Source organism: Streptococcus cristatus (genome assembly GCF_003943505.1).
Lineage (GTDB): Bacteria > Bacillota > Bacilli > Lactobacillales > Streptococcaceae > Streptococcus > Streptococcus cristatus_E.
Map to the genome: position 1 here is coordinate 287,843 of NZ_RJPS01000001.1, position 57,671 is coordinate 345,513.

Here is a 57,671-nt window from a genome sequence, read left to right on the forward strand (position 1 = left end):
TAAAAGTGCAACTGCGACCTAGGTCAATCTCCAAGACATAGGAAGTTTCCTCCGCATTCGGAGCCCAGAAGCTATCTCTTTGGCCGTCCGTCAGATTGCTTGCTGGATAGTCTGCTCTTTCACTGCTACTTGTGACTTCGGCCTCCGCAGCCAAGTCTTCATCATAGAGTCCAGAAATAACCTGATGAAATTCCTGCAGGCGCTGGACATCGACTTCCGCCAACAAGCCCTCCTTGGTCGGAGGCACATTGAGCAAAAGCGGTGTCCCCCGCCCCACCGAAGCCAGATAAATATCCAGCAAATCCGTCAAAGACTTGGGTTGCTGACTTTCATGATAAAACCAACCCGAACGCAGGGACACATCTGCTTCTCCGACAGAATAGTGAGTACCGTCTGGATCGCCATGGCAAAGATAGATAGGCGGTGTCTGCTCACTCAGCTTTTCCGGTCGAATCTTCTGCCACAAGGGATCGCCAGCTCGGCCACTTTCATTGCCAATCCAACGCAATTCAGTCGCCTCAGTTGAGAAAATGACAGCGTCTTTTTGATAGCGACGAATGGTTTCAAACCAAGCTTCAAAATCATAGGAAAGCTTTTGCGCCCCTTCTCCACGCGCCCCATCCATCCAGATTTCAACAAATTTCCCTTTATTGCCATAGAGCGGATTACTCAATATTTCTTCTAATTGCTGCTGATAGTACTCATTGTAGGCTTTTTGAGTATCTACGTGATAGAGCGGACTGTGCGCATCCCAAGGCGACAGATAAAGCCCCAAATCCATATCATACTGACTAGCTGAGCGTGAAATCTCAGCCAAGAGGTCACCCTTACCATCTCTCCACGGACTGGCAGCCACCGTATAGTCTGTATAACGACTTGTATAAAGAACAAAGCCATCATGATGCTTGACCACGACAATGACCCGTTTAAATCCTGTTTCTTTCAGAACCCTGATCCACTGGTCTGCATCGAGTTTAGTCGGATTGAAAAGCCGAGGATCTTCTTGACCATTTCCCCACTCCTGCTCGTAAAAGGTATTGATGCCAAAATGGATAAAAGCTGCCAATTCATCTTGATGATAAGCCAGCTGAGCCGCTGAAGGCAAGGGACTAAAATCCGCAATCTCTTCTATTTTCTTCATAAATCTCGCTATTCCTCATTTCTTCCTAGTCAATCTCTTCTCTAGCTCCACTATAGCAAAAAAAGAAGACGCTAGCAACGCCTCCTTTTCGACTTCCTAAAAAGCCACTCTTTCTTCTATAATTTGTGGAAGACTGAAAATCCTGACCTAATCCTTGCAAATCGTTTTACTGATATCTCAGAATTTCAAATTCCTTTGAGTACCTTTAACATCCCCTAGCATGATACTCTTGACAAACCTTAGTCAAAGACAATCAAGGACTTAATGGTCTTCCGCTCATCCATATCTTTATAGGCTCGGTCAATCTCTTCCAGTTTATAGCTGGAAGTAAAGACGCGACCTGGATTGATGTCGCCATCAAGGACTGCTTTCAGCAAGACTTGCTTGTCGTAGGTTGTGACAGAGGCTGCACCACCTGCCACTGTGATGTTTTGTGCAAAGGTGGAACCAAGGGCACGATTATTATAGTGGGGAACACCAACAAAGCCTAATCGGCCGCCGTTGTGAAGGACACCAAGCGCTTGGTCAACCGCTGCTTCTGTTCCGACACATTCAAGCGCAGCGTCAGCACCTCCGCCAAGGATTTCGCGCACCTTTGCAATGCCTTCTTCGCCACGTTCAGCAACCACTGCTGTTGCTCCTGATTCAATCGCCATCTTTTGCCGGTCTTCATGACGGCTCATGAGAACAATCTGAGAAGCGCCACGCATCTTAGCGGCGATAACAGCGCATTGCCCAACAGCGCCATCACCGATGACGACTACCTTGTCACCTGCTTTAACATCCGCCACACGCGCTGCATGGTAGCCGGTCGGCATGACATCAGCCAGCGACAAGAAGGACTTAAGCATCCCTTCTGAATAATCTGACGGCTGACCCGGAATTTTCACCAAAGCCCAGTTGGCATACTTGAAGCGCATATATTCTGCTTGCACCCCATCTGACCAGTTATTGCCAATATGCCGGTCACAAGTCCCGTCATATCCTGCTCGGCAGGCATCACAATCCCCACATCCATGGGTAAATGGAGCAATGACAAAATCGCCTGCTTTCACAGTCGTTACTGCATCACCGACTTCCTCGACAATCCCGATTGCCTCGTGTCCACTGTTCATGCCCCCAGGCTTCACCTGCTCATTTCGATAACTCCACAGGTCAGAGCCACAGACACAGGTACGAACAATGCGGATAATGGCATCATCTGGGTCTAGAATTTGCGGATGATCCATTTCTACTAGTCCAACTTGACCAGCCTTGAGATAAACTGCTGATTTCATTGCATTTCTCCTTGTGTTTTGCTAACTATATTATACCACTTTTCAGGTAGATAAACTAAAAAAGCCAAAAGAGCTGTGGGGACATTTTCTTCTCCAGCAAGCGCTAATGCCCTACCTCATCGCTTTTTAAAAGCTGCTTTCTTAGTCCTCACTAAGTAAAGCCGGACTCCTCCAACAACGGCCTGAATCCATCAAAATGACCTCTAGCTTGACTCGGCTAGAGGTCTGACTTACCTTGCTGATATAGGAGCAATCAGTTTATCCTATTCGGAACTGACTAACAATTGATTGTTGATTCTTTAATTTATTAAATTTTTAATTCCTTTAAGCGCTAATGATTTTCTTTTATCTTAGCATTAGAAATATTAATCACAAAGCAACTATCGGTTAACATCTCGAAGTCTGAAAACCATCTAAAAAGCTTCTACTTTCTATCCCACTGTCATAATCAGATAGGCTAAGCAGGCCTACCCAATGATTTAACCAATAGTCCAGTAAAGCAACGACGTATATGTTACAAATAAATATATCAGCAAAGCAAATCGAATGCGAAATTAAGTTTTTCCTTTCCCTATCTTCACTTATATTATACTCCTCCTAGCAAAAGATTGCAAGCGTTTACACTATAGAGATTGAAAATATTTTAACATAAAAGAATAAATATAAAAAGGAAAGGAGACCTTTCAATAAGATCCCCTTTAGACTGTAGATGATTCCTATAAGTTGCTATAGTTAATAAGGCTTTTTAAAAAGGAAATCAGCTATTAGACTTATTTTTCGTCGTCTTTATGAAGCATGTTTTTAACACCTTCAATAGCGCCTTCAACTGCATCTTTTGCATCTTCAGCAACTTCTTTGACTTTAGAAACAACTTTTTCAGCTGCTCCTTCTTTTTCAAGCTTTTCGTCACCGATTACTTTCCCAACACCTTCTTTGACAGCGCCTTTAGCTTGGTTGAATTTTTCTTCTGTTGACATAACTATGTCCTCCTTTATTTCTTTTTGTTTTTAATTAATGTACGCGAGCTTTTTCACTTGATGAAGCAGCATCTTTAACAGCTTCTACACCTTCACCAACTTTTTCTTGAACGGCTGAAAAACCACCGCTAAGACCAGATTTTGCTTTTTCGAATTGCTCTGAAGCAAATTCGCCTGTTGATTCAGCAACATCTGTCACTCGATCTTGAAGGCTAACTGAGTCAGCTTCATGTTGTTCTTTCGTTTTAATATCAACAACATTGACATTTACTTCAACAACTTCCAAATCAGTCATCTTAGAAACTTCCGCCACAACAACATCTTTAATTTCCTTGTACAAGGCAGGAACATTCTTTTGATATTCCACTACTACGTTCAAGTCAACAGCCACTTGTTCTTTCCCAACTTCAACATTAACACCATTCGTTACGTTATCAGTGTTAATCAATTTATCTGCTAAATTAGAGAAGAAGCCACCATCAACAGCTAGCAAACCTGAAACTTTCTCTAAAGAGAGACCAATGATTTTTTGAATGACTTTATCTTCGTAAGTCAATTCACCTTTTACTTCATGAGTTGCTTGCGCAACTTCCTTTTTAGCAACATCTTTAAAATCTTTATTTGTATTTGACATAAGAAACTCCTTATTATTTATTTAATATATTTTTTTGTTGTATATAATATCCGATTCCTGCTCCTATGGCAGCGCAAATCAAGACAAATAGTGTCTTAAAGAAGCCAAAGGATAGGATAAAGCAGGCTAGAACACCGCCCGCTAATCCAGATAGGATTAGATATTGATATTTTTTAAACCATTCCATTTTGGTACTTCCTTACTTTACACGACTAGTATTTTTTTTAGCCTGCGATTTTGGTTTGAAATCTGATACAGAGATTTCAAGCTTGACATCATGATTGAGACCGAAGAATTCTGTTAATCCAGTAGCAATTTCTTCTTGAATCAACTGACTTCTTTTGATGATATTTTCTGACGGAACAATTGCTCCTTTAACAGAAACTATACACTTGTTTTTCCAGCTATTTACGGATACTGTAGGATTTTTGATAAAACCATGGTCTGTTACCAGACTGCGAACAAATCCTTCAATCGCTGAATTTTTCAGCATTAGTTTACCATCCGCATCAGCTAACTGAATTTCCAAACGTCTCTTAGGATAAAAAATTATCACTAACATCAGCAACAATATTAAGCTTGCTAAAACCAGTGTCCCCCAGAAAACATATCTAGATAGATAGTATCCTACAAAAGGAATCTTTTTCCAAGTGAATAACTGGAGGCCTAAACCGCTAACTTTATGAAAATCTAGTAAAACAGGAATCAAAATCGTCAAGATTAAAATACAGAAAATAAGGGAAAGTATTTTTCTTGATTTTGACATATTGAATCCTTTCATCATTAAATTATATTTGTACAAAAAGCAATTCTATGCTTTCTTTCCTACAAAAAACGATACAACTGCAACTACAATAACTGCACCGATGATAGAAGGAATCAAAGCCATGCCAGCCAAACTAGGTCCCCAAGTTCCTAAAAGAGACTGACCAACAGCTGAACCAACTAAACCTGCAACAACGTTGGCGACAATTCCCATAGAACCGCCTTTTTTTGTTATTGATCCAGCAACCAGACCAATAAGCCCACCGATAATAATTGACCACAACATAGTGATTCTCCTTTCTAATTTTTCTGAATCAAAATGTCTTAATAATATTTTTTGATTAATATAATTATATAATTTTCCAAATTGGAAACATAATAATTCAGCTTGGTTTTCTTACCGTTTATCTGTACTATAGATACAAAAAGATAAGAATTCCTTGTTCTACAGGCTTTTACAAGCATTTTTAGATATATTTCAGAGTTATTAAACGAGATTAAATGTATAAAAATATGGTATAATTTCCTGATAATAAAAACACTATATAAAGAAAGATAATATTTTAATGCGAGAATTACTGTCTAAAAAGAGTCACAGGCAATTAGAACTATTAGAACTACTATTTAAAAACAAACGCTGGTTTCATATTTCTGAACTGGCTGAACTATTAAATTGTACAGAACGTTCAGTAAAAGATGATTTATCCCATGTTAAGTCCTCTTTTCCTCAATTGATTTTTCACTCGTCCACTAATGGCATACGTATCATTAATACTGATGATAGTGATATTGAGATGGTCTATCATCATTTCTTTAAGCATTCAACTCATTTTTCAATTTTAGAATTCATCTTCTTTAACGAAGGATATGAAACTGAGAATATTTGTAAAGAGTTTTATATAAGCTCTTCCTCACTCTATCGTATAATCAGTCATATTAACAAAATCATAAAAAAACAATATAATTTTAAAATTAGTCTCAATCCTGCTCGAATCATTGGAGATGAGATTGATATCCGTTATTTTTTTGCACAATATTTTTCGGAAAAATATTATTTTCTTGAATGGCCCTTTACAGATTTTTCAGTAGAACCTTTGTGTAAGCTGTTAGCACTGGTCTACAAAGAAACTGCATTTCCTGTCAATTTCGCAACTCAACGAATGTTAAAATTGCTCCTCGTTACGAATTTATATCGAATCAAGTTTGGCCATTTCTTGGAAGTTGAGAAAAATTCTTTTAACAATCAATTGTTAGAATCCTTCATGCAAGCAGAAGGAATTGAAGACATTGTAGCGAGCTTTGATTCTGAATATCATATCTCTTTGAATAAAGAAGTGATCGGTCAACTATTTGTCTCCTATTTTCAAAAAATGTTTTTCGTTGATGAAAATTTATTTATGAGCTGCGCAAAAACAGACAGCTATGTAAAAAATTCGTATCAATTATTAAGTGATTTAATTGTTCAGATAGAAAGCAAATATAATCTTAAAATTGACAATAATGACAATCTTATTTGGCATTTGCATAATACAGCACATCTGCACCGTCAGGAACTATCTACAGAGTTTATTCTGTTTGATCAAAAAGGAAATACAATCAAGAACTTTCAAAATATTTTCCCTCAATTTGTTTCAGATATTAAAAAAGGGATTGAACATTACCTAGAGACTTTGGATATCCATAGCACACCAATGAAAGTCAACCATCTATCCTATACCTTTATCACTCACAGCAAACATTTAGTGCTGAATCTTTTACAAAATCAGCCTAAATTAAAGGTTTTAGTCATGAGTAATTTTGATCAGTATCATGCAAAATCAGTAGCAGAGACACTTTCTTATTATTGCAGTAATAATTTTGAACTTGAAGTTTGGAATAAATTAGAATTATCCATCGATTCTTTAAAAGAATCACCTTACGATATCATCATTTCTAATTTTATTATTCCACCCATTGAGAACAAGAGGCTGATTTATTCCAACAACGTTAATACGGTTGAGTTAATATCCTTACTTAACGCCATGATGTTTATTCGAATAGATGAGTGACTGAGGAACATTTTCATACGATAAAAAACCGCAATCTAGCGGTTTTTATTGATTTATTTGAGAAAATGTTAAAAAAAGATACAGTCCTGTGGAAAACAGAACTATATCCATTAAATACTATTCACCGCTTATTCCCTTTGTCAGCCTTACAAAAAACTGGTCAACTTTACTCAAACAAGCTATAGTAGTCCGCTATGGTCATCTTGGCTTTTTCTTCCTGCTTGAGGTCTTGGATGATCTGACCTTCCTTCATGACAATCAGTCGGTTCCCATATTTGAGGGCATCCTCCATTTGGTGGGTAATCATGAGGGCCGTCAGCTGGTCTCTGCGGACAAAGTCGTCAGTTAGCTCCATAAGAGCCACACTGGTCTTGGGATCCAGCGCTGCTGTATGCTCGTCCAAAAGAAGTAGCTCTGGACGCTTGAGGGTCGCCATGAGCAGACTCAAAGCCTGTCTCTGACCACCAGAGAGAAACTCAATCGGCGTATCCAGATGTTTTTCCAGACCATTGCCAATCTTATCAATCGTCTCCTGAAACTCCTGCTGATAGCTATTCAGCCGACGAGGGACTAGACCGCGCGATTCACCACGAAACTTGGCAATCAGCAGGTTTTCCGCCACTGTCATCCGAGGAGCCGTTCCCATCTTGGGATCTTGAAAGACCCGCGACAGATATTTGGCTCTCTTTTCAGGTGAAAAGTTGGTCACATTTTCGCCCAAAATATAAATGCTACCACTGCTCAGAGAGAGCGTACCGGCAATCACATTAAAAAGAGTAGACTTCCCTGCTCCATTGCCGCCCAAAATCGTGATAAAATCATGCTCATGAATCTCCAGCGACACATCGTTTAGGATGACCTTTTCTTCATCAAAGCCGTTATTGACCCGCTTGCTGGCATTTTTTAATTCTACAATCGCTGTCATTTGCTTAACTTAGCTCCTTTAAAGAATGTATTTTTCAAGGTCGGAATCATGAGGCAGACCGCTAAGATAACCGCACTATAGAGGCGGAGATAGCTGGTGTTGAAACCAAGAGCGATGACACCCCAAATCAGAAACTGATAGGCAATAGCACCAACTACAATGGTAATCAGGCGCTCAGCTAAGGTCAGGCTCTTAAAGAGAACTTCTCCGATAATCAGACTCGCCAAGCCGACAACGATAACCCCAATCCCGCGGGACACATCAGCATAGCCTTCCTGTTGGGCAATTAGAGCACCAGACAAGGCAATAACGCCATTAGACAAAATCATGCCCATCAATTCCATGCGGCCAGTATTGATACCGAAACTACGCGCCATGTCTGGATTGTCTCCAGTCGCGATGTAGGCCTGTCCCAGCTTGGTATCTAGGAAAAAGAGCAGAGCTGCAATGACCAGACTGACAAAAATCAAGCCTGTCAGGAGATTGTTAATTTCTCCAGAGAAGGGCAAAAAGTCCTGAATCTGCTGAGTTCCCAGCAGACCTAGATTAGCCCGCCCCATGATCATAAGCATAATGGAATGGCAAGAGGTCATGACCAAAATTCCTGACAGCAGGGTCGGAATCTTGCCCTTGGTATAGAGAAGCCCAGTCGCCAAGCCTGCCAGACATCCCGCCAACACCGCAGCCGCCGTTGCCAAGAAAGGGTTCACCCCCTTGGTAATCAAGGTGACGGCTACCGCCCCACCTAGAGGAAAGGAACCTTCCGTCGTCATATCTGGAAAATTTAAAATCCGAAAAGTCATAAAAATCCCCAGACCCAAAATGGCCCAGACCAGACCTTGTGAAATAATGGAAAGAATCATCTTATTGTCCTAACTAAATTAAAATCGTATTCTATTTTAACATAAAAAAGCAGCCAATTTCAATGCCGAAATACCGACAGATAAATTGGCTTTCCTAGCTAATTACTGAACGACGGTCATTCGCCCTGTAGCAACGTCATACACCGCTCCTGAGATCTCCACATCATCCGGGATTAGGGGTGATTGGCGGAGAAGCTCCACATCTTCCCGCACACTTTCCTCCACATCTGTAAATGGAAGAAAATCCTGACCGCTGACATCAACGCCCAGTTCTTGATTGAGAAAAGCAGCAAATTCTTCATTTTTGAAGGTCTGTGCGCCACAATCCGTATGGTGCAGGACCACAATTTCCCGCGTACCCAGCTGCTGCTGCGAAATAACCAGCGAGCGAATCATGTCCTCCGTCACTCGACCGCCAGCATTGCGCAAGATATGAGCATCTCCCAGCGCCAAGCCCAGCGCCTGAGCCACATGGAGCCTAGAGTCCATGCAGGTCACGATTGCCACCTTGGTCTTGGGCTTAATCGGAAGGTAGGAGGTTCCATGCAGGTCCACATAGGCTTGATTGGCCTTCATAAAGTTTTCAAAATAGGACATTCTTTCCCCTTACTAGAATTTATTTGATAGTCAAACCATTTCCTACCATCTTATCATCTTTTGGGTGTTTTGTCAGTTTTCAGATCTAGATCAAGTAAAAATGTACGTTTTTTATAAAAAAATGGAAGAAAAATCTAAAAAAGGTGCGGAAATTCATCCGCACCTTTTTATGATCCTTTTGCGATATAGCGACTGAGTGAACCCGCAAAGCTTTGAAGATTGAGACTTTGAACATAGATTTCCCCAGTGCCTCGGAAGGTGTTTACAACTCCCTCTCCCGTTCCAATAGACTGCCAGAAACCATTTTCTAGATGGATATTATAATCCAAGGACTGGCTCCAAGCTACGACATGGGCATTGTCAATGGTTACTTCTTGATTATTCAGTTCAATTTTCCTAATTGATCCGTAGGCATTGGCCAAGAGAGTACCCTGACCTTGAGTCGTCATGACGAAGAGGCCACCTTGACCGCCAAATATCGCCTTGCCAACAGACTGGCGCTCCATCGTATAGTAAGCCGTACCATCCAGAGCCAGAAAGGCACCATCATTGAGCCGGTACTGCTTTTCTCCCAGATAGAGAGGAATAACTTGGCCGGGAACTTCCGGTGCTAAAGCTAGGAAACCATTATCAGACTGGGCGACAGCTTGGGTGATGAAGGTACTTTCACCCGACACCATGGAACGGCCGACTGCCTTAACAAAGCGGCCCAAACCTGAACCGTTGGCATTGAGCTGAGTGTTCAAGGTCACATTAGGGGTGTGATAGACCATACTGCCACGCTGGATAAAGACCGTCTCTCCTTGATTGAGGTAGAGGTCAACGAGTGGAAATTGCATGTTGCTATCCATGGAAAATTGCATAAGAGTTTCCTCCTTGTTTTTTAAGAAAATTATAGCAATAATAAAATATTTTTGCAATCTAAAACAAAGAAAATCATCCAGCAAAGACTTTTTTCAAGACTTCCCCAATCGTTGTCACACCGATGACTTGGATATTGTCTGGCACCTTGAGGCCATTCAGAGAGTTTTTGGGAGCATAAATCTTGGTGAAGCCCAATTTTGCCGCTTCGTTGATGCGTTGCTCGATGCGGTTGACCCGGCGTATTTCACCAGTCAGGCCAATTTCACCGATAAAGCATTCTTGGGGATTGGTCGGCAAATCCTTGTAGCTGGAAGCAATGGCTACCGCTACTGCCAAATCAATAGCCGGCTCATCTAGCTTGACACCGCCAGCAGACTTGAGGTAGGCATCCTGATTTTGCAGGAGGAGTCCTGCCCTCTTTTCCAGAACTGCCATGATAAGGCTGGCTCGGTTAAAGTCCAGTCCAGTCGTGGTTCGCTTAGCATTGCCAAACATGGTCGGTGTCACCAAAGCCTGCACCTCCGCCAAAATCGGCCGCGTCCCTTCCATGGTCACAACGATGGAAGAGCCTGTCGCACCGTCCAGCCGTTCTTCCAGAAAGACTTCACTGGGGTTGAGCACCTCGACTAGCCCGCCAGATTGCATCTCAAAAATGCCGATCTCATTGGTTGAGCCAAAGCGATTTTTAACTGCCCGTAAAATACGGAAAGTGTGCTGGCGCTCGCCCTCAAAATAAAGCACTGTGTCCACCATGTGCTCTAGCGTTCGGGGGCCAGCTAAGGTTCCTTCCTTGGTCATGTGACCAACGATAAAGGTCGCGATATTATTGGTCTTAGCCAGCTGCATAAGCTCAGCCGTCACCTCGCGGACCTGAGAAACAGAGCCTTGAACACTGGAAATTTCCGGCGACATCACCGTCTGTATAGAGTCTATAATCAAAAAATCTGGCTTGATTTTCTCAATCTCCGTGCGGATATTTTGCATATTGGTCTCGGCGTAGAGATAAAATTCACTGTCAATATCACCGAGGCGTTCCGCCCGCAGCTTAATCTGCTCAGCTGATTCCTCCCCGCTGACATAAAGGACGGTGCCCTGATGAGAAAGCTGGGTGGATACTTGCAGAAGCAGAGTGGACTTCCCGATACCGGGATCTCCGCCAATCAGGACCAGACTGCCCGGCACTACTCCACCACCCAGCACACGATTGAACTCGTCCATTTCTGTCTTGGTCCGGTTGACATCAATCGAAGTGACCTCAGCCAGCTTCATGGGCCGGGTCTTTTCGCCTGTCAAGGAAACACGGGCATGCTTGACCTCTACAGCTTCTACTTCCTCAACAAAAGAAGACCAAGAGCCGCAGTTGGGACAGCGGCCTAGGTACTTGGGCGAATGGTATTCACAATTTTGACAGACAAAGGTCGTCTTTTTCTTAGCGATGATAAACCTCTTTCTATATCTCTATCTCACATTCAATCACTTGGCAAAAATCAATGGTTTCATCTGGCACAAACTGACGGATGAGCATACGATGAGCTACAAGGACTACTGTCTGGTAATCTCGATACTTTGCCATGCAGTCTATAAAACGAGACTTCATCTGCTCAGCTGTCTCATACTGAATAGGACTACTGGGGAGCAAGACTCCATCATTTTCTAAAAACAGGCTTCGAGCTTTTTCAAAATTCTCCATTCCCAGTTCATAGACCTGCCATTCGTGTAGCAAAGGCTCCACTCTCAAAGGAAGGCCAGTGGCACAAGCCACATAAGATGCCGTTTCTAAAGCTCGCGTCATTGCAGAAGACACCAGCAAATCAGCTGAACGCAGTAAAGGATGCTGGCAAAGTTCCTGAGCCTGCCGTCTTCCCTGCTCAGATAAAGGCGCCAAATCCAGACCAAAGCCAGTATAAGAACGCTCCTCTAACTCATGGTAATCAGGCTCACCATGGCGCACAAAAACCACTTTCATCTCAATGCCCAGTAGAGCCAAATCCGCCGGTCCGCACACCCTCGGCTACATCCCCATCCGCAATCAAGAATGGTGCAAAAACAGCCTGCACAATGCGGTCACCCACTTCCAGTACAACCTCTTGGTCTGTAATATTCTGCATCTGAGCAAAGATATGCCCTTCATTTCCAGGATTGCCGTAGTAGTCACCGTCGATGACCCCAACAGAGTTAATCAAGACCAGGCCTTTTTTACGAGGATTGGACGAGCGGTCGTAAAGATAAAGCACCTCGCCCGGCTGCATATAGGCCTTGACACCAGTCGGAACCAGCTTAATCTCCCCTGGCGCAATGACGGTACGCTCTGCCACTTTCAAGTCATAACCAGCTGCGTGAGCCGTCTCTCTCTTGGGCAGCAAATCTTCATTTGGAAAGCTGGAAACCAGCTCAAATCCACGAATTTTCATACATTTCTCTTTTCTATTTTTGCTGTCCCTATTATACTAAATTCGCAAAAAACAAGCAAAAAAACCGCCGATTGAGCGGTTCTCCTTAGTATAAATCTTTGACGACCTTTCCATCCTCTAGATAGGTAAACTGCTCCGTCAAATCTGACGTGAAAACCTGATACATTTCCTTGAAGCTCACAGCCAGTGAGTAGCGGTCAAGATCTTTGCGGTCAATCCAGAATACCTCACCTTCTTCGGATGAGACCAGTTCTCCCTCAAAACGATTGGTCTTGTAAAGAAAAACGACGTAACGTTCATCCTTTTCGGTATAAAACTGCTTGACACCACACAAGCTAGGCTCATAGATGGTCAGACCCGTTTCTTCCTTGATTTCCCGTATCACTGATTTGACAAAGGACTCACGATGTTCAACATGGCCACCTGGAAAGCAGAGGCCCGTCCAATCATCATTTACTTTATTTTGCACTAAAATGCGGTCCCCATCGTAAACCATACACATATTCGTTAAAATAACTCGCTCCGCTCGTGACATCTCTGCTCCTCCATCTACCGGCCGATTCGCTCGACCTGCTGTGACTCATTATAACATAAAAGTATAACATAAAAGCGATCAAATTGATGAAAATCCAGATTTCTCAGTCCTTCCAGCAAAAAAAACCGCCGATTGGGCGGTTCTTATAGGGAGATTATTATGAAAAAGAAAAGTTTTAGGATTTCATCAAACAAAGTTAGGAGGTCTTCATTTGATGGTTATATTATATAAAGCTTATCTTAAAATTAGCTAAAAATAATTTCAGATTTTATAATTCTTGCAAAAGATATTGAAATAGCTCTAAATTGCCCTTTTCTTCGTTGATCAAAAACTCTGGATGCCACTGAAGGCCGATGATACGACTGCCATCCACAGCCTCGATCGCTTCGATGGTATTGTCCCTTGGGTCAAAGGCAGTTGCTCGGAAATTAGGTGCCAAGTCCTTGATGCTTTGGCGATGGACAGAATTAATCTGGCTGGCTTGACCAAATAAACGCTCCACGACGCTGCCTTTCTCTGTGCGAATAGAGTGCGAAGTACCAAATGGCTGCCCCTGCCAGTGATTGTCAATCTGCTGATTGAGCGTGCCACCAAAAGCAACATTGACCAGCTGTAGACCGCGGCAGATGGCCAAGACCGGCTTATCCTGACGAATAGCTTCCTTTAAGAGTGCCAGCTCAAACTCATCCCGAGGCAGATTGTAATCATCGCTATCGATGGCCTTTTCCTCTCCATAAAACTGTGGATGAACATTTTGACCGCCTGATAGAATGAGCTTATCAATGGTTTCTATATAGTCCTTGACCAGACTTTTATCCCCAACAGGAATCACCATGGGCAGACCGCCGACCAGCTTGATGCTTTCGGCAAATTTGCAAGATACAGATGAATGAATGTTTTTGCCCGCCTGATCCACTGGACAAAGATTAGCCGACACTCCAACAATTGTTCTGCACATAGATGATCCCTCCTTAACTTGATATAGAATATCTTACCATTCCACCTCTTAGCCGTCCAATAGTATTTTTTAAAGCTGGCCATAAAAATTTTTTATGTCAAGAACAGTTTTCCACAAAAAGGAATCTAGTAGCGACAGACAAGAAAAAATCAGCAGAAGTCCGCTGATTTCATTTTTCTAATTCAAGCATAACACTGACTGCGGCCAAGGCATAAAGCGGGGCAGTTTCAGCCCGCAGGATACGTGGACCTAGACCAGCGGAGACAGCCCCTGCTTGGCCAAAAGCTGCTATTTCATCTGGTGAGAGACCGCCCTCTGGTCCAAAGATAAAGAGCACTTTTGCGCCGGCTGCTAAGCCCGACAGAGCTCGGACCAGAGCTGCAGATTCTCCTGTTTTTGCCGATTCTTCATAAGCCACGATGATGCGGTCAAAGTCTGCCAAGGCCACCAGAAAATCTGCCTTTTTATCAAAGAGCCGAACCTCAGGAATCAGATTGCGCTTGCTCTGCTCCGCTGCTCCCTGAGCAATTTTCTCTAGCTTTTCGCTCTTTTTGGCTAGCTTTTTGCCATCCCACTTGGCCACCGACCAGTCCGCTGGAAAGGCCCAGATAGCATTGGCTCCCAGCTCCGTTGCCTTTTGGGTGATAAACTCTAACTTATCACCCTTGGGAAAGCCTGAAGCAATGGTCACTTGAACCGGCAACTCGGTATTGTCTGCCAGCTCCTCCAAAATTTCCAAACTCTGCTGGCTGGGATCCAACACCTGAGCCAGCCGTTTCACACCATCATCAAAGACCAGTGTGACTTGGTCGCCCTCTTTAAGCCGCATGACTGAAAACATGTGCTTGGACGTGTCCTTATCCGTGACCACCAGAGGAGACTGAGGAATTCCTTTTATAAAATACTGCTGCATCTAACCACCTATCACGCCTGAAATGTCCTGCGTTTTCTTAAAGACACAGGCATTCCATTCGCCCTGAATCATATGTGTTTCTAGGAAAAATCCTGCTGCTTCTGCTGACTCGCGCACCATTTCCCACTTCTCAGAAATGATTCCACTCATAATCAGATAGCCCTCATCCTTAACCAAACGATAGGCATCCTCTGTCAGATGGACGAGAATATCGGCCAAAATATTGGCAACAATGACATCCGCCTTGATTTCTACCCCTCGGAGAAGATCACCCGGTGCTACATGGATGTTCTCCATACCAGGGTTAAGCTCAATATTTTCCTGCGCCACACGCACCGCCACCTCGTCTAAATCATAAGCGTAGATGTCCTTGGCGCCCAAGAGAGAACTAGCAATGGAGAGGACACCACTGCCTGTGCCTACATCCAGAACCGTTTCTCCGCCCCGCAGGACCTGCTCCAGAGCAAAGAGACTCATCTTGGTCGTCGGGTGGGTCCCCGTACCAAAGGCCATGCCAGGGTCCAGCTTGATGATCTTCTCACCAGCTGTCGCCTCGTAGTCCGTCCAGGACGGCACAATGGTCAAGTCATGGGTAATCCGAGCCGGCTCAAAGTATTTCTTCCAGTTGTCCGCCCAGTCTTCCTCAGCCAGTTCCTGCCGAGTCAGCTGAATATCGCCCGTCTCCAAGCCAAAACCATCCAGCTCAGCCAGGCGCTTATTGGCCTGGGCCGCAATGGCCTCTATATCCACAGAATCCGGGTAGTAGCCCGTAATCCTGACCCGCTCGCTCTGCTCAACTTCTGGAAAAAGCTCACCATACTGGTCAACCTGCCCCAGATAATCTGCGCTGTCATCGATAGCCACACCCTGACTGCCCAGCTCAATCAGAATATTAGAGGCTGCTTCCTCCGCCTCACGCTTCACTTCAATCGTTAATTCCTGCCAAGTGTCCATCATTAAAATACCAAGCCCGTAAAACACAAAGCCAAAATAGGAAATTCTCTGACGACGCTTGCGTCTAAGAGAGCTTTATCTTTTTGCCACAGTGTTTAGGGCGGGTTCAGTTTAGAAATTTAACTGAACAATCCTTTCTTTGTTTATTTTATTGTCTTCGTCATGTAAACCATATCCATGCCTTCTTTTTCGGGCTCAATATGGGTCTGATGATAGCCGTTTTTCTCATAAAAAGCGACCATGCCTTTATCTTGGAAAACCGTACACAAATCCCATTGCGTAATGGTGGAGAATTTCTCCTCAATCAGACTAAGCCCCTCAGAGCCATATCCTTTATTCTGGTACTCAGGCAAAATCGCCACTGTCCCAATCCAGCCTGCTGTCTGTTCATCATTTGTATTCAAGCGAATAAAGCCCAGAATCTTCTCGGCCTCTTTGACAAAATAATAAAAACTATTGGGCCGCTCGACTAGCTTCCATCGAATCCGCTCACGTTCCTCTAGATAGGGGTCGTATTGATCTTGATATTTCTCATAAACAGCCTTAAAACTCGCTCGCTGAATATCGATAATAGTCTCTAAATCTTCAGCTCCCGCCTGCTCAATATAAATCATGCTCGCACCTCCAAATAATCTCTCAACCTGCTCTGCAGCTGCGGAATAACCTTTTCATCTGATAAGAACTGGCTCACATCCATCATCTGATAAGCCTGACCCTCATCGCCAAAGGCAATACTGGCAAAATCTTCCTGAGTGATGGTTCCCACCATAAAAATAGAGGTTTTGTCTGGATCAAGCATCCCTTGATATTCCTTAGCCCAGACAATATCCACTTCTTCAAGCTTCAAACCAAGCTCTTCAAAAACCTCTCGTTGGACGCATTCAAAAGGCGTCTCCTCACCCTCTCGGCCACCGCCCGGCAACTCCCACATATTGGGCCAAGGAATGGTTGAAATATCGTCTCGCAAGATAGTCAACAGCTTATCATCACAGAGCAAGGCAATCTTGCAACCAGAAAATTCCATCTGTTTGTGCAGCAAATCTAGTCCTTCTGCATCCGCCATCAGCGCCTCCTAATACCTCGGATAAGGATAAAAGTCTGTCTCAGCCAAGTCAGCTCTGCCATTTTCAAAAGCCTCAGCATTCCAAGCCATCTCAAACTCTGCTGCCTCTGGATCTGCTAAAAAGTCCATGAGCGCATCAAGGCCAGACTCAGCCGTTTGGGTTAGGAAATCCACGAAATAAGCCAGAAACTCCCTTGACAGCCCCTTCTTCGGCTCATAGGGCAGGGCAGCCAGATAGTCCTCGGCCTCAAAACGAGACTTGACCGGATTATAGAAAAGCACAGCTTCCTCAAAGTAAATATCCTCTGCCGAGGCATTACCCTCAGCATCAACCGTCTCAATACCGCCGGGATTTTGCACCTCAAGGAGGAAGGCCACTTCCACTGCGTGATTCTTCTTGTCCCAGTTTATCTCATAGTCAAAAGGAAAGCTCTTCCCCATTTCCTCGTCCAATATCTCTAAAAAACCGTACTTAGCCATGATTTCCTCTTTTCATTGTGATAAAATATTACTATCTATAATAGTAACACAAAAAGCCAAGAAAAACACTTGCAGAAAGGAAATCTTATGCCAGAAAACCTCGCCCTGCGCATGCGGCCAACCAGCATTGATCAGATCATCGGCCAGCAACATCTGGTCGGACCCGGGAAAATCATCCGCCGCATGGTTGAAGCCAACCGCCTGTCCTCGATGATTCTATATGGACCACCCGGCATCGGCAAAACCTCCATCGCCTCGGCTATTGCCGGCACAACCAAGTTTGCCTTTCGGACCTTTAACGCCACCGTAGATAGCAAGAAACGCCTGCAAGAGATCGCTGAAGAAGCGAAATTTTCCGGCGGACTGGTGCTCCTGCTAGACGAGATTCACCGTCTGGACAAGACCAAGCAAGATTTCCTGCTGCCACTATTAGAAAGTGGGCTGGTTATTATGATTGGGGCGACGACAGAAAATCCTTTCTTTTCTGTCACCCCTGCTATTCGAAGCCGGGTCCAGATATTTGAGCTTGAGCCCCTCAGCAACGACGACATTCGGACAGCCATCCAGCTAGCCTTGACGGATAAGGAACGAGGATTTGATTTCCCAGTGGAGCTAGATGATGAAGCTCTGGACTTCATTGCTATCTCTACCAATGGAGATTTGCGCTCCGCCTATAACTCGCTGGATTTAGCGGTGCTTTCTACCCCAGAAAATGACAAGGGCATCCGCCACATTACTCTTGATGTCATGGAAAACAGCCTGCAAAAGAGCTACATCACCATGGATAAGGACGGAGACGGCCATTACGATGTCCTCTCTGCCCTGCAGAAGTCCATCCGTGGCTCTGATGTCAATGCCAGCCTCCACTACGCAGCTCGGCTCATTGAGGCAGGAGACCTGCCTAGCCTAGCTCGACGCTTGACCGTTATCGCTTACGAGGATATTGGTCTGGCAAATCCTGACGCCCAAGTCCATACCGTTACAGCTCTAGAAGCAGCTCAGCGGATCGGCTTTCCTGAAGCTCGTATCCTTATTGCCAATATTGTTATTGATCTGGCTCTGTCGCCCAAGTCCAACTCAGCCTATGTGGCCATGGACAAGGCCCTAGCTGACCTACGGAAGAATGGAAACTTACCCATTCCCCGCCACTTACGCGACGGCCACTATGCCGGCAGCAAGGAATTGGGCAACGCACAGGACTATCTCTACCCTCACTCCTATCCTGGCAATTGGGTCAAGCAAGACTATCTTCCTGACAAGATAAGGGATGCCAATTATTTCACTCCCAATGAAAATGGCAAATACGAGCGAGCCCTTGGAATGACCAAGAATAAGATTGATGACTTAAAAAAATGATGGCATCGTTTGCAAAAAATCACATTTTTCTCTTGAATTTTTCAAAATTTATGGTATTATAATTATAGAAACGCTGTGGTGTACGACTTCACACTTAAGTGTTGACCGACTATTTTTTGTATTATTAGGGAAACAAAAGACTTCTAACAGCGTGCAAGCCGTGTCACGCGGAAGCAGCTTCAGTTAGAGCGAGTTGCCCACCTGCTTAATTGCGCGGGTTCAATACAAATCGTGAAGGTCCGGCACCAATACAGCTTTTTCTCTTGCCTCCTTAGCTCAGTTGGTAGAGCAGTAGACTCTTAATCTATGGGTCGCAGGTTCGAGCCCTGCAGGGGGCATAGAAAGTATGACTAAGAAAGCCTATTCTGTAGGCTTTTTTACTTGCTCTGAAATCATTCTGCCCCATCATTTGCCCCACATTTTTTATTAGCAATCTTTCCAAACATCTCTTATTTGATTAAATTCTTCAAAAATTTTCTCTTCTAAAGTGTATCCATACACTTCTACTAACATCGAAATATCTCTATGCCCTAAAATTTTTGCAATAACTCCAAGGTCAAATCCTTTGTGCCAGAGGTAGCTTCCATAGGTGTGGCGTGCTCCTTTTGTCGTGATAATTGGATAAATGTTCAACTCATTTAAGAGAACACTCAAAGCTTTATTGACACTTGCAATATCTGGAACTGAATGAATATATCCAAAATGTTGAAAGATCATCCGATATCGATTTTTGATTCCTAACTCCATGTTTGCTCTTTCTTGCTCCGTTTGTAAAAGGCGCAAAATTTTGATACATTCCTCGTCTATTGGGACTATCCGAATAGACGTTTTATTTTTTGGTGGAACAAACTTATGGGATAGTGTATTATACCTCCTGTACGTTTTTAACAATCCTCTGTCAAAATCAACCTCATTCCAAGTTAATGCTACTAACTCTCCAAATCTCATACCTGTTTTTAACAAAAAATAGAGGATATAAGGAACAATTGAACGTTGGTAATCAAATTTTCTCTTTACTGCTAAAAGTAAATCCAGATAGTCCTTTTCTGTATGTAAATATTTCTCTTCTGTCATCTGTTGTTCTTTGGATGAAAATAATTTGCTGTATGAGGGCGATTTTCTTTTTGTAAGTCAGACTGAAACTTCCAAATTGTTTATTTATTTTATTGACATTTTCTATAAAAATAAGTACAATAGTTTTATTAGCAAACTATACTATACTATATAGAGGGTATTGAAATGAAATTTTCTAATCGTTTACTGCTATTCCTTGCAGGAGTTGTTTTTGTCCTTTTAGGACTTTTCCTATTTACAAACCCAGTAGCTAATCTTGTTGCTTACAGCTGGTGGATTGCATTTGGTTTACTGGTTTCTTCTATAGCAGCTATTTTAGGCTATTTCTCTGTACCAAAAGAGCTTCGCTCACCAGCTCATCTTTTCCAAGGGATTGTTAATCTTCTCTTAGCTCTTTACCTCGTTGCCTATGGCTTTGTGACGCTGCCAGTTGTCATTCCAACTATTTTAGGAATTTGGTTAATTGTAGAAGCCATTATAGTTTTCTTTAAAGGCAATCGTCTGGGATTGATTTTCCCTATTATTGGCAACCATATCATGTGGATAGCGTTGCTTGCATTTTTACTAGGTCTAGTGATTTTGTTCAATCCAGTAGCTACAAGTGTCTTTGTCGTTTATGTCGTTGCCTTTGCATTTTTAATTGTTGGTTTCACCTATATCCTTGATGCCTTTCGTAAATAATCTAGCTGCCATTTTGGGCATATTAAAATAGCTGGGAAGTTACATTCTCAGCTTTTTCTGTTGCCTCCTTAGCTCAGTTGGTAGAGCAGTAGACTCTTAAGCTATGGGGCGCAGGTTCGAGCCCTGCAGGGGGCACATCTAAATCAACAGAAATAAGCCTTGAAACCAAGGCTTTTTTTAACGTCTAATAGCTTTTTGTAGAAAAGTATTTAAAAATAAAAGAGAAGAGAATCTCTCACTCTCTTCTCAGTATATCTTATTAAATTTAGTTTTTCTTAATCTAGCTGATTTTCCTTTGCAACGACAAATTCCTTAACCAATCGATAGATAACAGCAAATATCGGTGTAAAGAATATCATCCCAAGTAAGCCAAAGAGATTGCCTCCAATACTAGCAGCCGCAAGCGTGAAAATAGCTGGCAAACCAATAGACTGACCTACAACTCTAGGATAAATAAGGTTTCCTTCAATCAGCTGTATAACTTGATATAGAAGAAGAGAAAGTAAGGCTTGAGTAGGACTCACTGTGAAGATAAAAATCGCTCCCACAACACAAGCAATCATAGGCCCTACATAAGGAATGAACGATAGCACTCCTGCAAAGATACCTGTCATTACTCCATAGGGTATCCCAAACACGCTGTAACCAACCGCTATCATAACTCCTATGATAACTGCTTCAATCAGCTGACTCATCAAAAATTGGTCATAAGTCTCTAGTGCTACTTGTCCAATGTAAGTCAACTTTATCACCACCTTCTCTGGAAGAAAAACTTTTAGAAGTCGACTCGTCATCGCTGCCAAATGTTCCTTACTGGATAAAAATGAAAAGGTGAAGACTATAATCAAAAAGGCATTCATCAAACTTGAAAAAATATTGCCGATATTACTAGTCAGACCTGATAAAAAACCTATCAAAGCTTGGCTAATAGAACTAGATTGTCCCTGTATGCCTGATACGATAGTTGACAACATGTCTTTGGTTACAAATTCCGAGCTGCCTAGCAATTTCCCAAGTTGAGTAAGGACTGTTGAAAGGACTGTTCCCAGCTGACTAATAGTCTGGGCTAGGGTTGGCAGCACCAAAACCAAAAGAGCAATCACGATTAAGATAAGAGCTAGGAAAACAAGTACCATGGCAATCGGACGACGCAACTCTGCCTTTACCTTCAATTAACTAAGTACTGTTCAATTTTTTTCATAGGAACATTAAGCACAAAAGCAATAACAGCACCATAAATCAAGGTTGATATTACATCAAAGAGAGAGATTGCTCCTGATATAAAGCTCGATGCATTCAGAATTACAAGAGCAACCAGCCCTATAAAAAGTATTAACGGGGTGTATTTTTTTACTAAGTTCATAAATTCTCCTTAATAAACATGTTTAGATACGACTATACTATTTGGTTTTTCAAACTCTCGATTAAGGTAGGCTTGGTAAGTTCCTGGAGCGATAAATCCTTTGGGTGAGAGGATATCGGTGCCAGCCTGACCGACTATGGTATCAGCCAAGAGCACACAGTTTGTAGATAAGACAAAGTAGGATTTAAACTTAGATTTGATAAATTTATAAAGTTCCCCATCTGTCTCATGTCTGATTTTATAAGCGTAGGTGTAGTCTTCCTTACCATCACCTGTCATGATTTTATCTGCACTTGGCTCCCATGGAATCGTCAGTTGTTTCAATTCAGCCAACTTTTTCTGAACTGCTTTTTCCATTTCAGGCGTCAAATCTATCCCATAACCAAAAAGCGTTTTTTGACTCTCACGTTTACATAGGTCAATGTACTTGTCACGATCACAGAAATATAAGACACCATCTCCTACCATGCCAAATAAGGTCTCAGAAGACGGATCATAGTTGCCATAAGAAATAACACGGCCTTGATAGCAGATATCCACATGACCAATTGCCGAAAACAGAGAGGTCTCAGCTGTATGAACAAAAATTTCAAGCTCCGCTGTCTTACCAGACTTCACCATTCCAAGATGGATATCCTCTCTCTCATCAGCATTTTCCTGCATGAATTTGTTGATTTTTGCTAAAGTACTTGCAGGGATGAGAGCGGCTAGGACAATAGGTAAGCTCATTCTTACACGACGTTTGAGATGGTTTTTCCCAATTTCCTCCTCAAACAAGAAACCATCACGGATATTGGACACACCATAAAGGAAAAAATAAGCCCCTAATACAAAGAGTTGAAAGACAGAATTTCCTGTAGAGGACAAAAGACTAGTCCCACCAAGAAAAACTAGTACGAGTCCATCTAGTAAGAGACGAAAACGAGGTCGAATTTTGTTTTTGCGGTAGAGAACATAGGTGACAAGGTTAATACTAGCATGAAAAATCTGATAAACTCCAATCACAAGAGCCAGAACATAAATCGGTATATCAGTCGCAAGATTAGAACCTAGCAAATATCCCAGCACTAACAATTTAACCAGTGCAACTCCCAAGGTATCCGTTGACTGGCTTTTTTTGAAAACTCTTAATAGCAAATCTACGACCGTTGCTATCCAAGCTAAAAACAGAACCAGGCGAATAACTGTTACTGGCAACCAAGTCCCCGTGACCATCAAGATGAGACCTAGCAGAACAAACAAGAACCCCTGAGCAAGTAATTTCTTACCTGTCAGACCTAAAGATAGAATTTTCGCCATATAAAAACCTTTCAACAATAAAAATTAAACACTCCGATTAAACTGACTAGTAAATAGCCAACACTACAAACAGCCTGTGCCAGCAACATATGGTGACTAGAAATGACTGTAATAATGTCACCATCTTGTCTTATGCACTTCTAAAATTTGTTATATTGATTAGAAACCAGAGCTTATAAAAACTAGCTAAACTCGAGAGATAGACACAATTGCGACGAAAAAATGTATAACCAATTCAACTTGTTAAGGTAAGAAAGCATTATTTCCAATCTATTAATTATTCATCTATTACCTATTATGACACAATATTCCCTATAGTTCAACTTTTTACTTGTTTTTATATTACACGGACTAAAAAGTTTTCAACAGTTGATTGCATTTGTTTTAATAAGTTTTAACCTTTCTTGGTTAGATAAAAAAAGAACCATACAGTTTAGAATCTGTATGGTTTTTGCCCCACTTTTGTCCCATTTTTAAATCATGACATTGAAAATACCTAAAATCACTTATATTTCAATATTTTTAATTGCTCTCAATATGAAAGTCCTTTCCAAATCCCTGTAGGGGGCATCTAAATCAACAGGAAAAAGCCTTGGAATCAAGGCTTTTTTGTGTAGTCTTAGCACTAAAAAACGATAGAAAAAACACCCCTTCTGAACTGCACCCCAAAAGTTAGACAGAAAAAACCTAACTTTTGTGGCGCAGTTCATTCGCGTCACATGAAGTTATTTAAGCATCTCCTTTTTTTTATTACCATTTTCTGTTATAATAAATTGTACTTCTAAAATAGAAAGGTCTTAAGATGACAACTCTTGTTAAACATAAACGTGTAAATTATTCAGAACTTTTTTATGATCTAGTTTTTGTTTTTGCGATTTCAAAAGTAACTGCTTTAATTCACCATCTTCATAACGGTATTTTGACTTGGAATTCTTTCCTTGATTTTTTCATTGCTACTTTGGTTCTCATCGATTCCTGGATGATTCAAACCGATTATACCAATCGCTATGGAAAGAACTCTTTATTTAACATAGTAATCATGTTTATCAAAATGGGAATTTTACTCTTTATAGCCAATATGATTGGACCTGATTGGCAACAATATTTTCATTATGTCTGTTGGGCTATTGGTACATTAACCCTTACCTTATTTTTTCAATATTTGGTTGAGTTTTTTAAAAAATCAACCGATAATGTTCATAGGGAAAGTATCAAAGGTTTTCTATGGATAACAGGTCTACGAAGTTTAGAAATCTATCTAGCAGCTCTTCTTCCTATTTACATTGGAGTCTATATCTTATTTGCTAGTATTCTGCTAACATTTATTATGCCAAGTATCTTGCTTAATAAAGATAAGCATTACCAGGTAAATCTCCCCCATTTAATCGAGCGCATCTCCCTTCTTGTCATTATTATGTTTGGAGAGATGATTACGGAGCTATCTAACTTCTTTACAATCGAGAATTTCTCGATTTATTCGGTTCTTTATTTCATTATTATGATTTCTCTGTTCTTGTTTTATTTTGGTCAATTCGACCATGCTATTGATGAAAAATCTAATCAAAAGGGGCTATTTCTAATTTACAGTCACTATCCTATTTTCATTGGGCTTATGATGATGACTGTATCAATGAGTTTTCTTCTGAATCCTGAAGCTAATCGTCTCTTTGCAACCAGCTTCTCTTATATCGGATTTGGCCTCTTTCAAGCTGCTGTCCTAGTAAATGGGCCCCATAACAAACACTATCTTCGCTATTCGAAAAGTTACTACTGTGTCCAAGCGACACTCTATCTGGCTGCCTTGATTCTCTCTTTAATCTTTGCTTCTAATCCTATAATAGTAGTGAGTATAACAACCATTTTAGCTCTAGCTATAGCCATTCATTTTATTTATTTTTATATGACACAGAATAAAAAATATTCCAAATCTAACTGGGGGTTCTTTTAATGAGTTTATAACATAAAAAAGCTTTGGGAACCAAGGCTTTATATGATATCAATCACCGACCACGAAAATGTTTAGCTTACAGAACTGCTAGTGAAGCTCTAGAGGATGAGTTCGAGTAAATGTTGCACTTATTCTTGCAATTTATCATTTACTTGATGCACGAACTCGATATTTTTTTCGTTAATTTGTTTTTGCCCCACTTTTGCCCCATTTTTAAATCCTGACATTGAAAATACCTAAAAGTATTTCCCTAAAATCAGCTATATTTCAACATTTTTGTTTATTTTCAATATGAAAAGTTCTTACAAATTCATGCAGGGGGCATAGAAAGTATGACTAAAAAGCCTTGGAATCCAAGGCTTTTTCATTATTTTACAAATTTTTGTCTCATTATCCGTACAATAAAAAGACTTCAAACTATTGTTTTGAATCAATAGTTTGAAGTCTTTTTTACTTTATTGATTTCAGAAAAGTTGTACTTTCTCTGATGTGTCTTACATCATGCCGCCCATCATGCTTGGGTCCATAGCTGGTGCTGCTGGTGCAGGTTCTGGCTTATTAGCCACAACAGCTTCTGTTGTCAAAATCAAGCTAGCAACTGAAGCGGCATTTTGCAGGGCTGAGCGCGTTACCTTAACTGGGTCAATGATTCCAGCTTCAATCATGTTCACCCATTCGCCAGTCGCGGCATTAAAGCCTGTACCTGCTTCAGAGTTTTTCAGGCGGTCAATGATGATAGAGCCTTCAAATCCTGCATTCAAAGCGATTTGACGGACAGGCTCTTCCAAAGCGCGGAGGACGATGTTACGGCCAGTCGCTTCATCACCTGTTAATTCAAGGGCAGCTACTGCATCTAATACGCTAACAAAGGCTGTACCACCACCTGACACGATTCCTTCTTCTACTGCGGCACGAGTCGCATTAAGGGCATCTTCAATGCGGAGTTTCATTTCTTTGAGCTCGGTTTCAGTTGCAGCACCGACCTTAATCACCGCTACACCACCAGACAATTTAGCCAGACGTTCTTGCAGTTTTTCTTTATCAAACTCAGAAGTTGTACTTTCAATTTGCGATTTGATAACGGCCACACGATTGGCAATAGCTTCTGGATTGCCAGAGCCTTCCACAATCACAGTACTGTCCTTCTCAACAGTGACTTTAGAAGCTTGTCCAAGCGCTTCAATGGTCGCATCTTTGAGTTCCAATCCGAGATCTTCTGTAATGACTGTTCCACCTGTCAAGATGGCAATGTCTTCCAACATAGCCTTGCGACGGTCACCGAAACCTGGTGCTTTAACAGCCACTACATTAAAGGTACCACGAATCTTGTTAAGAACCAGTGTTGGCAGAGCTTCACCATCCACATCATCTGCAATGATCAAGAGCGGACGGTTGGTTTTCAAAATACTTTCCAACAATGGCAGAATTTCTTGAATGTTAGAAATTTTCTTGTCTGTAATCAAGATATAAGGGTTGTCCAGATCAGCCACCATTTTTTCACTATCCGTCACCATGTATTGAGACAGGTAGCCACGGTCAAACTGCATTCCTTCTACGACATCCAGCTCTGTTTCCATACCTTTGGACTCTTCGATAGTGATAACGCCATCGTTGCCAACTTTTTCCATAGCTTCAGAGATGTACTCACCGACTTTCTCGCTGCGAGAAGAAACGGCAGCAACCTGAGCAATCGCTTCCTTATTAGAAACCGGAATCGCCGTTTCTTTCAGAGCTTCAACAGCTGTTGCAACTGCTGCTTCAATTCCGCGGCGGATACCGATTGGGTTGGCACCCGCAGTCACGTTTTTAATCCCTTCACGAACGATAGCTTGGGTCAATACAGTAGCAGTCGTTGTTCCGTCTCCAGCGATATCGTTGGTTTTTGAAGCCACTTCTGACACTAGCTTAGCGCCCATATTTTCGAAATGGTCTTCCAGTTCGATTTCCTTGGCAATGGTCACACCGTCATTGGTGATGAGGGGTGAGCCAAAAGATTTTTCCAAAACGACATTGCGTCCTTTAGGCCCCAAGGTTACTTTGACAGTATCTGCTAGAATATCCACACCACGAACCATTGCACTGCGTGCATCTGATGAAAATTTAATATCTTTTGCCATCTTTAAACCTCTTTCTTAGATTTTTACTCCACAATTGCAAGAATGCTTGCTTCCCCAACAACCAAGAATTTCTCATCTTGATCTTTGACTTCAATGCCAGCATGGCTTTCAACTAAAACCTTATCACCTGGCTTGACACTTGGTGCAACCAACTCTCCGTTCAACGTACGGATTCCTTGGCCAACTGCGATGACTTTCGCTTCTTTTGTCGCGTCTTGCCCTGCACCAGCAATGACAAAGCCACCAACTTTCTGTTCTTTTTCTTCTACTTTTAAGACCACACGGTCACCTAATGGTTTTAACATCTTTTTCCTCCAAAGATTGAATTTTAGCACTCTATGAAACCGAGTGCTAATCTATAGTTATTATTTTATCACTTGGTCAGAAATAGTCAAGAAAAAACTTTGCCGAATGACAAAGTTTTTTGGGGAAAGTTAATTGGAAACATTATTGAGCTAACTTCAGTTTCTCTTCAAAATCATCAATAACCTTTTGCAGATTTAGTCTACCCTTGTAGATGCCATAGCCAAAGACCAGCATGACAAGAATTCCCAAGATAGCTAAGATGACTCCTACGATGAACAGAAGCAGATTGGTTCGATGAAAGAGATAGATCAGGACAAAATTGATTACTTCCTTTCAAAAAACGAAGGTATCCTCATGGAATACCTCCGTTTCTGTATATATTTATTCAAATACAAATTGATTGTGGTAGAGCTCAGAATAGAAGCCGCCCAGTTGCAACAGCTCCCGATGGTTGCCTCTTTCAATGACTTCCCCGTCTTTTAAGACAATGATTTGGTCCGCATTTAATATGGTCTTTAGACGGTGAGCGATGACAAAGCTTGTCCGTCCTGCCACAATGGCCTCCATCGCGCTCTGAATCTTGCTCTCTGTTACCGTATCAACGTTGGAGGTGGCCTCATCCAAGATCAGCACTTGAGGATCGGTCAAAAGGGTTCGAGCGATCGAAATCAATTGCTTTTGACCTGTTGAAAAGATGTTTTGATCATCATCTACGATTGTGTCGTATTTATCAGGCAAGCTTTCAATATACTCGTGAATATGGGTAGCACGCGCAGCAATTTCAACCATCTCCTGACTGGCATCCGACACTCCAAATCGGATATTGTCTCGAATGGTTCCGCTGAACAAGACAGAATCTTGCAAAACAATACCTACATGACTGCGCAAGCTATCCAAGTCATAGTCTCGGATATCACGTCCGTCAAATTCGATACTGCCCTTATCCACATCGTAAAAACGATTGATCAGGTTCATGATGGTCGTCTTCCCTGATCCTGTCGGTCCTACAACGGCAATCATCTTGCCTTTTGGCGCTGAGATGGAAACATCCTTCAAAATCGGCTTACCTTCGACATAAGAGAAATCCACATGCTTTATCTCGACGCCTTCTCTCAGCTCGGTAAAGGCTGGTGCATTCTGCGGACGCACTTCCTCAGGCGCATCAAACATTTCCTGAATCCGATCCGCACCAGTGAAAGCCAGCTGCAGACTTCCCCAGCTTGCCGCAACCTGAATGATAGGCTGATAGTACTGCTGAGAAAACTGTGTAAAGGTTGAAATCAGACCAATGGCTACTGAGGTCTTCACATTAGGATCATTGAGCATAATGGCTGAACCCACAAAAATTACGATAGCCGTATTGATCAGGCTCATTCCGTTCATGACAGGAAAGAGCAAACCAGAAAAAGCGCGTCCTTTAAAGGTTGCTGACCGAACCTTATCATTTTGTTGGACAAAGCCCTTGATGACTTCTTCTTGCATTCCCTGCACAATAACTGCCTTCTGGCCGGAAATCGTCTCGTCCATATAGGCATTGAGCTGACCAACTTCTTTTTGCTGCAAATCCGTGTACTTGCGAGCCAGCTTGACGATGGACACCAAGACAATAATGGCTACTGGCGTACTGGCAATCGTCACCCAAGCCAAGGTCGCATGCCGCATAAACATGATGATAATCAGGCCGATGTAGAGAGCGATATTGCTCATCACTTGGACTAGACTCTCGTTGAAAGCCTGCAAGATATTATCTAAATCGCTGGTAAAACGCGACAAGATATCCCCGTCTTGATGGCGGTCAAAGAAGGAAACGGTCAAGCGAGCTAATTTCCCAAAGAGCCCCTTGCGCATTTCATTGGTTGAGTAGGAAATAATCCGACTCATCAGCAGCATGTAAATTAAGCTCGATAGCGAAAGGAAGATGAAAGCCAGCGCTAAATTCCACATGATTCCTTGGAAAGCGGCAAAGGCTGAAACATCACCTGAATCAAGCTTGCCACTCGCAAAAGCACTGCCCAACTCCACTAGCTCACTGATGGCGAGACCAGTAAAAATCGGAAAGAGAACCTGTAAAACCGTCGAGATGATAATCATAATCATGACGACCAAAAAGGCCAGTTTATACTGCTTGAAATATTGCCAGAAAAATTTTGCTGTCTTCATCTTAGTCCTCCTTTCCTTTTTGTGTCTCATAAATTTCTCGGTAGACATCATTTGTAGCGACCAAGTCTGCGTGCCTACCTTGCCCAATCAAGCGTCCTTGATCTAGCACCAAAATCTTGTCCGCATGAACCACGGAGCTAATCTTCTGAGCAATAATGATGGTTGTGGTTCCCTTCAAATCCTTGTTCAGAGCTTCCTGAACCAATTTCTCCGACTTGGCATCCAGAGCTGAAGTCGAGTCATCTAGGATAAGAATATTAGGGTTACTGACGACACCCCGTGCGATGGACATTCTTTGCTTTTGTCCGCCAGAGAAATTATTTCCCCGTTCTTCGACTTGGCTGTTGTAGGTATCTTCCATGCGATTGATAAACTCGCTCGCCTGAGCAATGCGCGCCGCCTGTTCTAATTCTGGCAGGCTAGCATTTTGCTTTCCTTGACGCAGATTGTCCGCAATCGTCCCCTTAAATAAAATAGCTTTTTGCAGAACGATGGAGACATTTTTTCTCAGCGAAGCTTCACTAATGTCTCGCAAATCCTTGCCACCAATCTTGATAGAACCTTCCTGAGGATCAAAAAGGCGCGGAATGAGCTGAGCCAGAGTTGATTTCCCTGCTCCCGTCGCTCCGACAACACCAATCATCTCTCCTGGTTTGACTTCAAAGCTAATATCCTTGAGCATGGGCTCTGTATCTGTCGGATAGGTAAAGGTCACATGGTCAAAGACCAGACTACCTTCTAAATCTTCTTCAGCTTCATTCTTGAAGGTCATCGCTGGCTCTGTATCCAAGACCTCCTTGATCCGCCGAATCGACACCATGGCACGCGTAACGGTATTGCCCAGAAAGCCAACCATGATGATGGTAAACATGATTTGATTCAAGTAAGAAATGAAAGAGACAATCGAGCTAACCAAGCCTGGATCCATCTGTATCATGCTAGACAAGAGCCACATAGTCAGATAGACAGCCCCGTAGCCGACGATCATCATCATCGGTTGAACGATCGAAAAGGCATAGCCAATAAAGAGATTTTGCTCTAGAAGTTCATCTGAAACTTGCGTAAATTTCTGATACTGCTCTCTCTCTTGCACGAAAGATTTGACGACACGGACGCCACGCAGATTTTCTTTGGCAATCGAATTGATCTTTTCTAAGAGAACTTGGAATTTGGCAAAGCGTGGACCCATCAGGCCCATCATCACTCCTGTCAAAAAGAAGACCAAAAAGACCATCAGGACAATGACCCACCACAAGGAAGGAATGGTCACCACCGCCAAAATAAAGGAACCTAAAAATAAAATAGGCAGGCGGAATAAAATCTGAAACATCATCATGACCAAATTTTGCACTTGGTTGATGTCATTGGTCATTCGGACGACGAGATTCCCCGCATTGAACTGTTCAATATTGGCATAAGAGAAGGTCTGGATTTTCCGAAAGGTTTTTTCACGTAAATCTGACGACACACCTTGCGCAATATAGGCTGCTAGGGTCACATTTGCCCCGCCAGCAAGTAAGCCGACTAGACCAAAGCCCAGCAACCAAGCCCCTAAACGATAGATTTCTTGCCGATTTCCTGCCAAAAGAGCATTCAAGACATCTTTTAAATACAGGGGCTGCAACAGCGAGCTAGCCAGCATCAGCGATGTCATAAGAAGAGATAAAAAGATAAATAATTTATAGGCTGATAAAGCTTTTCTGAACATAATTCCTCCTCGTAGATTTTTAACTTTGTTTAGCTTCCTTACTATATCATAGATAAAAACAATGTCAAGTAAGAAATTTCAGTTATTCTATGGTACAATATAATAAATAACTCTAAATTGATTGAGTCCTTTTATAGGTCTTGTACAAGGAGAAAAGATGGATAAACAACGAATTGCTGTGATTGGCCCCGGTTCTTGGGGAACGGCTCTATCGCAAGTCCTCAATGATAATGGCCACGAAGTCCGGATTTGGGGCAATATTGCAGAGCAGATTGACGAGATCAATAACCAGCATACAAACAAACGCTTTTTCAAAGATGTTGTTCTAAGCGAGGAAATCAAGGCTTATCACGACTTGAGCGATGCTCTAGAAAACGTAGATGCTGTGCTGTTTGTCGTACCGACCAAGGTGACTCGTCTGGTAGCCCAACAAGTTGCGCAAACCTTAGATCACAAGGTAAAAATCATGCATGCATCCAAGGGACTGGAACCTAACAGCCACCAACGGATTTCAACTATTCTGGAAGAGGAAATCCCTGCAGACTTGCGCAGCGAGATTGTCGTTGTTTCAGGTCCTAGCCACGCTGAAGAAACCATCGTTCGCGACATTACCCTGATTACCGCAGCATCTAAGGATCTTGAAACTGCTAAATATGTGCAGGAACTCTTCAGCAACCACTATTTCCGCCTCTACACCAATACCGATGTCGTTGGAGTAGAGACAGCAGGTGCTCTGAAAAATATCATCGCAGTTGGAGCCGGAGCCCTCCACGGACTGGGCTATGGTGACAATGCCAAAGCTGCCATCATCACACGCGGTCTGGCTGAAATTACTCGACTTGGTGTCAAACTGGGAGCCAGCCCTCTGACTTACAGCGGTCTTTCTGGTGTCGGCGACTTGATTGTCACGGGAACTTCTGTCCACTCTCGCAACTGGCGGGCTGGCGATGCACTGGGTCGCGGCGAAAAACTGGCTGATATTGAAGCTAATATGGGCATGGTTATCGAAGGAATCTCTACAACCAAGGCAGCCTACGAACTGGCTCAGGAGCTCGGTGTCTATATGCCTATCACTCAGGCCATCTACAAGGTTATCTATGACGGCCATGATATCAAAGATGCCATTCATGATATGATGAGCAATGAATTCAAAGCTGAAAATGAGTGGTCTTAATTCATAGTATTTTTTATAAAGGAGAAATTTATGTCAAAAGTCAGAAAAGCAGTCATCCCTGCAGCCGGTCTCGGAACCCGCTTCTTGCCAGCCACTAAGGCACTGGCCAAGGAAATGCTGCCGATCGTTGACAAACCAACTATTCAGTTTATCGTCGAAGAAGCTCTTAAATCTGGAATCAAAGACATTCTAGTTGTCACAGGGAAGTCAAAACGCTCCATCGAGGACCACTTTGACTCCAACTTTGAACTAGAATATAACCTCAAGGAAAAGGGCAAGGACGACTTGCTCAAGTTGGTGGATGAGACCACTGGTATTGGCTTGCATTTCATCCGTCAGAGCCATCCGCGTGGGCTAGGAGACGCTGTTTTACAAGCTAAAGCCTTCGTCGGAAATGAACCTTTTGTGGTCATGCTGGGGGATGATTTGATGGACATTACCAATGACAAAGCAGTGCCACTCACCAAACAACTCATGGATGACTATGCAGCAACCCACGCATCTACCATTGCAGTTATGCAAGTTCCTCACGAAGAAGTCTCTGCTTATGGCGTTATTGCCCCTCAAGGTGAAGGCGTCAACGGCCTCTACAGCGTTGAAAAGTTTGTTGAAAAACCAGCACCAGAAGATGCACCAAGTGATTTGGCCATTATCGGACGCTACCTGCTAACGCCAGAAATTTTTGAAATCTTGGAGAAACAAACTCCTGGTGCGGGCAATGAAATTCAACTGACTGATGCTATCGATACCCTCAACAAGACTCAGCGCGTTTTTGCCCGTGAATTCAAAGGCGACCGCTATGATGTCGGCGACAAATTTGGCTTCATGAAAACTTCTATCGATTATGCCCTCAAACACCCTCAAGTTAAGGATGATTTGAAGCAATACATTATCGATTTGGGTAAAAAATTAGATAAGAAAACGAAAAAATAATAGAAATGCACAAGCAATAGATTAGCTGATGCATCAGCTTTTAACACTATACAGAAAAACACCTAGTAAATCTAGGTGTTTTCTTATAAGTTATTCACTTACTTATTGTCTTGGTTGGAAGAGTAGTTAGTGTTAGGGAATGATTCTACATTCTTGAAATTTTTTCCACCTTCCGAACTTGCCGCATAACCAAAGCGGTTATTTGGATTGCCTGCTGTATTGACAACTGTTGTTTGTGGAGTTTTTTCTGGCTCTGAACTAGGGGCTTCACCGTAAGATTTTGGTTGTTCAAAGACTTGGACACTTGTTATCTTACCTTTTGTAGCCGCATAGCCAAAGCGATTATTCGGATTACCTGCTGCATTTGCAACTGTTGTTTCTGGAGTTTTTTCTGACTCTGGACTAGGAGCTGGATCTTCTGGCTTCTTCTCTGGTTCTTGACCAGGAGCTGGTTTCTCTGGTTCCTTTTCAGGTTCTTTTTCTGGAGTAGATGGTTCCTTATAATCATCAGGAAGAGATGCTCTATATGGATCATCTTTACGTCCAGCTGCTGCTAATTGAGCCTGCATTTGAGCTTCATAGTTTTTGAAATATCCAAATAGACGCTCAGATCTAGCTAAAGCTTCATTGGTTACTTCTGATTCTGCAGCCTTCGCAGCTTCTTCATTTCCTTTCAACGCAGCATATTTATCATCTCTTGCTTTTTGCTCAATAATCCATTGTTTTTCCAACTCTTTCCAATGGTCTTGAACACTTTTTCCAAAGATATCTTGGTTCTTGATAGCCATTTGGTCAATATGCCATACTGTCCAGTACCATGAGTTTGGATCATAAGTAGCTGTCTGTGGTTTGAAGGCCTTGTAAGTATCCTGAACGTTACCGTAGAAAGGCACATATGGTGTATTACGTGATGGTCCCAAACCGAGCCAAACTTTACCACCGAAAGATTTTGGCAGTTTCGGATCAATTTGGTAGACATGGGCATCGATAACATTTTCATTACCTAAAGCGTACTTGTACTGATCTTTACGAACAGCATCATTTGCCCCATCATCACCTTGTTTCTTAACGCCAATTTGATCATCCGGTACGAAACGGCCATTCAAATGTTCAAAGCGGTTCCGTTGCATAGCAAAGGCATCTTCAAGAGTGAATTTCTTGTTTGGATCTGTTGGAGAGCGGAAAAGTTCATACTCTTCATCTTCGTAAGTAATTTTAGATTTTGGATCAAGAAGTGTGATTCCTGCATACGTACGAGAACGGTCGCCTTCTGCATATTTTTCAGGTCCGTATGATTTAGCAATATGGAAATTACCATCTTTATCTGTCTTGTAGTTTCCTGCTTCTTTGGCTACTTTCTCTACATCTTCAGAAGCAATAACATTTTCTTTGTCCTTCAAATCTACATGGCCAAGGTAATAAGTATTAGCAAATACCGCGTATTTATCTTCTGGCACTTTCACGGCTACGTATTGGTGGCCAGACAAGATTTCCATGTACCAAGTCTCTTTTTGATCGGCAACCACCACTGTATTCCCTTCAGCAGAGCCCTTTTCTTGAATGACTTTTCCAAGCAATTCGATTGCTTCACGAGCTGTTTTGGCACGTGGCAGAACCACATCTAGCATAGCAGCTTCTGCCAAGCCATCTGCTTTCAGAGGGTCTTTTTCAAGAACTTTTTTATTTGGAATTGCTGTGACTGTGGACGACATAGAAACACCTGCTTCATTAAAGCCATGTTCTCCAAAAGCACCGTTACTACCATCACCACGCGCAGAATCATAGGTTGCAGTATATTTCATTTCGCTGGCTGCACGTGGATAGGTAAAACCATTGGACTCATCCACAATCTGGTCGCCTTCCTTATATTTCTTAGCTTCCACAACAACATAGTTTTTGTTGTGCTTGCCACCATTCGGGTAGTAAGGATAGTCTTCTGTACGACCAAAAAGTGTTGATCCATCCTTAGTCAAATGCCGACCAATAATGAAGCCACAGCAGGCTTGCACAGCTTGGATAGGTAAGAGCATGATTGCCATTAATGAAATAGCAATTTTAAAGATTGTCTTCTTCATTATGAACTCCTTTTTATTTTTGGGGGATGCCCCCGGATGTTTATAGTTCTAGTATAGTCCTTTTTAGGTCTTTTTGCAAGCGCTTACAAAAATGTTTTTTTTATACCTTTTACAGATAGAAAATAGAGAAAACATACATTGATGAAAAAGTAGAGATAGAAACATTCCCAGTTTATTCCTAATATATGACTGATTATACCTCTTTAAAGTAAAATCCCTTACTTCATAAAAATCATATTTATAAAAAGAATGAGAGTGCGACAGAAATCGGTAATTCGTTAGAATTCGATTTCGTTGTCCCACCTCCGCACAGTTGAGTAGGACTGTAAAAGCTGATGAAATCAGCCTAGTAGAGACCACTCAACCACTGCGTCTCGCTCGACAATCCAAATACAATTGAGAGGCTAGGACTTTTGTCCTAGCCTCTAAGTTCATTTCTCAAAAAATTGGTCGCTGAAAAGTCAGAAACATCAGAATAGCTGCTAATCCAAGGTAGGCTGCCAATGCTGAAAACCGTTGAGGCTTGCTAAAAGCGTAGCGCTCTCCCGAAATTGGTAAGATCACAGCTCCTAAAGCTCCACCGACTAGACCGCCCAAGTGGCCTGCAAGACTAATTCCCGGTAAAAAACTAATGATAAGATTGACAGCCAGCAGGCTCATATAGGACTGACCCAGCTGCTGCAGATAGTAGTTTCTCGTAGCATAACGAAGCACAACAACGGAAGCAAAAAGGCCGAAAAGAGCAGTAGAAGCTCCAGCTGCCAGGCTTTCGGGTGAAAAATAGACAACAAATAAGTTCCCCATCACCCCAGACATGAGATAGAGCAATAAGAATTTCCATGGTCCGAAAATATCTTCTATCTGACGACCAAGGAAATAGAGCGTCAGCATATTGACCACAAAATGCTCCAAACCAATGTGGATAAAAATAGCAGCAAAAACCCGCCAAAATTCCATAGGCGTCTCTTGGATTGTATAGCCACGTACTGCCCCAAAGTAAGACAAGGCTTCCGTACTACTATATTGGAAACCGTAGAAAAGAAACATTAAAGCAAAGACAAGGCTTGTTATGATCAATAAAATACTTGTCACGGGATAGTCTCTATCAAAGATTTGTTTCATAAACGAGTAACTCCTTTACCGCAACATCATGTTGAGTTGGTAGAAATTCTGCCTGTTGGACTGCATAAATAGTGCTGATGGATGCTCCTTTATAATCAGCCAGATAGCGGTCATAGTAGCCACCGCCGTAACCAATTCGAAAACCTTGAGAATTGAAGACCACACCCGGCACATGAATCAGATCAATTTCTGTCTTATCAACAGCCTCTTCACTTATTGGCTCCAGCAGACCAAAAGAGCTTTTTTGCAGGCGACTTTCATCATAGTCCACAAATATCATCCGACCCTGGCCATAGGTCTTAGGCACTAAAACCCGCTTACCATCCAACTGAGCCTGCTTGATAAAGGCTGCGATAGAGACTTCATGCGGCATAGAAAGATAGGTAGCAATAACCTGAGCTTCTTGATAAGCTGCTGAACTGAGCAAGTGCTGGGTCAGCCAGCTATCTGCCAGCTCTTTTTCTTTTCCCGACAGTTTCTTCATTTGCTTTAGTACAGTTTGTCTCAGCTCTTTTTTCATACGGCTCACCCCACCTTTTTTATCTTTCGTTGATTTTATAATCTAGGAATTTCCCAATCTTTTCAATAGCAAAGGGCAGTGCTGCCTCGTCCGGTGTCATCTTGGGATGATGGAGGGCATAGGGACTGTCCACTCCCAGCCAGAACATGACGCCCTTGACCTTGCTGAGCAAATAACCGAAATCCTCGCCTGTCATAGCCGGCGCAATATCAATCAGCTCCACTCCTTCTTCCTTCTGGAAAAAGTCCATCAATTCGTCTGCTAGACTAGGATCATTTTCCACAGGCAGATAGCCACCTTGCTTGAGTTCCAAGTCCAATTCCAGACCAAAGCTTTGGGCTATGCCCTCTGCTATTTCCCGTAAGCGCTTCTGAGTCAAGAGGTTCATTTCCTGAGTCAGAGTCCGAATGGTGCCATGCAGAAAGGCCGTTTCTGCGATGACATTGTTGGTCGTGCCAGCATGGAGCGAACCAAAGGTCACAACTGCCCCCTCGATAGGATCGACATTGCGGCTGACAATGGTCTGCACCTGGGTGATAAAGTAGCTAGCCGCCACCAAAGCATCATTGGCTTCATGAGGAAAAGCCGCATGGCCTCCTTTCCCCTTAAGAGTCAGCTTGACTTCACAGGTACCAGCAAAAAGCGTTCCTCTATTAGTGGCAATATCACCAACCTTGAGGTCCGGTCGCACATGAAGTCCGTAAAATTCATCTGGCAGCCAGTCGCCAAAAGCACCGTCTTCGTACATGAGCATGCCGCCAGCTTCATTTTCCTCAGCAGGCTGAAAGAGAAAGAGTAGATTATGGGTAGGCTGAGCGCTCACAGCTTGTTCCAGCAGGCCTAGAGCGACCGTCATGTGCATATCGTGTCCACAGGCATGCATCCGACCTTCATGGGTACTAGCAAAGTCCAGACCTGTCTCCTCGACAATCGGAAGACCATCGATATCCGTCCGCCAACCAATCGTCTTATCGGGTGAACTTCCCTTGATAAAGACCAAAATACCCGTCCGCCAAGTTCGGATTTCCACAAAGTCTAGACCTGCTGTCAGTCCATCAATGACCTGCATCAGGTAGGCATGAGTCTTGTATTCTTCCAGACCGATTTCTGGTATCTGGTGTAAATCACGGCGAATGTTCAGATAATCAAGCATTTTTCTTTCCTTTAAAATCTTGTCAGTACAAACAAAGAGTCAGACCGCCCCGATGAAGTTCAAGGGCGGCTATCTTTTAACCAATATTAAAGAGTACGCAGAGCGTCTTCCAGGGCTGTCTTCTGCTGGGTCTTCTCGTCAATGGTCTTGATAACTCGTGCTGGAACGCCAGCAACTACTACGTTTTCCGGAACATCCTGGGTCACAATCGCACCAGCCGCAACAACGGAACCACTGCCAATTTGTACACCTTCAATCACAACCGCATTGGCACCAATCAGCACGTTATCTCCGACCCGAACTGGCTCAGCGCTAGCTGGCTCAATGACTCCCGCCAGAACAGCACCAGCACCGACATGACTGTTTTTGCCGACAATCGCTCGGCCGCCCAGAATAGCACCCATATCAATCATGGTCCCAGCACCAATTTCTGCACCGATATTGATGACTGCCCCCATCATGATGACAGCATTATCACCAATTTCAACTTGGTCACGGATAATAGCACCCGGCTCAATGCGGGCATTGATGTCACGCTTATTCAAAAGCGGCACCGCTGAATTGCGGGCATCCTGCTCTACGACATAGGTCTTATTTTCCTCTAAGTTCACTAGGAGCGGCTTGATTTCTTCCCAGTCTCCAAAAAGAACATTGCCTAACTTCACAACAGACCAAGGAATCAAACCGTGCAATTCTCCATCAAAAGTTACCTTGACAGGAGTTTTTTTCTTGGCATCAGCGATAAATTGGATAATTTCTTGAGCGTTCATTTTCGTAGCAGACATGGCGTCACCTCTTTGTTCTTTCTATTCTTTGTTGGGAGAAGATAGTCCCTCTCCTATCTCTTTTATTTCTCTATTATAACACAATTCGGCTATACAGTTAGGACTTTATTAGCAGCTAGTATGCTATTTAGTCTCTTTAAGTTTATTCAGATGAAATTGGCCATCCTTTCCCTTTACAAAGTTTAGTCGGTACCTGCCTTGTTCCCTCTTTGGCATTTGCTTCAGCCACCAAACTAGACTCTTGCTTTAAGGATACCCTTGTTCTGCTAAATTTCCCCTCATGTTCCCTTCCTAATTTTTCTAAATCTCTTTTTCCCCATCGTCACATCTTTCTGTTACTTTAAAAACAGGAGACCATTTACCTAGTCTATTTTCTCAGACCGTGCTGGTCAGCAAACTTTTTAGACGGTAAAGCCCATTCACTTCGTCAAAATACAAAGAAACAGTCATATTGTCTGTGGTTGAGTAACTTAGACTAATTGAATCAACTTGCCCCTTAACTGATTTAGAAGCATAAATAGTTTTAGGCATCCCCAGTTCTGCTATAGCCTGTTTTACTTCCACTCCTTCTTGCCTATCTTGAGGAATAAGAGTTCGGTAATCATCGACCGATTTCGTAACTGGCCCCCAAGCATTACGAAATAATCTAACGTATACCAATGAGAGCTCTGTTCTACCCTCAACATCCCTAAACCTTAAGGTAATATCTCCTTTCTCTCCTATTAATTTATATGTCAATTCTACTAATTGGCTGCCTTTCACGCTATTATCTATGCTACCGGAACTAGCTTTTCCATACTTCTCGACAACATCCTGTGGGAGCACATTAGGTTCTTTCATCGTTTTTACCATCTGTAGTACATCTTCTATTTGGAAGTCTATTTGTCGATTCTCGTCAACAAGATTAGAATCTGCCTCAGTCAGCTGCTTTATCTTGTTTTCTGATTCTGTCGGAACAGTATTAACAGACGATATAGCTGATTGATTTCCTTCTGACTGAAAAGTTGGTCGCATATACAAAATAATCAGTCCCACTAGAACTGCAGCAATCACTAAGAGTGTGGCATAACGAGATAGCACAGACTTTGCTAAAAACTGGCCATTAGGATTGACTGCTGACTCTGTTCGCCGCTTTTCTTTACTTGAAAACTCAAAACCCGACTCTCGAGGGCCATCATTAGAGAAGGCTCTCTGCTTTTTTTGGTCTAAACTTGACCTTTTTCCCCATTCTCTTTGGACTTTTCTTCCTTTTCCCATCCTCATCCTCTCCAAGGAACCTAAGTTCCTCTTGTTTTTCTAGTAATTCCTGTCTTTCCGCTAAAAACAACTTCTGCTAAATAAGCCAAGCTCTAGCACCAAGCACTTCCTATCAATAAACACTCTTCCGAGTCAACTCATAGTCACCTGTTGGACTTAAGACAAACTCTAAATAGAGATATCTTCCATCTTTTAGTTTATATTTGATGTAAACTGTCGTTTGATTCTTATAGTCTGCCGACTTATTGATAACTTGTGGCACACCAAATCGTTCTAATACTGCTTGTAAATTTTTACTTGGTGCTGATTTATCCACAGTAAAATCCTGAAAATCTTCCTCAATCCATAAATCCGAATGAGTTGATTGAGACTGGCTAAGCAATCCTTCCCCTCGAATTGTATTCAGCCGATACTGATCTCCGATAAGATTGAAATAGAGCTTGACGATTTGCCCTCCACCTGATGAGAGATAAAAAAGGTAGAGAGCCTTTTCTTCTCCATCTTTAGCCACACTTCCCGAACTTGCTTTTCCATATTGTTCAGCAATTTCCTCTGCTGTCGGAGACAGTTGCTCACTCGCCCCCTGCCCAGGCGAAGAAACGTGCAGAGATAGGACATCCTCGAAAGTCCAAGTCATATTTTCTGGCTCCTTGTCAGCACTAGAAGCCGATGATGCCGACTCCTCTTGCTCCGAAGCTTCCCATTCGCTAGACGAAGAGTCTGCAACGTAAGCAGAAGCTATATTTTCTTGGCTCGATTCCCAGCTTATTTGGTCAATACTTCTGTCCCGAGTACTCACATTTGAAAGAAAACGATAGAGTAAAAGAAGGGCTAATGATAGCAAGACCAGACTCATCAAAGCACCAGCTAGAGACTTAACATTCCCCTTCTTTCTTGTTCTAAGGCTCTTCGATCTCCAACCACTTTTGACTCCAAACTGCTTCTCTCCTAGCTTTTCTTTCCTTGCTTCTTCCTTTGTCTGCTCGAGGGCAGTTCCTCCCCTTTCCCGCTGATTCCTGACTGACGAAGTGTTTCTGGCTTTAAACTTGGATTTGTGCTCCCGCCTCAATGCTTCTAAATTTCTATCTTTCACCTTTTCACCTATCAACTAAATACTTGATTGCTCATTCCCTTTCTACAAACGGCTGATTCTCCTGCTAGGCAAGTACTACTGAGCACCTGCATCTCCCGCTTCACTTTCCAAACCTAGACTCTCTGTCAATTGATAGCTTTGAGAGTTTTTATTTTTAAAAGAAAAACCGACCTTCTGACCATCCTCTAAACGGTAATAAATCGATAGAGTAGCATTGCTCAAGATTCCCCCATGCCAATCGAGGCGCTCTGGAAGTCCCAACTGACTGACAATCTCTTGATAGGTCTTTCCTTTCCCTATACCAGAAAGATCTTGACGAGTGAGCTGAGCATTTCGGTTAGGCAGTTGCGTACTACTGAGATGCGTACATTTTAGGGATTCCAACTTAAGAGTTTCAGAAGGACCAAGATAGCTCTTAAAAGAGAGGTTAACTTTCGCTTCTGTCCCTGCTTGTGAATAGTTTAAATCTATTGTCTTGATTAGGTCATCTTGGTTCGTTTCCCTACCAGATTCAGCTTTCCCTAACTTTGCAACCACCTCGTCGACCTTTGTCAGATTTGGAACCGATGAAGTGAAGTCTGAGAATAAAGAAGTGATATCATCATAGGTGATATGAAACTGATACTCCTCTTTCTTAGCAATCCATTCTGGACGATTATCAGATTTTAAATCTTGATCCTTTCCATATGAGTCTAACATACGAGAAATAGCTGCAGCTTCTTCCATGCGTTTTATATCATCATTCTTTTTCCACTGCTCTACTATGCTATACATTGAGGCTATAATCCCCAAACTAGAAAGTAGCATCACCCTTATCTTAGAAAAGATTCCTCGTTTTTTCTTCCTAAACTCTACTTTATCTGTCTCTCTAGCAAGCTCATTGGAGCTTATTCGCGGAGAAAGCTTGGTCTGCTTTGCTTCAGTTACAAGGCCTGACATCGGCTGGATAGCTTGATTTCCACGAAGGAGTTGGTTCTGTTTTTTAGCTTTCAGTGATTCTAAGCTAGAAATGAGACGCTTTAGCTCCCTCTGCTTTAATTCCAACAAATTCTTTGACAGAAGCGACAGAGGCTCCTTCACCTGCTGAGCTCCTTCTAACTGCTCAGAAAACACCGGCTGGTCTTGAGAATTTATTTTAGTCCCATAGCCGTTTTTGTCCTCTATCGAAGAAATGTCAGACAGCTCATTGCTTGAGCTCTCTATTGGAAATACCACTTTTGATGGAGACCAAACGGAGGAACGAGCTTGATTTTCTTCTGCCCCTCCCTGCGCTTCTTGCAATCCCGCAGACGGTTTGATATGTTTGTCTCCCTTGGTTTTCCATTTGGATAGAAAGGATGGTTGGCTATCTGCTGGCTTTTTCGTTTGAGCCTTCTTGAATTTCGATTGATGTTTCTGCCTCAAAGCTTCCAGATTTCTCTTTCCCATAACTCCTCCTCTATTGGCTCTTCTATCATTGAAAAGACGACCCTATTAACCGTTCACAATGCCTCTTCGCTGAATGCTGCTATTCTCTTTTCTATACCATTCATACTGGGGGTAACATCCAGCGATTGTATGCACCATGAAACTTGTCATGCTAATATAACTTTATTCCAGTATATCATATTTTGAACTGCCTTAGCTTGAAAGCACACAAGCAAAAAGGCACGAACTCTCGTCCGTGCCCACAAAACCAACTATATATGACTATTTTTGTTTCACTTGTTCAGCCAAAAATAACTTCATCCGAACTCCTTTCCAATCTTGGTCTTCTGTTTTTCTAGAACCGTCCAAATAGCAGCCAGCTCAACTTTCTAGATAAAAGTCTATCACATTGCTACTGCATCTTCTCTGATTGTAACATATAATCAGGGAAAGGAAAACTGCTGCTGAATAGATAAGTAAGTAAAAGACAAGCTAGATAGCGAGCTAACTAACAAAACATGATAAAATCTATTTTTTAAAATAGCAAAAAACCTCCTAGAAGGGAGGTTGTGCCTAGTTTTAGACTTTTATTTTTCTAAATTGCTTGATTTGAAATTTTATTATGGTCAAGCAGTTTCGAAAATCTGAATGGTAGAGCTCTTTTCAATTACTACTGCTTGGTTTGCTGCAACATGGAGAGTGCCCGGCAGGCTGCCCTCTTTTGAACCATCAAAAGAAATCGTGATATGGCCCAGTCCAGTTAAATTTTTTTCTACTACATTTCCTACGGCAGTAATCGAATATTCCTGACTATCTACGACTAGCTTTCCACCTTCTAGTATTGCACCTAGAAGATTTTTGTTATCGATTTTAAAACAATACTCTGCTAAGTCTTCCGGAGCTTCTTCTCCAAACAAAATGAGCATATTGGCATCTTGAATCATATTCTGAGCTTCAGGCCCCACTTGAATTACTTTAGCTTCAAAAATTTTCTTCATCTAATTCCTATTCATCCTTTCTCAAATCTGTCATAAACTTATGCTTATAGATAAGTTTAACATAATAGTTGCTATGTTTACGTGCATCTATCAAAGGTCTACTGATAAAGACCAATACTAGCTATCCAAGCTACTAGCACCCGCGGAACACCATTGAGGAAGCGTGAATAAAGCACAGACGGGACACCAACCTCAACTGTTTCAGACTTGGCTTCAGATAGACCGAGTGCTACAGGAATGAAATCACAACCGTTTTGAGTGTTGATAGCAAATATAGCTGGCAGAGCCATTTGGGGCGGAATATTCCCTTTGCCGATTTCAACTCCAATTAAGGTTCCAATAATCTGACTGATAACAGCTCCAGGGCCTAACAAAGGAGATAGGAATGGCAAGGAACAGATAAAGCCAATCAAAATGAGTCCCCAGATGTTCCCTGCTAGGGGAACCATTAATTTTGCCAGCCAATTTCCAACACCGGAACCTTGAATAACCCCAATCAGCAAGGAAACAAAGGCCATGAAAGGAATGATTGTGTTGAGCATTGTTTGGATGGCTTCACGAGCAGCCTGGTTGAAAGTCGCAACGACCTTCCCAGCGCCCATCCCAATTCGTGCTACAATACTTGTTTCAGCTTTTTGCTCTGTAATTTTTTTAGTAGTATCGTAAGTTGGCTTTTCTGTTACCACAGTTGTCTCTTTTTCATCTTCATTAGCAGCAGAAATTTGATTAAGGCCAACTGCTGACACATAGATTTCCTCAGTGATATATTGAGCTAGAGGGCCACTTTTCCCTGTAGCGACGATATTGATTGTAGGGATCCCCTTTTTAGGATAAATACCGCAGCGAAGAGTACCGCCACAATCCACGATTGCTAAAGCAATTTCCTCATCAGGGATAGAAGTTTTAAACCCGTTAACAGCTTCCATACCGGTCAAATCAGCAATTTTATCTACAATATCTGGCTTTTCTCCGCCGCCAGTGATATAGATAAATTTGTGCTTAGCCTCACTAGGTGTAATGACCAAAGGTCCTCCGAAGCCGCCATTTCCTTTAACAACTTTTATACTCTTATATGACATAATTTCACTCTTTCTATCAATCAAATGTTTTACTCAAGGTAACACCTTGCTGTTTTGCTACATAAGCAGTTGTAAAATCGGTCACCCAACCGCCTACAAAGTTCATGACAAGCCCAACAAGCATGTAACGAATGGCTAAGTCCATTTGACTTAAACCTAAAGTTTGAATTCCTGTTGCAATTCCCATCCATACAAACAATTCCCCAGGATTGATATGCGGAAATACACCATTTGAAGTGTGGCAGAACTGCATCTGAGCTGCTACAAAACTAGGTTTATAATATTCTGGTAAGAAACGTCCCATACTGATTGCCATCGGATTCCCCAGCATAAAGGCTGAAATGAAAGGTAAAATCATATACCGGCTAACAGGATTTTTGGCAGAAATCTTAGCCAGGGAATTGACCTTCTCTTCTCCCAAGAAAGCGATAAGTGTATTCATTGCAATCAATAGCATTAAGACAAGCGGTACAATATTTGTCATCCAGCTAATAAAGGTTTCTCCACCTAATTGGAAGAGTTTCATAAAACTCTCTGCAAAATTTGTAATGTGATTCATAAGGAACTCCCTTTCTTATTTTTTTTAAATAACTGTTTAATAGATAATTGTAAGTAATTCGCATAAAAGCCGAATCCCAGAAAAGAATCAGATGAACTTGTCTCTTTCTCAATACCTGCCTCATGCCAAAGATAGACTTTTCTAGCATCTTCTATGGCTGATTGCATCAACTTATTTTCTTTTCTCACAAGAGGATTATACTTGTCAAAATAATGGATGTCTTCTCCAACATAATCGTCCATATTTTGAAAACGTGCTAAGATTGTGACTCCTTGCATTTTGCTAGCTTTAAGAACCCGACCGTTTTCATCAACCGCGAACATGACAATCGTACCGGATTTGATTCTTCCGGACTCCCTGCCAATCGCTACGCGCCCCAGTTTTCGGAGCATCGTATAGGTCTTATTGAAGTCTTTAAGTTGCTGCCAGCCGAGGAACATTTGAAATACATAAGCTGCCATGACAAATACAGCGAAAATTATTAGCGAACTCATTAAAATACTCCTTTACTCTTAGAAAATGATAGAAACTCTGTCTCTGTTTCTACAGCCCTCAATGCTTCTTTTAGAGAAGGCTCTCCTGCAATTCGAAAAATATCGTCATACAATTCCAGCAATTCACTTTCCATTTTTCTTTCAATTTCTGAGGGAATGGCGACTAGAAAGATAAATTCAATCCATTCATCTTCTTTTTGATAAGGCTCTTCTAGTTTTCCGAACATTAAAATAGTCTTTGCATAACCCTGGTTAATTGTATGGGGGAAGGCAATTCCTCCACCAAAAATGGTTGATTGCTTTTTCTCCCTATCAATTATCCGATTTCTAAACCCTTCATCAATCATCTGAAGCTTCTCTAACTCTGCAACCATATTTAGCAAGTATTGCTGATAGGTTTTTTGGGGGCTCAACCGAAGAAAGCGTAAGCTGACTGTTTCTAGATTTTTTTGATGAAAAGCATTGGCCCTCTGCCATTCTTCCTGCAGCCATTGATCATCAAAAAGATGATTAACTTGAATGACTGGAGATTTGGAATTTTTATATTTCAGAGGCACCGTCGTAAAAATTGCAAAATATTCCTGGTTCAGCTCTACATTAAAATCCTCTTCAGAATGTTGGGTAATGTCTATATCATTTCCAAGGACTCGCCTGAGTTGCTGAATAATCATCGCAGCAGTTCCTCTTCCTGTTGTGCAAACTACAGCTATCTGCTTGCGAGAACCCTTAACAGCAGAATTTTGCTTTCTTAAAATCATTTCAAAATACAAAGCCAGATATCCGATTTCAGATAATTCCAATTCAGAACCAAAAATTACAGATAGTTCTTCTCCAGCTATTTTTGCCATTTCAAAAGCAAAAGGATATTGAGTTTGAACCTCGCCATGAAATATATCATTAGCTTGCACATGGAAAATCAGTCGATTGATTAAGGGGCCTAGATGAGATTTGATTTCTTCAAATAATTCTTCATCATCAAAGTGAACCAACATTGTTTCTTTGACTTTCTTGACAATCCCTTGAAAAATGTTTGAAAGCTGTTCAGATTGATAAGACGGCTTGCTTAAAGTGTCAATAAAACGGACATTAAACGGAAAACACAAAAAGTCTATCTCAAACTGACTGAGGGAAATCTTATAAGTCATCTCAATATGATAGATTAATTTCTCAGCCAAATGTGTCTCTGTTAAATCATTCCTATAGTAAGGAATAGGACAATTCAACACTCTAGATGTATGAATACGCTCCACCATAATTGAAATGGTCTTTCGAAGGAGTTCCTGTGTTTCTTTAGGGATTTTATAGTCCTGAACTAGCGTCTCCAGAAAAGAAGATGTTGCCTCAGTGAGTGTCCTTCCTTCAAAGTAAGGAGCCACTTGGTGAATATAGAGCAAGCGCAAATTCAGCTCGCTCCCCAAGACCTCCAGCCCACGGTTGGGCTTTCCTGAAATAGTGATAGAGTAACTCTCTGCCAAAGATTTTACTTGTTTTAAATCCTTATTAAGGGTACTTCTACTAACACCTACTTCCTCAGCCAAGTCGTCAATAAGAAGAGGGGAGGTTGACTCAATTAAACGTTTTAGCAAATAGGCAATTCTTTTACTGGAAGAATTGAAGTCACTCTCCTGTTTTAAACTACCAGATAAAATCCTTTCCAACTCTGTATAGTCATACACTTCTAACATTAACTGATCATCTTGTGCGATAATCTGGATATTAGGAGCCAAAACATCATTTAATTGTTGGATACTCTTTTGCAAGGTTTGCAAGCTAATATCCAGTTCTGAGCGCATATCTACCAAGGAATAAGTTGGCTGCGAGACCATTTTATCTAAAATATTATACCACCGATTTACTAAGGTCAACTCTCTTCCCTACCTTCATTGTTTTAACCGCGAGTTTTACCTCCGGCAATATTTGTAGTGACACCTGTTATATAGCTAGAACGGTCTGAAATATAGAACGCTACAAGATCAGCTACTTCCCGTAGTTTCCCACTCCGTCCCAATGGAGTCGTTGAAGTTGAAGCATAACCAGCTCGAATATCTTCTACCGTCTTTCCACGAGTATAAGCAAGAGCTTCCTCATAAGAAAGAGTTCGAAGTCCCGTAGCTTCCATAATTCCTGGAGCAATTCCAACCACACGTACACCATGTTTACCAAGCTCTTTCGCCCATGAACGAGTGTAACTATAGACTGCCGCTTTCGTTGCAGCATAGGCACTTTGTCCTTCAGAACCTTCCAAGCCTGCTTCTGAAGCCATGTTCACAATTACACCTTTTCCGTTTTGAACCAGAATCCGGCCTACTGCCTGACTAACCAAATACAGACCTTTTTGGTTAATCATTGTTACTTTTTCAAACGTTTCATCGTCTAACTCGTAAGGACCTTTAGGATTTTCTGCATCAATTAATAATCTAGGAACATTAATCCCTGCATTATTGACTACCGCATCAATATTGCCAAATCTTTCAACTATTTTGGCAACACCCTCTTCTACTTCAGAGCGAGAAGTTACATCAACTTTTACAAATAATAGATTCGGGTGACGTAAATCGTTGTCGCTAAGATCAAAATTCGCTACATTGACTCCTAATTCCAACAATTCTTCGACGATTGCCTCACCAATCCCAGATGACGCACCCGTCACAAGAACTGTTTTGCCTTTAATGTCTAACCAATCATTCATTTTGATACCTCTCAAATTTTATTTACAAGGCAATTATACAGCGCTTTCATAAAAGAATTAAGACACTCTTTTTTACACTGTTCAAAAAAATAATAAACTAATTAAGAGGCTTGTACTAAAAAATCCACAAGAAATGAACCTGTGGATCTTTTTATATCCTGAATGAACTCAAAGCATATGAGAATCAAAGGCGTGCATTCAACTCAGCACCCAGCTCTTCAAAGCCTGGTTTCCCAAGAAGAGCAAACATGTTTTTCTTATAAGCCTCAACTCCAGGCTGATCAAATGGATTGATACCATTCAGGTAGCCAGAAAGAGCAATAGCTAACTCAAAGAAGTAAATAGTATAGCCCAAAGTGAACTCATCTTGCTCAGGCAGGGTCACAAACATATTTGGCACTCCGCCGTCTGTGTGAGCTAACAGCACTCCATCTGTTGCTTTCTTATTGACAAAGTCAACATCTTTTCCTTGCAGATAGCCAAGGCCATCCAAGTCTTCTGCTAATTCAGGAATCAACACATTTTTGCGAGGCTTATCTACACGAATAACTGTTTCAAAGAGGATACGAGTTCCTTCTTGAATAAATTGCCCCAAAGAGTGCAGATCTGTTGAGAAGTTGGCTGAAGTTGGGTAGATACCTTTTTGGTCTTTACCTTCTGACTCACCAGCCAGTTGCTTCCACCATTCTGAGAAGTATTGCAAAGATGGTTCGTAGTTAGCTAGAACTTCTGTCAGATAACCTTTACGGTACAAGATATTGCGTACAACTGCATATTGATATGCTTCATTTTCAGCCAACTTATCAGAAGCATAAGCCTTGCGAGCAGCATTTGCTCCTTCCATCAACTTGCTGATATCAGCCCCTGCAGCTGCGATTGGCAAGAGTCCCACTGCTGTCAATACTGTAAAACGACCACCAACACTATCAGGCACTACAAAAGTATCCCAGCCATTAGCATCTGCTTCAACCTTAACTGCACCTTTAGCGCGGTCTGTAGTTGCATAAATCCGTTTATTTGCTTCTTCCTGACCATACTTCTTAGCCAAGAGTTCTTTGAAGACACGGAAAGCAATAGCAGGCTCTGTAGTTGTTCCTGACTTAGAAATAACGTTGACAGAGAAATCTTTGTCTGATACATAATCTACCAAATCAGCCAAATAGCTTGAAGAGATAGAATTACCAGCATAGAGGATTTGAGGTGCCTTACGTTCTTCCTTGCTTTGTAGATTTACAAAAGAATTATTCAAGAAATCAATCGCTGCACGTGCCCCTAAATAAGATCCTCCAATACCGATGACAATTAACACTTCACTATCAGATTGGATTTTAGCAGCCGCCTTTTGAATACGAGCAAATTCATCTTTATCATATTCTTCAGGCAAATTCAACCAGCCTGTCATTTCTGCTCCAGGACCTGTTCCGTTTCGTAGAGCATTATCTGCTGCAGTCACTTGAGGCTGCATATAATCTAATTCATGTGGTGCTACAAACTTATCCAGTACCTTTGAATAGTCAAATTTAATATGTGTCATGTTTATCCTCCAATTGTTCTTTTCTTTTATGATAACGCTTTAAGAAAAAATAAGCAAGTACTTTTACTGTTTTAAAACGTTTACATTTTTTATTCTATACTATTTTTCCAAATAAGCTAACCCTAGGACATAACTGAGAGCAATCGTTTGCGCAAGTCAACAAATTTTAGGCCTATTGAGAAGAACAATTTTGATTGACAAGAAAACCAATATGCTTCTTAAGATTGGATGTCAGCTGAATTCATTTCAGGTCCGTTCAAACTAGATTCACTGCTCCAATATTCATCTACACCTTTTAGGCTTGATTCATCAAGAGCAATAGAAAAGAGCACACAGTTCAAATCGCTTAGGGCTGCTGGATTCCTCCCCTGACCCGCTTCACGCAGAACTGTTGCTCCATTAATTAGTATAACACAAACTTTCTTTTTTGGCTAATTTTCTTTACTTTTTCCTGCGATTTCTGAAAAAGTTCTGCATAATCGCCGCACATTCTTCTTCTAAAAGGCCACTTTCAACCTCTACACGATGATTCAAGCGCTCATCCGTCAGGATGTCGTAAAGACTACCTCCAGCCCCAAATTTCTGGTTTTTCGCCCCATAGATAACCTTGGGAATGCGAGCCAGACCGATAGCTCCGCTACACATGACGCAGGGCTCAATCGTGACAAAAAGCGTCGTATCTAGCAGGCGCCAGCTATTCTCCTGCTGATTGGCCTCCTCAATGGCCATGACTTCCGCATGCATGACCGCCCGCTGCAGCTCCTCACGCGCATTATGCCCGCGTCCGATAATCTGACCATCCTTGACCAAGACACAACCAATCGGTATTTCATCATTGGCGAGGGCAATCTCTGCCTCCTTCAGCGCCTCCCTCATAAATATTTCTTTTTCCTCTATCGTGTAATCCATCTCTTCCCTCTTCCTTTGATTCTCTGTGTTCATTATACCACAGGCAGCTTAGGACTCACAAAAAAAGCCGCCGATTGGGCGACTCTTATGGGAGATTATTATGAAAAAGTTTAGGAGGTTTAAACAAAGTTAGGAGGTCTTTGTTTATGCTTCTAGTATAGCTGGCCTATCTTAAATAAAGCTTAAGCTTTTTGAATATTGATGATTTTAGCAATATCGCTAACTTCTTGGGCAATATAAGTGGCTCCGGCTTCTTCCAATTCTTCCCTGCTACCAAAGCCATAAAGGACGCCGATAGAATCAAGCTTTTGCGCCTGAGCGCCAAGCACATCGTGCTCCCTGTCTCCAATCATGATGGTATGCGTCAAATCTGTAATCTCATTTTGCTCTAAGGCATACTGGATAACATCGCTTTTTTTACTACGTTTTCTGTCCATGGTCGCACCAGCGACAAAATCAAAATAATCATACAAACCAAAATGCTTGAGAATTTGAATGGAAAATTCTTCAGGTTTTGACGTAGCTACAATCAACTGTTTGCCAGCCTGCTTGAGAGAAGCCAGCAAGTCAGGGATGCCTGGATAGACCTCATTTTCATAAAGGCCTTTTTCGGAAAAGTATTCATGATAGTAGTCAATGGCCTTTAAACATTCTTCCTTAGAAAATCCATAAAAGCGCTCAAAAGACTCCTGCAAGGGCGGACCGATGAAAACTCTCAATGCTTTCTTGTCTGGCACTTGGATCCCATATTTTCCTAAGGCATAGGCCACCGAGTTGGTAATCCCTAGTTCTGAATTGGTCAAGGTGCCGTCTAGGTCAAATAAAATCGTTTGATACATTTTTTCCTCTTTCTGCTTTCAAAAAGAGAGTGGGACAGAAATCGGTAATTCGTTAGAATTCGATTTCGTCGTCTCACCTCCGCACAGTTGAGTAGGGCTGTAAAAGCTGATGAAATCAGCGTAGTAGAGCCCACTCAACCACTGCGTCTTGCTCGACAATCCAAAGACAATTGAGAGGCTAGGACTTTTGTCCCAGCCTCTGTCTTCATTTGCTTATAAACTTGACCAAACACTTTCCAAGATATTGGTTTGCTCGCGACCTGGTCCGACTGAGAAGGTCGAAATGCGGACTCCAACCAGTTCGCTGACACGGCGAACATAATTGCGGGCATTTTCTGGCAGGTCTTCTAGGCTGCGGACACCAGTGATGTCTTCTGACCAACCTGGCAATTCTTCATAGATCGGCTTGCAGCGTTTGAGCTGCTCCAGACTTGCTGGGTAATGGTCGATTCGCTCCCCATCCAAATCGTAAGCCACGCAGATTTTGACTGTATCCAGACCACTCAAAACGTCAATGGAATTGAGGGAAAGATTGGTAATGCCTGATACGCGGCGGCTGTGACGCATCACAACGGAGTCAAACCAGCCCACACGACGTGGACGGCCAGTCGTTGTACCGTATTCATGACCCACTTCGCGAATGCGTTCGCCCACTTCATCAAAAAGCTCTGTTGGGAACGGTCCATCACCGACACGGCTCGTATAAGCCTTGCAGACACCAACTACCTTGTCAATCTTGCTTGGACCAACACCTGAACCGATCGTCACCCCACCGGCAACTGGGTTAGATGAAGTTACAAATGGATAGGTACCTTGGTCAATATCCAGCATGACACCTTGAGCCCCTTCAAAGAGGACACGCTTGCCTTGATCCAGAGCGTCATTGAGGATGACAGATGTATCGGTCACATACTGCTTAATTTGCTGACCGTATTCATAATATTCTTCAAAAATATCGTCAATGCTCATGGCTTGACTATCGTACAATTTCTCAAAGAGGCGGTTTTTCTCAGCTAGATTCCGCTCCAAGCGCTCTCTGAAAATGTCTTTATCCAAGAGGTCTGCGATACGGATACCAACACGCGCAGCCTTGTCCATGTAAGCAGGTCCAATTCCCTTGATCGTCGTACCAATCTTATTGTCGCCTTTAGCTTCCTCTTGCAGGCGATCCAGCTCGATATGGTAAGGCAGGATGACATGGGCACGGTCTGAAATGCGCAAATTATCTGTGGTAACACCTTCTTGGTGCAGATAAGCCAACTCCTTGACCAGAGATTTAGGATTGACCACCATCCCATTTCCGATCACTGAGATTTTTTCTGGGAAGAAAATTCCTGACGGAATCAAGTGCAATTTATATTTTTTTCCGTCAATCACAATCGTATGTCCAGCATTATCACCGCCTTGGTAGCGGGCAATCACTTCAGCATTGGCCGAAAGGAAATCCGTAATTTTCCCTTTTCCTTCATCTCCCCATTGGGTTCCTACAACAACAACTGATGTCATAATTTCGTCTGAGCTACGAGAGCTCTTCCTTTCTTAATCTACAAGGCAGGAGTTTCACCCGCAAACGTATCTTACACTTTATTATAAGAAAATTTTGAATTTTTTTCAAGATTAGATGTCTTTTAAATTTGGATTTTCACATTTGAAAGCGAATAATTCTTTTTAGATTTTTCTATTTTCACGAAATATATCCAACAAATGGAAATAAAAGTTCGGAAATTCATCAAAAACGTAGTGAATAGTTGTTTTCTGGCCTTTTTTATAATAGACTGAAAGTACTATACTAAGGACGGAAAAACATGATGACTATTGATCGTTTACTCGAAAAGCTAGACCCTGCCAGCCCGATCTTACAGGCGACTTTTGGACTGGAAAGAGAATCCCTACGCGTGACAGAGGCAGGGACACTGGCATCAACTCCCCATCCCAGCTCTTTGGGCTCTCGGAGTTTTCATCCCTATATCCAGACGGATTTTAGCGAGCAACAGCTCGAATTGATTACGCCCATTGCCTCTTCAACTCAGGAGGCTCGTCGCCTGCTAGGTGCCATTACCGATGTGACTGGACGCTCTATCTCGCGAGAAGAACTCATGTGGCCCTTGTCCATGCCACTCCAGCTCCGAGAAGACGAGATTGAAATTGCCCACCTCGAAAATGCCTACGAGCTCCGTTATCGTCAAGGTTTAGCGGACAAATACGGCAAACGCCTCCAGACCATTTCCGGCATTCATTACAATATCGAGTTAGGAAAAGATTTGATGACGGCTCTCTTTGAGGCTAGCGACTTTTCTTCCTTCAAGGATTTTAAAAATGCTCTCTATCTCAAGTTAGCTCGTAATTTCCTCCGTTTCCGCTGGTTCTTGACCTATCTTTATGGTGCGGCTCCACTGGCAGAAGATGGCTTTTACGATGAGTCAGTTGAGGCTCCTGTCCGCTCACTCCGAAATAGCCATCACGGCTACGTCAATGACGAGCATATCCATGTATCATTTCGCTCGCTGGAAAGCTATGTCTCGGACATCGAGGCCTATGTCGAGTCTGGCGACCTAAGTGCGGAAAAGGAATTTTACTCACCCGTACGCTTTCGCGGGCAAAAACGAAATCTAGATTATCTGGAACAAGGCATTACTTACTTGGAACTGCGCTGTTTCGACCTCAATCCTTTCGACGTTTTAGGCATCAGTCAAAAAACCTTGGACACAGTCCATCTCTTTCTCTTGGCTCTATTGTGGCTGGATGATGTGACAGATAGTGATACACAGCTACAAGCTGCCTATGCTCTCAACGATGCTGTTGCGCTGGCTCACCCCTTGACTCCTCTACCTCCAGAGGCCGACAGCTCTACTATTCTCCAAGCTATGGAACATGTTATTCAACATTTCAATCTCCCTGCCTCCTACCGTCAATTGCTAGCGCAAGTCAGAGCTACGCTGGCTGAACCCAAGCTGACTCTGGCAGGGCAATTATTGCCTCATATTGAAAAAAATTCCCTCTCAGCTTTTGGACTGGCAAAAGCCCGGGAATATCGAGCTTACGCCTGGACTGCACCCTACGCCCTCAAGGGCTATGAAAAGATGGAGCTTTCCACTCAAATGCTGATGTTTGACGCTCTCCAGAAAGGCCTCCATCTCGAAATCTTAGATGAAAATGACCAATTTCTCAAGCTCTGGCATGGTCCCCATGTGGAGTATGTCAAGAACGGCAACATGACCTCCAAGGATAACTATGTCATCCCTCTAGCCATGGCCAATAAAACGGTCACCAAAAAGATTTTGGCTGCAGCTGACTTTCCCGTTCCGGCTGGAGCAGAATTTTCTTCTCTCGAAGAGGGTCTGGCCTACTATCCTTTGATTAAAAACCGACAAATTGTTGTCAAACCCAAGTCAACCAACTTCGGACTGGGGATTTCTATCTTCCAAGAACCAGCTAGTCTGGAATCTTATCGAAAAGCCTTGGAGATTGCTTTTTCAGAAGACGCTGCTGTCTTGGTGGAGGAATTCATCGCTGGAACGGAATACCGCTTCTTTGTCTTAGACGGTCAGTGTGAGGCAGTCCTCTTGCGAGTAGCAGCTAATGTCGTTGGAGACGGTCAACACACCGTGAGAGAATTGGTTGCCATCAAAAACGACAATCCCCTGCGGGGTCGAGATCATCGTTCACCGCTTGAAATCATTGAACTGGGCGACATTGAACTCCTTATGCTGGACCAGCAAGGCTATGGAGCAGATGATATCCTGCCTGCTGGAGTCAAGGTTGACTTGCGGCGCAATTCCAACATTTCTACTGGCGGAGACTCGATTGATGTCACAGACAGCATGCACTCATCCTACAAGGAGCTCGCTGCGGACATGGCACGAGCTATGGGAGCTTGGGCCTGTGGCGTTGATCTAATCATCCCTGACAGCTCTGCTATTTCCACCAAGGAAAATCCCAACTGTACCTGCATCGAGCTCAACTTCAACCCCTCTATGTATATGCACACCTATTGTGCTGAGGGGCCCGGACAAAGCATCACGCCGAAAATACTAGCCAAACTTTTCCCAGAAATGGACTAAGCAATAAGAATCGCAGGGTATTCCTTGCGATTTTTGCTTGCCCACTTGTGATAAAAAAGAACTCTTACGCTTGCTTGTAGGAAAGGAAGCAAAGCTCTTTCTTGATGAGGCAAATACTCTCGTCAAATATAAAAGTGCAGCTGAATATATCAATCTTTCTCCTTCAAAAACTAGCTTTTATGTTAAAATAGAGATATCACATTGAGAAGAAAGAGAAAGGTTTATGTCGAGAAGAAAGAATTATTCTAACCAGCAGCCGGAATGGTTTAGCTGGATTTGGATACTTGCAATTATTTTTGGTTCTGGAGTGGTAGCCAGCTATCTGATCCCCATTGCTATTTTGGGAGGTATTGGCTACGGTATCTATCGCTACCAAAGGCAGAAAAGAGTTCGTATTGAAGCTAAACAAGCCAGCATTGGCCGTATTGAAGATTTAAAAGCAGAGATTGGTCAGGCGGACCGCCGTATTAAAGAATTAGAAAGCTACCAAGAATACGGCAAGAAGGAAGATTACCAGGATTTAGCTCTGCAAATTCTTCCCCAACTCACCTATATCAAAAACGTTGCTAAGGAATTGCGAGATGAAATTCCTGCATCTGTCTACCAGCGCATTCAGACTAAAATTACTACTGTAACCGAGGAAATTGATAAACAACTGCAAAAGATTGAACGAGAGAAAAGACAAAAGGAAGCGCAGCCCAAGAAAACGAGTCTAGAAGAGCTAGCCCCAGAATTGGTCGCTACGGTTCGCAATATTCAGATTGACCACGAGGCCATTCTTCAAAAAATCTCTCAATCCGAAAGCAATAACAAGGAAGAGCTGACTGCCATTCATCAGTCCCAGATGGAGCACTACGAAGATATTTTAGAAGGCTACCTCAAAATCAAAGCTTCTCCCAAAGATTTTTACAATGCAGAGGAGCGACTAGCCAAGGCCAAAGCAGCTATCGAGCAGTTTGACTTGGACCTAGACGAAGCGCTGCGCCAGTTAAATGAAGCTGATTTGAGGGATTTTGACATTAGCCTACGCATCTTAGACAAGGAAAAGCAAACAGACACCGGCTTTTAAGCTAGATAAACCAAAGGAGAAACTATGAGCCAAGAATTTAATTTTGATATTGATAAAATTGCCAACAATGCCATCAGCAAAAGCGACAAAACAACAGAAATCATCGAAGCCAATACAAGTCAAGAAAACGGCCAGCTCACTTTTCTAGAAAAGCTGACGCCTGAGCAACAGAGTGCGATTACAGCTAAAGCGCCTCAGCTAGTGGATAATTTCGTATCGGACCAGAATGCCTTGCTGGACTTTGGCCAATCTGCTGTAGAAGAAGTCAACGGTACTGTCAATCGTATCTTAGCCGAGCAGAAAAAATTACAAATTCCCCAGGTAGATGAGCTCTTAAAAAACACTAACAAAGAACTCAATGGCTTTGTCGCAAAATACAAGGATGCTCAAGTAGCGGAACTGGATAAGAAGCCTAATTTCTTGGAAAAACTCTTCAAACAGAGCAAGAACACGCTTCAAGAATTCTATTTCGACTCACAAAATATTGAGCAGAAAATGGATGGC

The 57,671-nt window shown here is 42.4% G+C and carries 53 protein-coding genes, 2 tRNA genes, 1 other RNA gene and 3 pseudogenes (2 of these 59 running past the window's edge); 11 read left to right on the plus strand and 48 right to left on the minus strand.

Annotated features, from left to right (window positions below; genetic code table 11):
- The 7 genes from D8792_RS01515 to D8792_RS01545 form a co-directional block, all read right to left on the minus strand.
- A protein-coding gene (locus D8792_RS01515; protein ID WP_125372602.1) for an alpha-L-fucosidase crosses the window boundary here: on the minus strand, nt 1–1,141 show its 5' portion. 563 nt of this gene lie to the left of the window's left edge; 1,141 of the gene's 1,704 nt are visible here — the first part of the coding sequence; it begins with the start codon at nt 1,139–1,141; the stop codon falls past the left edge of the window.
- Nucleotides 1,142–1,380: 239 nt separating this feature from the next.
- On the minus strand, nt 1,381–2,418 hold the full coding sequence (locus D8792_RS01520) for an alcohol dehydrogenase catalytic domain-containing protein (protein WP_125372603.1): 1,038 nt from the start codon (nt 2,416–2,418) through the stop codon (nt 1,381–1,383).
- Nucleotides 2,419–3,188: 770 nt separating this feature from the next.
- Nucleotides 3,189–3,395: a CsbD family protein gene (locus D8792_RS01525; protein ID WP_005591616.1), complete on the minus strand. Its 207-nt coding sequence runs from the start codon at nt 3,393–3,395 to the stop codon at nt 3,189–3,191.
- A gap of 34 nt (nt 3,396–3,429) precedes the next feature.
- Nucleotides 3,430–4,029 carry an Asp23/Gls24 family envelope stress response protein gene (locus D8792_RS01530; RefSeq protein WP_005591615.1) on the minus strand — a complete coding sequence of 200 codons (600 nt, stop codon included), beginning with the start codon at nt 4,027–4,029 and terminating at the stop codon, nt 3,430–3,432.
- Between the two features lie 13 nt (nt 4,030–4,042).
- On the minus strand, nt 4,043–4,216 hold the full coding sequence (locus D8792_RS01535; RefSeq protein ID WP_005591614.1) for a DUF2273 domain-containing protein: 174 nt from the start codon (nt 4,214–4,216) through the stop codon (nt 4,043–4,045).
- A gap of 12 nt (nt 4,217–4,228) precedes the next feature.
- A complete protein-coding gene (gene amaP / locus D8792_RS01540; protein ID WP_125372604.1) occupies nt 4,229–4,795 on the minus strand; it encodes an alkaline shock response membrane anchor protein AmaP in 567 nt (188 codons plus the stop codon).
- Between the two features lie 45 nt (nt 4,796–4,840).
- The gene (locus D8792_RS01545; RefSeq protein ID WP_015605856.1) at nt 4,841–5,080 is read right to left on the minus strand and encodes a GlsB/YeaQ/YmgE family stress response membrane protein; all 240 of its coding nucleotides are present in this window, start codon (nt 5,078–5,080) and stop codon (nt 4,841–4,843) included.
- A gap of 280 nt (nt 5,081–5,360) precedes the next feature.
- Between D8792_RS01545 and D8792_RS01550 the strand changes: the two genes are divergently transcribed.
- Nucleotides 5,361–6,842, plus strand: coding sequence for an AcpB/EbpR/MafR family transcriptional regulator (locus tag D8792_RS01550; protein ID WP_125372605.1), 1,482 nt, complete (start codon nt 5,361–5,363; stop codon nt 6,840–6,842).
- Nucleotides 6,843–7,008: 166 nt separating this feature from the next.
- Here D8792_RS01550 and D8792_RS01555 read toward each other — a convergent pair whose 3' ends face one another.
- The 14 genes from D8792_RS01555 to D8792_RS01625 form a co-directional block, all read right to left on the minus strand.
- Nucleotides 7,009–7,767: an ABC transporter ATP-binding protein gene (locus tag D8792_RS01555; RefSeq protein ID WP_125372606.1), complete on the minus strand. Its 759-nt coding sequence runs from the start codon at nt 7,765–7,767 to the stop codon at nt 7,009–7,011.
- On the minus strand, nt 7,764–8,630 hold the full coding sequence (locus tag D8792_RS01560) for an ABC transporter permease (RefSeq protein ID WP_125372607.1): 867 nt from the start codon (nt 8,628–8,630) through the stop codon (nt 7,764–7,766). Before D8792_RS01560 ends, D8792_RS01555 begins: the two co-directional genes overlap by 4 nt.
- Before the next feature lie 102 nt (nt 8,631–8,732).
- Entirely contained in the window at nt 8,733–9,227 is a 495-nt protein-coding gene (locus tag D8792_RS01565) for a beta-class carbonic anhydrase (RefSeq protein ID WP_125372608.1), read from the minus strand.
- Nucleotides 9,228–9,394: 167 nt separating this feature from the next.
- Nucleotides 9,395–10,090 carry a TIGR00266 family protein gene (locus D8792_RS01570; protein ID WP_005591607.1) on the minus strand — a complete coding sequence of 232 codons (696 nt, stop codon included), beginning with the start codon at nt 10,088–10,090 and terminating at the stop codon, nt 9,395–9,397.
- 73 nt (nt 10,091–10,163) lie between these two features.
- Nucleotides 10,164–11,531: a DNA repair protein RadA gene (gene radA, locus D8792_RS01575; protein ID WP_125372609.1), complete on the minus strand. Its 1,368-nt coding sequence runs from the start codon at nt 11,529–11,531 to the stop codon at nt 10,164–10,166.
- Nucleotides 11,532–11,541: 10 nt separating this feature from the next.
- Nucleotides 11,542–12,057 carry a histidine phosphatase family protein gene (locus D8792_RS01580; RefSeq protein WP_185758379.1) on the minus strand — a complete coding sequence of 172 codons (516 nt, stop codon included), beginning with the start codon at nt 12,055–12,057 and terminating at the stop codon, nt 11,542–11,544.
- Between the two features lies 1 nt (nt 12,058).
- On the minus strand, nt 12,059–12,502 hold the full coding sequence (locus D8792_RS01585) for a dUTP diphosphatase (RefSeq protein WP_125372611.1): 444 nt from the start codon (nt 12,500–12,502) through the stop codon (nt 12,059–12,061).
- An 85-nt stretch (nt 12,503–12,587) separates the two neighbouring features.
- Entirely contained in the window at nt 12,588–13,037 is a 450-nt protein-coding gene (locus D8792_RS01595) for an 8-oxo-dGTP diphosphatase (RefSeq protein ID WP_125372612.1), read from the minus strand.
- Nucleotides 13,038–13,305: 268 nt separating this feature from the next.
- Nucleotides 13,306–13,995 (minus strand): gamma-glutamyl-gamma-aminobutyrate hydrolase family protein, encoded by a 690-nt coding sequence (locus tag D8792_RS01600; protein WP_062004366.1) that lies wholly within the window; start codon nt 13,993–13,995, stop codon nt 13,306–13,308.
- A gap of 169 nt (nt 13,996–14,164) precedes the next feature.
- Complete coding sequence (locus D8792_RS01605) at nt 14,165–14,908, minus strand: 16S rRNA (uracil(1498)-N(3))-methyltransferase (protein ID WP_062004364.1); 744 nt, start codon at nt 14,906–14,908, stop codon at nt 14,165–14,167.
- Nucleotides 14,909–15,862 (minus strand): 50S ribosomal protein L11 methyltransferase, encoded by a 954-nt coding sequence (gene prmA, locus D8792_RS01610; RefSeq protein ID WP_312023811.1) that lies wholly within the window; start codon nt 15,860–15,862, stop codon nt 14,909–14,911.
- Between the two features lie 143 nt (nt 15,863–16,005).
- A complete protein-coding gene (locus tag D8792_RS01615) occupies nt 16,006–16,476 on the minus strand; it encodes a GNAT family N-acetyltransferase (protein ID WP_125372614.1) in 471 nt (156 codons plus the stop codon).
- Complete coding sequence (locus D8792_RS01620; protein WP_125372615.1) at nt 16,473–16,925, minus strand: NUDIX hydrolase; 453 nt, start codon at nt 16,923–16,925, stop codon at nt 16,473–16,475. Before D8792_RS01620 ends, D8792_RS01615 begins: the two co-directional genes overlap by 4 nt.
- 9 nt (nt 16,926–16,934) lie before the next feature.
- Complete coding sequence (locus D8792_RS01625) at nt 16,935–17,405, minus strand: DUF3013 family protein (RefSeq protein WP_125372616.1); 471 nt, start codon at nt 17,403–17,405, stop codon at nt 16,935–16,937.
- Between the two features lie 87 nt (nt 17,406–17,492).
- On the opposite strand from D8792_RS01625, the gene D8792_RS01630 reads away from it, so the two are divergent.
- The gene (locus D8792_RS01630; protein WP_125372617.1) at nt 17,493–18,761 is read left to right on the plus strand and encodes a replication-associated recombination protein A; all 1,269 of its coding nucleotides are present in this window, start codon (nt 17,493–17,495) and stop codon (nt 18,759–18,761) included.
- A gap of 265 nt (nt 18,762–19,026) precedes the next feature.
- Nucleotides 19,027–19,099: transfer RNA gene (locus D8792_RS01640), tRNA-Lys, on the plus strand.
- A gap of 88 nt (nt 19,100–19,187) precedes the next feature.
- Here D8792_RS01640 and D8792_RS01645 read toward each other — a convergent pair.
- Nucleotides 19,188–19,862: pseudogene (locus tag D8792_RS01645) on the minus strand (site-specific integrase); the annotation flags it as partial.
- 138 nt (nt 19,863–20,000) lie between these two features.
- Between D8792_RS01645 and D8792_RS01650 the strand changes: the two are divergent.
- Both D8792_RS01650 and D8792_RS01655 read left to right on the plus strand, forming a co-directional pair.
- On the plus strand, nt 20,001–20,516 hold the full coding sequence (locus D8792_RS01650; protein ID WP_000672740.1) for a DUF308 domain-containing protein: 516 nt from the start codon (nt 20,001–20,003) through the stop codon (nt 20,514–20,516).
- A 62-nt stretch (nt 20,517–20,578) separates the two neighbouring features.
- Nucleotides 20,579–20,651, plus strand: a tRNA-Lys gene (locus D8792_RS01655).
- A gap of 140 nt (nt 20,652–20,791) precedes the next feature.
- Here D8792_RS01655 and D8792_RS01660 read toward each other — a convergent pair.
- Together D8792_RS01660 and D8792_RS01670 are read right to left on the minus strand one after the other, a co-directional pair.
- A pseudogene (locus D8792_RS01660) lies at nt 20,792–21,879 on the minus strand (AI-2E family transporter).
- A gap of 9 nt (nt 21,880–21,888) precedes the next feature.
- Complete coding sequence (locus tag D8792_RS01670; protein WP_032915016.1) at nt 21,889–23,178, minus strand: membrane protein; 1,290 nt, start codon at nt 23,176–23,178, stop codon at nt 21,889–21,891.
- 802 nt (nt 23,179–23,980) lie between these two features.
- On the opposite strand from D8792_RS01670, the gene D8792_RS01680 reads away from it, so the two are divergent.
- Nucleotides 23,981–25,126: a low temperature requirement protein A gene (locus tag D8792_RS01680; RefSeq protein ID WP_125372620.1), complete on the plus strand. Its 1,146-nt coding sequence runs from the start codon at nt 23,981–23,983 to the stop codon at nt 25,124–25,126.
- Between the two features lie 494 nt (nt 25,127–25,620).
- Here the strand turns inward: D8792_RS01680 and groL are convergent, their stop codons facing one another.
- The 5 genes and pseudogenes from groL to D8792_RS01710 all read right to left on the minus strand — a co-directional run bounded on the left by groL (nt 25,621) and on the right by D8792_RS01710 (nt 31,417).
- Nucleotides 25,621–27,243, minus strand: coding sequence for a chaperonin GroEL (groL, locus tag D8792_RS01690; protein ID WP_125372621.1), 1,623 nt, complete (start codon nt 27,241–27,243; stop codon nt 25,621–25,623).
- A 23-nt stretch (nt 27,244–27,266) separates the two neighbouring features.
- Nucleotides 27,267–27,548 carry a co-chaperone GroES gene (groES, locus tag D8792_RS01695; protein ID WP_048766103.1) on the minus strand — a complete coding sequence of 94 codons (282 nt, stop codon included), beginning with the start codon at nt 27,546–27,548 and terminating at the stop codon, nt 27,267–27,269.
- Nucleotides 27,549–27,690: 142 nt separating this feature from the next.
- A pseudogene (locus tag D8792_RS01700) lies at nt 27,691–27,873 on the minus strand (DUF202 domain-containing protein); the annotation flags it as partial.
- 57 nt (nt 27,874–27,930) lie between these two features.
- Nucleotides 27,931–29,709, minus strand: a complete 1,779-nt coding sequence (locus D8792_RS01705; RefSeq protein ID WP_125372623.1) for an ABC transporter ATP-binding protein — start codon at nt 29,707–29,709, stop codon at nt 27,931–27,933.
- Between the two features lies 1 nt (nt 29,710).
- Entirely contained in the window at nt 29,711–31,417 is a 1,707-nt protein-coding gene (locus D8792_RS01710; protein ID WP_125372624.1) for an ABC transporter ATP-binding protein, read from the minus strand.
- A 157-nt stretch (nt 31,418–31,574) separates the two neighbouring features.
- Here D8792_RS01710 and D8792_RS01715 point away from each other — a divergent pair, with 157 nt between their 5' ends.
- Nucleotides 31,575–32,591: an NAD(P)H-dependent glycerol-3-phosphate dehydrogenase gene (locus D8792_RS01715; RefSeq protein WP_125372625.1), complete on the plus strand. Its 1,017-nt coding sequence runs from the start codon at nt 31,575–31,577 to the stop codon at nt 32,589–32,591.
- A gap of 30 nt (nt 32,592–32,621) precedes the next feature.
- Complete coding sequence (galU, locus tag D8792_RS01720) at nt 32,622–33,524, plus strand: UTP--glucose-1-phosphate uridylyltransferase GalU (protein WP_125372626.1); 903 nt, start codon at nt 32,622–32,624, stop codon at nt 33,522–33,524.
- A gap of 98 nt (nt 33,525–33,622) precedes the next feature.
- On the opposite strand, the gene D8792_RS01725 is transcribed toward galU, so the two are convergent.
- From D8792_RS01725 to D8792_RS01825, 19 genes are all read right to left on the minus strand, one after another.
- Nucleotides 33,623–35,599, minus strand: a complete 1,977-nt coding sequence (locus tag D8792_RS01725; RefSeq protein ID WP_125372627.1) for a C69 family dipeptidase — start codon at nt 35,597–35,599, stop codon at nt 33,623–33,625.
- 438 nt (nt 35,600–36,037) lie between these two features.
- Nucleotides 36,038–36,721 carry a rhomboid family intramembrane serine protease gene (locus tag D8792_RS01735; RefSeq protein ID WP_125372628.1) on the minus strand — a complete coding sequence of 228 codons (684 nt, stop codon included), beginning with the start codon at nt 36,719–36,721 and terminating at the stop codon, nt 36,038–36,040.
- Entirely contained in the window at nt 36,705–37,241 is a 537-nt protein-coding gene (locus tag D8792_RS01740; protein WP_125372629.1) for a 5-formyltetrahydrofolate cyclo-ligase, read from the minus strand. Before D8792_RS01740 ends, D8792_RS01735 begins: the two co-directional genes overlap by 17 nt.
- Before the next feature lie 19 nt (nt 37,242–37,260).
- The gene (locus D8792_RS01745; RefSeq protein WP_125372630.1) at nt 37,261–38,394 is read right to left on the minus strand and encodes an N-acetyldiaminopimelate deacetylase; all 1,134 of its coding nucleotides are present in this window, start codon (nt 38,392–38,394) and stop codon (nt 37,261–37,263) included.
- Nucleotides 38,395–38,480: 86 nt separating this feature from the next.
- The gene (dapD, locus tag D8792_RS01750; RefSeq protein ID WP_125372631.1) at nt 38,481–39,179 is read right to left on the minus strand and encodes a 2,3,4,5-tetrahydropyridine-2,6-dicarboxylate N-acetyltransferase; all 699 of its coding nucleotides are present in this window, start codon (nt 39,177–39,179) and stop codon (nt 38,481–38,483) included.
- 375 nt (nt 39,180–39,554) lie between these two features.
- Nucleotides 39,555–40,436, minus strand: a complete 882-nt coding sequence (locus tag D8792_RS01755; RefSeq protein ID WP_125372632.1) for a hypothetical protein — start codon at nt 40,434–40,436, stop codon at nt 39,555–39,557.
- Nucleotides 40,437–40,548: 112 nt separating this feature from the next.
- Nucleotides 40,549–41,529, minus strand: a complete 981-nt coding sequence (locus tag D8792_RS01760; RefSeq protein WP_260470146.1) for a hypothetical protein — start codon at nt 41,527–41,529, stop codon at nt 40,549–40,551.
- Between the two features lie 75 nt (nt 41,530–41,604).
- Nucleotides 41,605–42,957, minus strand: coding sequence for a hypothetical protein (locus D8792_RS01765; RefSeq protein WP_125372634.1), 1,353 nt, complete (start codon nt 42,955–42,957; stop codon nt 41,605–41,607).
- Between the two features lie 605 nt (nt 42,958–43,562).
- Nucleotides 43,563–43,934, minus strand: coding sequence for a PTS glucitol/sorbitol transporter subunit IIA (locus tag D8792_RS01770; protein WP_125372635.1), 372 nt, complete (start codon nt 43,932–43,934; stop codon nt 43,563–43,565).
- A 98-nt stretch (nt 43,935–44,032) separates the two neighbouring features.
- On the minus strand, nt 44,033–45,013 hold the full coding sequence (gene srlE, locus D8792_RS01775) for a PTS glucitol/sorbitol transporter subunit IIB (protein ID WP_048766067.1): 981 nt from the start codon (nt 45,011–45,013) through the stop codon (nt 44,033–44,035).
- A gap of 16 nt (nt 45,014–45,029) precedes the next feature.
- Nucleotides 45,030–45,572, minus strand: coding sequence for a PTS glucitol/sorbitol transporter subunit IIC (srlA, locus tag D8792_RS01780; protein WP_023024625.1), 543 nt, complete (start codon nt 45,570–45,572; stop codon nt 45,030–45,032).
- Nucleotides 45,569–46,066 (minus strand): transcriptional regulator GutM, encoded by a 498-nt coding sequence (locus tag D8792_RS01785; protein ID WP_048766061.1) that lies wholly within the window; start codon nt 46,064–46,066, stop codon nt 45,569–45,571. The genes srlA and D8792_RS01785 overlap by 4 nt, the downstream gene beginning before the upstream one ends.
- Nucleotides 46,066–47,892 carry a BglG family transcription antiterminator gene (locus D8792_RS01790; RefSeq protein ID WP_080978303.1) on the minus strand — a complete coding sequence of 609 codons (1,827 nt, stop codon included), beginning with the start codon at nt 47,890–47,892 and terminating at the stop codon, nt 46,066–46,068. The genes D8792_RS01785 and D8792_RS01790 overlap by 1 nt, the downstream gene beginning before the upstream one ends.
- Before the next feature lie 62 nt (nt 47,893–47,954).
- Complete coding sequence (locus D8792_RS01795; RefSeq protein ID WP_125372636.1) at nt 47,955–48,755, minus strand: SDR family oxidoreductase; 801 nt, start codon at nt 48,753–48,755, stop codon at nt 47,955–47,957.
- A 184-nt stretch (nt 48,756–48,939) separates the two neighbouring features.
- On the minus strand, nt 48,940–50,289 hold the full coding sequence (locus D8792_RS01800; protein WP_125372637.1) for a glucose-6-phosphate isomerase: 1,350 nt from the start codon (nt 50,287–50,289) through the stop codon (nt 48,940–48,942).
- A gap of 310 nt (nt 50,290–50,599) precedes the next feature.
- Nucleotides 50,600–50,698: signal recognition particle sRNA small type (gene ffs / locus D8792_RS01805), an RNA gene on the minus strand.
- Between the two features lie 32 nt (nt 50,699–50,730).
- Entirely contained in the window at nt 50,731–51,198 is a 468-nt protein-coding gene (gene tadA / locus D8792_RS01810) for a tRNA adenosine(34) deaminase TadA (RefSeq protein ID WP_185758380.1), read from the minus strand.
- A gap of 182 nt (nt 51,199–51,380) precedes the next feature.
- Nucleotides 51,381–52,037 carry an HAD family hydrolase gene (locus tag D8792_RS01815; protein WP_125372639.1) on the minus strand — a complete coding sequence of 219 codons (657 nt, stop codon included), beginning with the start codon at nt 52,035–52,037 and terminating at the stop codon, nt 51,381–51,383.
- 213 nt (nt 52,038–52,250) lie between these two features.
- Nucleotides 52,251–53,543 (minus strand): adenylosuccinate synthase, encoded by a 1,293-nt coding sequence (locus D8792_RS01825; protein WP_125372640.1) that lies wholly within the window; start codon nt 53,541–53,543, stop codon nt 52,251–52,253.
- A gap of 302 nt (nt 53,544–53,845) precedes the next feature.
- Between D8792_RS01825 and gshAB the strand changes: the two genes are divergently transcribed.
- The 3 genes from gshAB to D8792_RS01840 all read left to right on the plus strand — a co-directional run.
- Nucleotides 53,846–56,098, plus strand: coding sequence for a bifunctional glutamate--cysteine ligase GshA/glutathione synthetase GshB (gshAB, locus tag D8792_RS01830; protein WP_185758383.1), 2,253 nt, complete (start codon nt 53,846–53,848; stop codon nt 56,096–56,098).
- A gap of 223 nt (nt 56,099–56,321) precedes the next feature.
- On the plus strand, nt 56,322–57,167 hold the full coding sequence (locus D8792_RS01835; protein WP_125372642.1) for a hypothetical protein: 846 nt from the start codon (nt 56,322–56,324) through the stop codon (nt 57,165–57,167).
- Nucleotides 57,168–57,191: 24 nt separating this feature from the next.
- On the plus strand, nt 57,192–57,671 hold the 5' portion of the coding sequence (locus D8792_RS01840; protein ID WP_125372643.1) for a toxic anion resistance protein. The gene runs 777 nt beyond the window's last position; the window shows 480 of its 1,257 coding nt (coding positions 1–480); it begins with the start codon at nt 57,192–57,194; its stop codon lies off the right edge, out of view.

Excerpts from the sequence above, each read along its gene's own strand:
- srlA (WP_023024625.1), bottom strand. The coding sequence starts at position 45,572 with ATGAATCACATTACAAATTTTGCAGAGAGTTTTATGAAACTCTTCCAA.
- D8792_RS01535 (WP_005591614.1), bottom strand. The coding sequence starts at position 4,216 with ATGGAATGGTTTAAAAAATATCAATATCTAATCCTATCTGGATTAGCG.
- dapD (WP_125372631.1), bottom strand. The coding sequence starts at position 39,179 with ATGTCTGCTACGAAAATGAACGCTCAAGAAATTATCCAATTTATCGCT.
- D8792_RS01815 (WP_125372639.1), bottom strand. The coding sequence starts at position 52,037 with ATGTATCAAACGATTTTATTTGACCTAGACGGCACCTTGACCAATTCA.
- groES (WP_048766103.1), bottom strand. The coding sequence starts at position 27,548 with ATGTTAAAACCATTAGGTGACCGTGTGGTCTTAAAAGTAGAAGAAAAA.
- D8792_RS01835 (WP_125372642.1), top strand. The coding sequence starts at position 56,322 with ATGTCGAGAAGAAAGAATTATTCTAACCAGCAGCCGGAATGGTTTAGC.
- D8792_RS01705 (WP_125372623.1), bottom strand. The coding sequence starts at position 29,709 with ATGAAGACAGCAAAATTTTTCTGGCAATATTTCAAGCAGTATAAACTG.
- D8792_RS01670 (WP_032915016.1), bottom strand. The coding sequence starts at position 23,178 with ATGGCGAAAATTCTATCTTTAGGTCTGACAGGTAAGAAATTACTTGCT.
- prmA (WP_312023811.1), bottom strand. The coding sequence starts at position 15,862 with ATGGACACTTGGCAGGAATTAACGATTGAAGTGAAGCGTGAGGCGGAG.
- D8792_RS01585 (WP_125372611.1), bottom strand. The coding sequence starts at position 12,502 with ATGAAAATTCGTGGATTTGAGCTGGTTTCCAGCTTTCCAAATGAAGAT.
- D8792_RS01555 (WP_125372606.1), bottom strand. The coding sequence starts at position 7,767 with ATGACAGCGATTGTAGAATTAAAAAATGCCAGCAAGCGGGTCAATAAC.
- D8792_RS01790 (WP_080978303.1), bottom strand. The coding sequence starts at position 47,892 with ATGGTCTCGCAGCCAACTTATTCCTTGGTAGATATGCGCTCAGAACTG.
- D8792_RS01745 (WP_125372630.1), bottom strand. The coding sequence starts at position 38,394 with ATGCTTGATTATCTGAACATTCGCCGTGATTTACACCAGATACCAGAA.
- D8792_RS01715 (WP_125372625.1), top strand. The coding sequence starts at position 31,575 with ATGGATAAACAACGAATTGCTGTGATTGGCCCCGGTTCTTGGGGAACG.
- D8792_RS01785 (WP_048766061.1), bottom strand. The coding sequence starts at position 46,066 with ATGAGTTCGCTAATAATTTTCGCTGTATTTGTCATGGCAGCTTATGTA.
- D8792_RS01795 (WP_125372636.1), bottom strand. The coding sequence starts at position 48,755 with ATGAATGATTGGTTAGACATTAAAGGCAAAACAGTTCTTGTGACGGGT.
- D8792_RS01755 (WP_125372632.1), bottom strand. The coding sequence starts at position 40,436 with ATGGGAAAAGGAAGAAAAGTCCAAAGAGAATGGGGAAAAAGGTCAAGT.
- D8792_RS01800 (WP_125372637.1), bottom strand. The coding sequence starts at position 50,289 with ATGACACATATTAAATTTGACTATTCAAAGGTACTGGATAAGTTTGTA.
- D8792_RS01725 (WP_125372627.1), bottom strand. The coding sequence starts at position 35,599 with ATGAAGAAGACAATCTTTAAAATTGCTATTTCATTAATGGCAATCATG.
- D8792_RS01615 (WP_125372614.1), bottom strand. The coding sequence starts at position 16,476 with ATGATTTATATTGAGCAGGCGGGAGCTGAAGATTTAGAGACTATTATC.
- D8792_RS01600 (WP_062004366.1), bottom strand. The coding sequence starts at position 13,995 with ATGTGCAGAACAATTGTTGGAGTGTCGGCTAATCTTTGTCCAGTGGAT.
- D8792_RS01560 (WP_125372607.1), bottom strand. The coding sequence starts at position 8,630 with ATGATTCTTTCCATTATTTCACAAGGTCTGGTCTGGGCCATTTTGGGT.
- D8792_RS01520 (WP_125372603.1), bottom strand. The coding sequence starts at position 2,418 with ATGAAATCAGCAGTTTATCTCAAGGCTGGTCAAGTTGGACTAGTAGAA.
- D8792_RS01620 (WP_125372615.1), bottom strand. The coding sequence starts at position 16,925 with ATGGCGGATGCAGAAGGACTAGATTTGCTGCACAAACAGATGGAATTT.
- srlE (WP_048766067.1), bottom strand. The coding sequence starts at position 45,013 with ATGTCATATAAGAGTATAAAAGTTGTTAAAGGAAATGGCGGCTTCGGA.
- D8792_RS01565 (WP_125372608.1), bottom strand. The coding sequence starts at position 9,227 with ATGTCCTATTTTGAAAACTTTATGAAGGCCAATCAAGCCTATGTGGAC.
- D8792_RS01770 (WP_125372635.1), bottom strand. The coding sequence starts at position 43,934 with ATGAAGAAAATTTTTGAAGCTAAAGTAATTCAAGTGGGGCCTGAAGCT.
- D8792_RS01530 (WP_005591615.1), bottom strand. The coding sequence starts at position 4,029 with ATGTCAAATACAAATAAAGATTTTAAAGATGTTGCTAAAAAGGAAGTT.
- D8792_RS01570 (WP_005591607.1), bottom strand. The coding sequence starts at position 10,090 with ATGCAATTTTCCATGGATAGCAACATGCAATTTCCACTCGTTGACCTC.
- amaP (WP_125372604.1), bottom strand. The coding sequence starts at position 4,795 with ATGTCAAAATCAAGAAAAATACTTTCCCTTATTTTCTGTATTTTAATC.
- galU (WP_125372626.1), top strand. The coding sequence starts at position 32,622 with ATGTCAAAAGTCAGAAAAGCAGTCATCCCTGCAGCCGGTCTCGGAACC.
- D8792_RS01680 (WP_125372620.1), top strand. The coding sequence starts at position 23,981 with ATGACAACTCTTGTTAAACATAAACGTGTAAATTATTCAGAACTTTTT.
- D8792_RS01580 (WP_185758379.1), bottom strand. The coding sequence starts at position 12,057 with ATGAAAGTGGTTTTTGTGCGCCATGGTGAGCCTGATTACCATGAGTTA.
- D8792_RS01595 (WP_125372612.1), bottom strand. The coding sequence starts at position 13,037 with ATGTCACGAGCGGAGCGAGTTATTTTAACGAATATGTGTATGGTTTAC.
- D8792_RS01625 (WP_125372616.1), bottom strand. The coding sequence starts at position 17,405 with ATGGCTAAGTACGGTTTTTTAGAGATATTGGACGAGGAAATGGGGAAG.
- gshAB (WP_185758383.1), top strand. The coding sequence starts at position 53,846 with ATGACTATTGATCGTTTACTCGAAAAGCTAGACCCTGCCAGCCCGATC.
- D8792_RS01825 (WP_125372640.1), bottom strand. The coding sequence starts at position 53,543 with ATGACATCAGTTGTTGTTGTAGGAACCCAATGGGGAGATGAAGGAAAA.
- D8792_RS01550 (WP_125372605.1), top strand. The coding sequence starts at position 5,361 with ATGCGAGAATTACTGTCTAAAAAGAGTCACAGGCAATTAGAACTATTA.
- tadA (WP_185758380.1), bottom strand. The coding sequence starts at position 51,198 with ATGGATTACACGATAGAGGAAAAAGAAATATTTATGAGGGAGGCGCTG.
- D8792_RS01710 (WP_125372624.1), bottom strand. The coding sequence starts at position 31,417 with ATGTTCAGAAAAGCTTTATCAGCCTATAAATTATTTATCTTTTTATCT.
- D8792_RS01630 (WP_125372617.1), top strand. The coding sequence starts at position 17,493 with ATGCCAGAAAACCTCGCCCTGCGCATGCGGCCAACCAGCATTGATCAG.
- D8792_RS01545 (WP_015605856.1), bottom strand. The coding sequence starts at position 5,080 with ATGTTGTGGTCAATTATTATCGGTGGGCTTATTGGTCTGGTTGCTGGA.
- D8792_RS01605 (WP_062004364.1), bottom strand. The coding sequence starts at position 14,908 with ATGCAGCAGTATTTTATAAAAGGAATTCCTCAGTCTCCTCTGGTGGTC.
- D8792_RS01740 (WP_125372629.1), bottom strand. The coding sequence starts at position 37,241 with ATGAAAAAAGAGCTGAGACAAACTGTACTAAAGCAAATGAAGAAACTG.
- groL (WP_125372621.1), bottom strand. The coding sequence starts at position 27,243 with ATGGCAAAAGATATTAAATTTTCATCAGATGCACGCAGTGCAATGGTT.
- D8792_RS01650 (WP_000672740.1), top strand. The coding sequence starts at position 20,001 with ATGAAATTTTCTAATCGTTTACTGCTATTCCTTGCAGGAGTTGTTTTT.
- D8792_RS01735 (WP_125372628.1), bottom strand. The coding sequence starts at position 36,721 with ATGAAACAAATCTTTGATAGAGACTATCCCGTGACAAGTATTTTATTG.
- D8792_RS01525 (WP_005591616.1), bottom strand. The coding sequence starts at position 3,395 with ATGTCAACAGAAGAAAAATTCAACCAAGCTAAAGGCGCTGTCAAAGAA.
- D8792_RS01765 (WP_125372634.1), bottom strand. The coding sequence starts at position 42,957 with ATGGGAAAGAGAAATCTGGAAGCTTTGAGGCAGAAACATCAATCGAAA.